Here is a 57,247-nt window from a genome sequence, read left to right as displayed (position 1 = left end):
GCGGCTGCCATGATGCAGATCGATCCGGCGCCTGTCCCTTCACCGTCCAAGCTTTTCGCAGGCACATTTGCCCTGCGCCGGCAAGCCGGACATATGCGCCATGACGCATAAGAACCACGGCGACGCCTCTTCGCAGCAAGGGAAAAAATTCCGAGCACGATCTAAGGCTTGCCTGATTGGTGGCATTAAGTGCCATACATATAGTTCAGCTGTCCCCGGGGCAACCGGCAACTGCAGCGCAAATCTGGCGGTTCAATGGCGGCACGGGGCAGGGCGGGATCCGTTGGATCCGAAAGCCATCTACCTATCAACATATTTGAATCACCCCATCATGACCCATACCAAGCTCCTCGCTGCTCTGATCATCGCCGGTACCGCCATGGGCGCGCAGTTTGCACACGCTGCCGACGGCCAGATCACCTTCAACGGCCAGATCACCGCACAGACCTGCACGATCAACGGCAACGGCACGGGCAGCAAGAACTTTACCGTGACACTGCCGACCGTTTCGGCCTCCACCCTGGCCCAGGCTGGTGACACCGCTGGCCAGACGCCGTTCTATATCGCCCTGACCAACTGCACGCCAGACACAGGCAATGTGCATACCTTCTTCGAGGCAGGCCCGACCACCGACACCACCACCGGCAACCTGATCGTGGCCGCCGGCGGCGCCACCAACGTGCAGATCCGCCTGCTGAACGGCGGCACCAATAACAGCCCGATCAAGGCCGGCTTTACCGATGCGTCGCAGAATTCCGGCGTCGTCGCCATCAACAGCGGCTCGGCCACGCTGCCGTACTACGCACAGTACTACGCAACTGGCGCAGCAACGGCCGGTGCCGCCAACTCGACCGTGATGTACTCGATCGCTTACCAGTAAGCCCTGGCACCACGGGGCGCGGAGCGTGTTACCGGCGCGCTCCGCGCCTTCGGAACATGGAAGTGTGTGCCGCTTCACCCGGTCAAGTCCGCCGCAACCATCATGAAAACGTCCATCAAGTCCCTGATTTCCGCCGGCGTGATCGCGCTGGGGCTCATGAGCGCGCTGCACGCGCAAGCTTCCGTGGTCATAGCGGGGACGCGGGTCATCTACAACGCAAAAGACACCGAGACCACGATCAAGCTGACCAATGAAGGCCAGTCGCCGGCGTTGACGCAGGCGTGGATCGACAAGGGCGACCCGAGGGCTGCCCCATCATCCATCGAAGTACCGTTCACCGTGACGCCGCCGGTTTCGCGCATCGACCCGAAGAAGGGCCAGACGCTGCGCATACTCTACACCGGCGAGCCACTGCCGCAGGACCGCGAATCCGTGTTCTGGCTCAATGTGCTGGAGATCCCGCCAAAGCCCACCGCCGAAGAAGCTGATGTCAACAAGCTGCAGCTGGCTTTCCGCTCGCGCATCAAGCTGTTCTTCCGCCCCGCGGGCCTGAAGGGCAACGCCGACGACGCCCCTGGCAGCATCCGCTGGCGCGTTACCCAGGCAGGCGGCAAGCCGGCGCTTGAAGCGAGCAACCCCAGCAAGTATCACGTTTCTTTCGCCAAGCTCGAATTGGCTGGCGGCGGCAAGACCGCGAAGTTTGAAGAAGGCGGCATGATCGGCCCGGGCGAAACCAGGACGTTCCCGCTGACCGGCGATGTTGCGCAAGGCACCGAGGCCAAGGTTCGCTACAACGCCATCAATGACTACGGCGGCGCCGTAAGCGGCGAAGCCGCACTGGGCAGCAGCGCCGCCCAGGCCGCTTCGCGCTGACCACACGCCGGGCCGCGCCCGGCGTATTTCCAAGCTGATTTCTCCGATTGACGATGCCGCAACAAGCGGCAGGGGCAAGTCTTGCCCGCGCATGGCCAGAACTCCGGCATAAACCCATGAAAACCCAGAAGACCTCTTCCTTCCCGTCCCGGCTGCGTCCGGCCAGTGCGGTGGTGTTGTCCTTGTTCGCTGGCGTAGGCGCGTGGGCCGCGCCCACCGGCGCGCCGACGCTGGTGGCGGAAGTGGAATTCAACGACACCTTTCTGCAGCAGCCCGGCGGTGCCCGCATCGACGTGAGCCGCTTCAACAAGGGCAACGTGGCCTTGCCGGGCAACTATCGCGCAGAGCTGTACGTCAACGAAGTCTGGCTGGGCCGTGCCGAAGTGACGATGCGCCAGGTGGGCGAAGACAGCCGCAATGTGCAGCCGTGCTTTGACCGTGCCGCGATCCAGCGCGTGGGTGTGGACCTGACCAGGTTGGCACCGGAGACGTCGGCGCGGCTGGACACGGGCTGCGTATCGCTGCCCGACCTGATCCCCGATGCCACGGCCAGCTTCGACAACGGCGAGCAGCGCCTGGACGTCTCGGTGCCGCAGATTGCCATGTCGCGCTCGGCGCGCGGCTATGTCGATCCCAAGTACTGGGACGAAGGCGTGACCGCGGCGCGCCTGCAGTACAACGCCAACGTCTACCACTCCGATTCGAGCGGGATATCGACCACGCAGGGCTATGTCGGGGTGAACGCCGGACTCAACTTTGGTGGCTGGCGCTTCCGCCATCTGGGCAACCTGACGCACGGCGACGTCGAGGGCACGCGCTACCAGAGCGTGCAGACCAGCCTGCAGCGCTCGATTGCGCCGATCAGGAGCCAGCTGATCATCGGTGATGCCTTCACCGATGGCACCATGTTCGACAGTTTCGGCTTCCGTGGCGTGCAGATTGCCAGCGACGACCGGATGTACCCGGAATCTCAGCGCGGCTATGCGCCGGTGGTCCATGGCATTGCCAACAGCAACGCCCGCGTGCAGATCCGCCAGGGCGGCAACATCATCTACGAAACCACGGTGGCCCCCGGCGCATTCGAGATCAATGACCTGTATCCGACCGGCTACGGCGGCGATCTCGAGGTGGTGGTCACCGAGGCCGATGGCAGCGTGCATACCTCGCGCGTGCCCTACGCCGCAGCCGTCAATGCGCTGCGCCCGGGCGTCACGCGCTACAGCGTGACCGTCGGCCAGTACCGCAATACGTCGATCCAGAGCAAGCCGATGCTGATGCAGGCAACCGTGCAGCACGGCATCAGCAATATGGTGACCGGCTACGGCGGCGTCATCGCGGCGCAGGACTACACCGCGGTGATGGGCGGCGGGGCGCTGAACACGGACTTCGGTGCCTTCGGCGCCGACGTGACCCAGGCCTGGACCAACCTGCAGAATGCACCCAACCGGAGCGGCCAGAGCATGCGGCTGTCGTACAGCAAGCTGGTGGCACCGACCAATACCAACCTGACGGTGGCCGCCTACCGCTATTCCAGCAGCGGCTACCTGAGCATGACCGATGCCATGGCGCTGCGCGACCTGGACCAGCGCGGCCTGAGCCCTGGCATGTTCCTGGGCGGCATCCAGCGCGGACGCCTGCAGATGACCATCAACCAGATGCTGCCGCAAGGCTATGGTTCGTTCTACCTGTCCGGTTCCACCCAGAACTACTGGAACCGCGGCGGTTCCGATACCCAGTTCCAGGCGGGCTATAACAACAGCTACAAGCGCATCAACTATGGCGTCTCGGCGTCGCGCCAGTTCAACGTCGGCTCAGGCAAGTGGGACACCCGGGTGATGCTCAACGTGGGTATCCCGCTGGGCAAGGGCCAGCACGCGCCGTACTCGATGACCAGCCTGAGCCACGATTCCACCGGCGGCACGTCGCTGCAGGAAACAGTGACGGGCACCCTGGGCCAGGACAACGCCTTCACCTATGGCGTGAACGCCGGCTACACCGGTGGCCGCAACACCAGGGATGCTGCTTCTGTCGGCGCCAACGTCGGCTATGTGTCGCCGATGGCTACCATGACGGCCAGCGCCAGCACGGGCCGCAACTTCTCGCAGGCAGGCCTGGGCATCAGCGGCGGCATCGTGGCCTATGCGGGCGGCGTGGCGTTCACCCCGACGATGGGCGACACCATGGCTATCATCGAGGCCAAGGATGCCGCGGGCGCGCGCCTGGCCAACGGCAGCGGCCTGCGCGTGGACCCCTGGGGCCACGCCTTGGTGCCGACCCTGACGCCGTTCGCCACCAACCAGATCGAGATCGACCCGAAAGGGCTGCCGATGAGCGTGGAGCTGAAGACCACGCAGCAGAACGTGGCGCCGACCGCGGGTGCGATCGTGAAGATGAAGTTCGAGACGGACAACCCAGGGCGGGCGGCGATTCTGCGTGCCAATGGGCCGGATGGGAAGCCGCTGCCGTTTGGCGCGGAGGTGACGGGCGCGCAAGGGCAGAGCATTGGTACCGTCGCTCAGGGTGGTCGTGTCATTGCGCGCGGTCTCAAGGCAGATTCCGGCCAGTTGATGGTGAGCTGGGGCAAGGGCGCTGCACAGCGCTGCACTTTGGACTATGTCTTGCCGAAGGCTGGCAGCGAAGCGGGCACGACTTACCAGATCGTGGACGCGGGGTGCCGTTGATCGAGCCTGAAACAATCTTGTCCGACAGCCGGCTGCGTACCGACATTGCTCCCAATGACGTATTGACTCCCGGGCATGACAGCTTCGCATCAAATGGCGGGGACAGCGGCGATGACGTCCACCATGACCGGTCTGTGAAGCGGGGCGCCCGGAAAGACTCCGTCCGATCTTTTGCCGTGCGCAAGCACGCGCGGCAAGAAGCCTGGTGCTGCCGCCAGGCAGCACCAGCGTCACTCGCCATGTCCTGATTTGACATGCCCCGCTTATGCCAGGGCATATGCCCCCTGGCCAGCTTCGGCTCTGCCTCCCCGGCGCACGCCGGCCACCTGCATCCTGGGCATGGCGGCCCCGACGATCCGCAATGTTGATGCATAATCTTGAGGCATTGCCATATCCATCGTGGGCACTTGCTGATGCCCGGTGCCCGGACCGGCCTCAGGCAGGTTGCCGAGAAGGAGGGTCGCCAATGGTCAACTGGCTGTCTCGCGCGAACACGCAGGTGCACGGACGCCTGCTCACCGTTGTCGTTGCCCTGCTGATCGTCGTGATCAGCAGCTTCCTTGCCCTGTTCCTCCATAGCCTGTTTGAGCGCATCCTCTGGGAACAGGCGTCGGCCAACCGCCTGCATTTCGGCGCGGTTCTGGAGGTAAAGTCTACGCACGAGTATTTCATCCGGCGCATGGCAGAAATCTCCGGGCCGGAGTATCGGCTGGCGCGCAGCGACCGCCTGGCTGGCCAGCTCGAAGCCATGCTGACGGGCGTGCCTCCAGGCAGTGCCCGTACCGTCGAAGTGCCTGGCCTGACCAATCAGGCCACCATGCTGACGGGCGCGCCCGCGCCAGCGGCGGGGCGTCCCGACACGATTTCGCACATCGTTCGATTCGCCATCTTCGAGCGCGCATACTGGGGTAAGGCGCCGCAGGGGATGCGCTCAGTTTTCCTGTCTGCTGACGGGAGCCAGGCATTCGTGACACCGGCGCTTCCGGGTGCGCTGGCGTTGAGCGGGCCGCTGGTCGCTGATGTTGTCAGCAACTGGGCCAAAGCGCTGGCGAACCGGTCGCGCGAAGCGCAACCTGAGACGCCGGTCGCCTCACCGCTGTGGACCGGGCCATACCAGGGCACCATCGAGCGGGGCCCGATCCTGAGCTGCTTCCTGCCAGTCCGCGACGCCAGCGGAAATCTCGTGGCGTATGGCGCGACGGCCATTCCTGCACGCGCGCTGATGGACGACGTCAGCATCCCGGATGCCACGCACCCCGCGTCAGGCAGGCGGGCAATGTTCTTCGATGAGCAAGGGCGACTGCTGTACCAGGGCAGCGACGCCGGCTGGCTGCGCCCGCAAGCTCTGGATGAGCGGGTGGCGCGTGAGTTGGGCAGCAGCCGGCAAAACGTCGCCTACTGGTTCGAGCAGGGCAGCCTGATGATTGGCCTCATGGCACGCGACCGTGGCTGGCGCGCGGCCTACGCTTATCCGCTGTCTCAGGCGCTGGCGGATCATGGCCCGGCGCTGGCGGCTGCGCTTCTGCTCTACGGCTTTGGTGTGCTCGCGGTGCTGACCGGTGCCGGCACGCTGCGGCGCCGGGTGTTGGTGCCGATGCAGCAAAACGCTGAACGGATCGAGGATAGCGAACGCTTCAACCGTACCGTGATGCAGGCCGCGCCGGTCGGCCTGCGGGTGGTGCGCACAGCCGATGCGCATGTACGGGTCGAGAACGCGCTGGCCGCGCAATGGCTGCCGCTCGACACGCGCACGGCGGGCCGGCCATGGCTGGACGAGATGCTGGCGCGGCGGGGTGACCAGCCCGCGCGGCTGGAGCTGCAGGTGCCATCCGACCACGGGGGGGCACGCGACTTGCTGGTTGTCGGCCGCCACACCCGCTTCGAGGGTGAAGACGTACTGCTGTGTGCGATCCATGATGTCACCGACGAACGCGAAGCGCACCGCGCGCTCTCGCGCGCACGCCAGCTGGCGGATGAGGCAAGCGCCGCCAAATCGCAGTTCCTGGCCGCCATGAGTCACGAAATCCGGACGCCGCTGTACGGGATGCTGGGCACGCTGGAGCTGCTGTCCCTGACAAAGCTGGCGCACAGCCAGCGCGAGATGCTGTCGACCATCCAGTCCTCGTCGCAAGTCTTGCTGCAGATACTGGATGACCTGCTTGACTACTCCCGCGCGGAAGCCGGCCAGATCGAACTGGACGCCGTGCCGTTCGATCCGGTCGACCTGCTGGAATCGACGGTTCGCGCGCAGGCGCCGATCGCGCTGCAAAAAGGCATTGCGCTGCCGTTCTATCCACAGCCCGGCTTGCCTTGCCTGATCGGGGATCCGGTGCGGGTGCGCCAGATTATCGGCAACCTGCTCGCCAACGCGCTGAAATTCACGGCAGAGGGCCATGTCATCGTGCGCCTGCAGCGCGCGCCCCAGAGCGAAGCGCCCGATGCGGACGGCAGGATCGGCATCCGGCTTGAGGTGGCGGATACCGGGCCAGGCATTGCGCCAGAGGTCCAGGCGCGGCTGTTTGAGCCTTTCGTGCAGGCAGATGCTTCGACCGCAAGGCGCTTTGGCGGGACGGGCCTGGGCTTGTCGATCTGCAGACGCCTGGCCGCCCTGATGGGCGGCAGTATTTCCGTGCAGAGCGAACCGGGCAAGGGCAGCGTCTTCCGAGTATTGCTGAGGTTGCCGGAAGCCGGGCCGCGCGAACAGGTGGAGCCGGTGTTGCCGCCGGTGGCCGTACTGTCGGAAAATGACGAGATTCGCAACCATGCCATCGACAATCTGCGCGCCATGGGCTGCAGGGCGGTCGCTTGCCGTGGGCCGGCGCCGGAACCGGGGATGGTGTTGCTTGTTGCCACCCGCCACATCGAGGCCATTCCCGAAGGCTATGCCGGCTTGGTCTTTTTGCGCGCCGATGGCCCGGCGGAACCACAGCTGATCGCCGGCAGCTGGCTGGTCAATGCCTATCATCAGGCGGGCATCCTGCGGGCGTTTTGCAAGGCGGCCGGCATGACGCCGGTCAGTGCACCGCCGCTGGCTGCGCCTGTCGACCCCACGCCGCAGCTTGGGCTGGAGATACTGGTGGTCGACGACCATCCCTACAACCGGCTGCTGATGCAGCAGCAGCTTGAGCGCCTTGGCTGCCGGCCGACGCTTGCGGCCAGTGGCGAAGAAGGGCTTGCCGTGTTGCGCCAGCACAAGTTTGACCTGATGCTGACGGATGTCCACATGCCCGGCATGGACGGCCACGAACTGAGCCGCAGGCTGCGCGCGCAGGGGGCAACGCTGCCCATCGTCGGGCTTACCGCGAGCATCGCGCAGGGTGAGGCCGAGCGCTGCCTGGAGGCCGGCATGAATCGCTACCTGTCCAAGCCGATCCTGCTGGGCGACCTGGCCGAGTGTCTGCGCGACGTGCTGCCGGCGCATGTGCCTGGCCTGGCACAAGGGGCCGCGGGCACGGCTGGCTCCGCCCGCGTGGAGGATAACGTTGCCAGCATGGCGTTGCTGGAGCGCACCATGCGCGAGGATTTCAAGCAACTATCCGCCGCGGCAGCCAGCGGGGAACTGAAGGCAATCCGCCATCATGCCCATCGTATGAGGGGGGCCATGGCGCATGCCGAAGATGGCGAGGAGATCGTCGAACTGTGCCGGGAACTGGAGCTGGATGCCGCCCAGGCGCTGGCAGCCGTACAAGCCCATGTCGACAACCTGGCGTTGTATCTTGCCGCATACTTCGACGATCCTGAAAACCATGAGGGCAGCCAGCATGCGGCCCGACGCGATTGGCCGGATACTATTTAAGGAATGCCTTAATTTGGGTTTTTCGGAAGACTCCTAATATTCAGATCAGCGAAAATGACCGGCATTGAATGCCGGCACGGTTCGGCGGCGCACCGGTAGGCGGCCGCAGAGCCGATTAAAACAAGGGGGATCGTAAATGATCAAGGTAATCATCGCAGACGACCACCCCGTCGTGCTTGACGGGATGAGCCGGGTGCTGGCGAACGAAGTGGGCACGCAAATCGTCGGAAGTGCCGCAAATTCCACCCAATTGGTGGAGTTGCTTGAAAGCACGGATTGCGACGTTATCGTGACCGATTACTCCATGCCGGGCGGCCAGTTTGGCGACGGCCTGCCGATGCTGCAGATGCTGCGCCGCCGTTATCCCACCACCCGGATCGTGGTGATGACCATGCTGGATAATCCGGCGCTGATTCGCAATATCCAGAAGGTCGGCATTTCCGTGATCCTGAACAAGACCGATCCGGTCCAGGAGCTGGTGCCGGCGGTACGTGCCGCGTTCAGCGGGCTGAGCTACCAGCCGGCATCGGTGCGTGCGATCCTGGCCTCGGGTGGCCTGGATGAGCCGTCGCAGCGGCCGGTCCTGACGCGCCGCGAACTGGAAGTGATACGGCAGTGTGCAGCTGGTGTCCCGGTCATCGAGATTGCGCGCCAGGCCAACCGCAGCAGCAAGACCATCAGCGCGCAGAAGAGCATCGCCATGAAGAAGCTGGGCCTGACCAACGACTACGAACTCTACGAGTACGCCAGGACAAACGGCCTGCTGGGCGGCCCCTGATCCTGGCATCGTCCCCTCCCTTGCGGGCCGGTCCCCGGGCCGCGTCGCATTTCCCCTCCCTCCGCTGAACAGCACTCCTGACTGCGCCGATGCCGGCCGGCTCCTGCCGTGCGACGGCGAGTGCGCTATTCCTCCCCTCGGAAATATCCCCGCTTTTTTCAGGCTTGGCTGATTTCGAAAGCCAGGCGCATGGTTCATCCTGAACGCAGGAATGACAACGCTGGAGCCTAAGGCGCCATGGAAAAAATCCGGGTGATCATCGCGGACTCGCAACCTGTCATGCGTCGCTTGCTGGGCCGGCGGCTCGCGGCCAGCGCCTGCATCGAACTGGCCGGCGTGGTGGGCGACGAACCGAGCCTGGTGCAAGCGCTGCGGCAAGGCTCGTGTGATGTCGTGACACTGCGTTACCCGCTGTGGGACACCGAAGACCGCGAGCCTTCCGGCTATGCGCGAATTGGCACGCGGCTCGCCGAACTGGGCGGGCAGCGCGTGGTCGCGATCGCCAACGTCGCCGACCGCGCCACCGTACTGCAGTTGCTCAAGGACGGCTGCCGCAATGTCGTGACCGCCAGGGACGGCGTCGACGAGATCATGAAGGCGGTCTGGATGGCATACCTGGGGCTGGCTTCCGTATCGGAAATCGCTTGCACGCTGATCTGGGGCAGGTCCTGCAGCGGTCCGCCGGACGGCGATTGGGCGGAGTTGCTGACCAGGCGTGAAAGCGAAGTGCTGCGCCTCTACCTGTCGGGCATGTCCGTTACCGGGATCGCCTTGCGCACCGGCCGGACCGTCAAGACGATCAGTACGCAAAAGCAGAGCGTCATGCGCAAGATCGGCGCCGAGAACGACGTGGAGCTTGCCGCCTTTGCCATCCGGCGCGGCATGTTGTGAGGCCCGGCACGCCGCTTGCCGCAGCGTGCACTACGACCCATGCACTGGCCGGACGCTGCGGACAGTCTCGATGTTAAGACGAGGTATTCAATGAAGCGGCTGATGTCGATCGACAGCAGCTCCGCGTTGCCGTTGAGCATTCGCCAGATCCGTTATCTGGTCTACCTGTTCTCGGCCTGCGTGCTGGGACTGACCGTACTGTCCTGGGGGGTGCTGCTGCGCTATCGCCTGCACGAGGCGGTCGAGCGTCAGGAGATGGTGCTGCAGTCGCAGTCCGAGCAATTGCAGGCAAAGCTGCATTGGGCCGAGGCGCTGACGGTGCGCGCGCAGGGATCGCTGACGCGGCTTTCCGATATCGGCCTGGCCGATGAACTGGCTGCCGTCAGCGATGAGCAATGGACCGACCGCCTGCGGCGCCGGGGCGACCGCCAGTACAGCCCGCTGCTGGTCCCGCCTGCCCCCGCCAGGGCGCCGGCCGCCAGGCTGAAAAGCCTGGCCGACATGATGACGTTCACTTTTCGCGTCAACAACCAGCAATACCGCGAGGTGCAGAACGCCTACCTGGTAGACCTGCAGGCCGACCAGCTCTATGTCATCCCGCGCCGGCTGGACCCGGCACGCGCGCTCATGCAGCGCGATGGCGTGCCCCGGACCTTCCTGCGCGAGACGCTCGCGCGCCTGCGCAATGACGCGCTGGTCGCACGCCTGCGCGCCCACCCGGGCCAGGCGGTGGTGCTGCCGCCGGCGCAGGACTGGGTCAGCGGCATGCGCACCGTGACCTTCGCCACCCTGGTGCAAGCCGGCGGCGAGCCGGCCGCGATCCTGGCCATGGAGTTCCCGCTGTCGCCGATGCTGCCGGACGGGCAGACCATCGATGGCGATTTCATGCTGGTGACCGATGGCGGCATGGTGCTGAGCGCGGACGGCATGCCGGCCGGCGCCCTCGGCCAGCCGGTCGCGGCATCGCTGGCAGCGCAGGGTGCGCACCCGGGCAGGGTGCGATCGGCGCTGGTATGGCAAGGGCTGCTGGATCATGTCGTCGTGCTGGAATACCAGCTTGACGCGTGGGGCTGGCGCACGGTCGGCGTGGTCGAACTGGGCCATGTATGGCACCAGTTCCGGAGGAACGCCTTGTGGATGCTGGGCCTGAGCGGCTCGCTGTCGATGCTGATCCTGGCGTGGATCTGGCTGATCGACCGCCGCATCATGCGCCCGGCGCAGCGCCAGTCCTTGCGCCTGCAGGAAAGCGATGCGCTCGGGCGCTTCGTGATTGAAGTGGCCGGGGTGGGCCTGATGATCGTCGAGCGCAGCACGCGGCAAGTGCTGCTGGCCAATACCGCCGCCAAGGCCATCATCGAGCAGGCCACTGCCGCCGGGCTGACGCAGCTGCAAGATGCCTGCGACGCGCGCCTGAGCGGCGGCCATGCCAATGCTGAAGGCCCGCCGCAGGTACTGCCCCGTTTCGAGGTGGACATGGCCGGACGCAACGGCGAGATGCGGTCCCTGGAGGTGCGGCTGGTAGAAATTACCTACGAAGGTCGTGCCGCCGTGCTGTACGCACTCAACGACGTCACCGAGGCGCGGCGCAGCGAAGCGCGCTTGCGCGAGGCGATCCGTGCGGCGGATACCGCCAACCATGCCAAATCGTCGTTCCTGGCCACCATGAGCCACGAAATCCGCACGCCGCTCAATGGCATGCTGGGCAGCATCGAGCTGCTTGGCATGACCCGGCTCGATTTGCGCCAGCGTGATCAGCTGGCGGTGATGCAGCACGCGTCGCAGTCGCTGATCTACATCATCAATGACGTGCTGGACTTCAGCAAGATCGAGGCCGGGCAGATGTCATTGCAGCTGCGACCGTGCCGCGTCGAGGAAGTCGTCGAGGAGGTGACCCGGCGCTTTGCCGCGGAAGCGGCGCGCAAGCAGCTGCGCCTGCTCTGCATCAATGATCCTTCGCTGGTAGAGCCGGTGATGGCTGACGTGGTCAAGCTCGAACAGATCCTGACCAACCTGGTCAGCAATGCGGTGAAATTCACCGAGCAAGGCAAGGTGATCGTCACGGCCATGCGCAAGGCGGGCGGCAGCGTGGAAATCCGCGTCATCGACACAGGCATCGGCATCGCCGGGCGAGACCAGATCCGGCTGTTCGAGCCTTTCGTCCAGGCCGAGCAGCCGGACACGCGCCACTACGGCGGCACTGGCCTTGGTTTGTCGATCTGCCGCCGGCTGGTCGAACTGATGTCTGGCGAGATACGGGTGGTCAGCGAGCCCGGCCTGGGCAGCTGCTTTACCGTCAGCCTGCCGCTGGCCAGCGCCGGTGCCGCGGCGTCGGCCGACGCCTGGCCGCGGACCGCGCTGCGTGGACTGACGGTCGGCCTCAATGTCACCTTGCGCGAGCTCTACCAGGGCGTGGAGCAGTTGCTGCAGTTCTATGGCGCACGGGCGGTCAAGTATGACCCCGCCGCGCCGCCGGCCACGCCGGTCGATGTCCTGGTGTGCGACGAGCAGGCCATGCCGCGCTGCAATGACGCCGATGTGGTGGTGTCGGCCATGGCGCCGGCAGTGCCGGACCTGACGCAGACGCCGGTGGTGGCATCGCCCTATGCATGGCGCGGCTTGCTCGCGGCGATCGCGGCAGCGGCAGGCGTGGAGGTGACGGAAACGCAGGCGCCGCTGTCGGCGCGCGAGCATGCGCCTGCCGCGCAGCTGGCGCTGCTGCTGGTGGAAGACCATCCGATCAACCAGGTGGTGATGCGGGAGCAGCTTGAAAATCTGGGGCATAAGGTCGATCTGGCCAGTGACGGGCCCGAGGCCCTGTTGATGGCATCGGGCCGGCACTACGACCTGGTCCTGACCGATCTGCAGATGCCTGGCATGGACGGCTTCACGCTGGCGCGGCGCCTGCGCGATGCCGGCCTGGCCACGCCGATCGTTGCCGTCACCGCCAGCGTGGGGCCCGATGTGGCCGAGCGATGCCAGCAGGCCGGCATCGACCGATGCCTGACCAAGCCAGTGGGGCTGGGCACGCTGCGCTTACTGCTGGAAGACCTGTCCGGCGCCCATATGGCCGCGCGGGCAACGCCGGGCCAGCATGCAGGCGGCGACACACTGCTGCATGCCGACGCGCTGCGGCGCGACCAGCGCGCACTGGCCGAGGCGCTGCTGGCGGGCGACGCCGAAGCGTTTGCCCAACGGTTGCACGGCTTGGCCGGGGCGCTGTCGGTAATGGGCCATGCGCTGCAGAGCCAGGCGTGCCGCTGGCTGGAGCAGGCGGTCCGGCGCTCGGGGCTGGTTGCCATTGGTCCGGACTGGCAGGTTTTCCATGCTGAACTGGAACAGCTGGCAGACGGGCTGGAGTCGCAAGGCGGCACGCAGGGTGCCAACTACACGGCCGATTTAAGGCATGCCTGATGGAGCGGTCACGCGCCGGGCGCGATACTGCATCCGTGGAGCGTCTTCCCGATCGCTCCGCATTCTCCCGGGTGCGTCCCGTCGCGAGAAACTTCCCTGCCGCCTGCTTGCCCAGCAGGCGTTTTTTTGCGCAGGGCAAACTGATCGAGGTGGCGAACCATGGCTAGCAAACTGCTGAAGACACTTCACGAGACGGCTCAGGATTTCGCGGAAGGCGGCCTCATCGATGCACATCACGCGCAGCGCATCATCGCCCATGCCTTCAGGGGCATGGGCGGAGACTCTGAATCTCCGCCCATTTGCTTTCTCAGGCCGTCACGGGCCGGGTCCCGGCGGATGCGCGCCCTGGGGTATGATCGGAGGTCAAGATCACACCCACATCCGATCCGTTGCCATCGCCGGCAATGATTCGCGTTCCCATGCATCGGCGTTGCGGCACTGCCCGGATACGTCTGCCAGGCTATGACGAAGTCACCGGCTCAGGACCCATCCAACGCAGCGCCGCTGCATGAGCAGATCTACGCTCGGATTCGTGCCTCGATCCAGCAAGGGCAACTGAAACCCGGGCAGCGGGTGCCATCCTTGCGTGCGTTTGCGGGCGAGCTCGGCGTGGCGCGCGGGACCGTTCAGGTCGCCTATGAGCGGCTCCTGGGTGAAGGTTACCTCATCGCCAGAGGCCCTGCGGGAACGTTCGTTTCCGAGCAAATTGCGCCATCGCTCCCCCACCGCGTGGCCGCCGCGGCTGGATCCAGCCCCACGCCACCGGACCAGGAACTTGCCGAGGTTTCACTCGAAACGGATGGTGGAATCCCCGCGCCGTTGCAACTGGGGCTTCCCGCGCTGGATGAGTTCCCGCGAAAACTATGGACGAGGTTGATGGCGCGGCAAATACGCAGCGCCGGCTCGCTGACCAGGCCGGCGTCAGCCGGATTTGGCCCGCTGCGAGAAGCGCTGGCCGCTTACCTGCAGCGCTCACGGGGCATCGACGCCCAGCCGCACCAGGTGTTCGTCGTGCCGGCTTATACGGCCAGCCTTGCGCTGATTGCGGATGCGCTCAGGCTGGCGGGCGAAAGCGCCTGGGTTGAGGATCCCAGCTACCCTCCGACTGCCCAGTCACTCAGGCGCCTGAACCTGCAGGTCCGGAATGTGCCAGTGGATGATCATGGCCTCGACGTCGAATTTGGGCGTCAGCATTTTCCAGAGGCGCGCCTGGCCGTAGTGACGCCATCGCACCAGAGCCCGACTGGCGTGGCACTGACACTGCAACGTCGCGTCGAACTGCTCGACTGGGCCGGTGAGCGCGGCGCATGGATCATCGAGGACGACTACGACGGCGAGTTTCGTTACCGCGGCCACCCGTTGCCGGCCTTGAAGAGCCTGGACACATGCGACCGGGTGATCTATTGCGGCACGCTTAGCAAGGTGCTGTACCCGGGGCTACGGCTCGCTTACGTGGTCGTGCCACAAAGTCTGGTGCCGACCATGGATCTGGCCTGCAGGCGCACGGTGCATGGCGGCTGCCCCGAACTCTTGCAAGCCGTGGTGGCGGAGTTTATTGCGCAGGGGCACTTCGCCCGGCATATCAAACGCATGCGCACGCTTTACGCGCGACGACGCGCAATGCTGGCCGAGGCGCTGGCGCCATACAAGACGGACGGCTTCACTGTTTGCCTGCAGGATGGCGGCATGCACCTTCTGATCGACGTCAGGGACGATCTTGACGATCTGGCGATGGCCCGTCGTGCGCGCAAGGCAGGATTCGCCGTCCATTCGCTGACCGCCTGGCGGTACGGTGCGCCAGGGCGGCGTGGCTTGATGATGGGGTTTACCAATCTGCGCACTCAGACTGAAGCCGATCGCCTGGTTGCCGAGCTGATGCGCGCGCTGAAAGCATAGACGATCGCCATCGGGCGCTTGACAAATAGTCAACCAGTCGTCTATTGTCCTTCCCATCTGCTCACTAACTATTGCGACGTGCCAAGACCCCCCAACCCCGAAATCCGTAGCCGGCTGCTTATCGACGGTGGTCGTGTGATTCACAGCGCCGGTTTCAACGGGTCCGGCGTGCAGGACATCGTCGCTGCCGCCGATGTTCCCAAGGGTTCCTTTTACAGCTATTTCGACAGCAAGGAAGCCTTTGCCGCCGAAGTGCTCGAAGCCTATTGGGATGCCATTGAGCAACGCCATGGCAAAGTGATGTATGACGCGCGCATCACGCCGTTGGCCAGGATCGAAAAGTTGTTCGAGTTGCTGGTGGCGGACCACGCGGCACAAGATTTCAGGCTCGGGTGCCTGGTGGGCAACCTTTCTCTCGAATTGTCCAATACCAGCGGTGAAGTCCGAACGGCTCTGGAGCGCATTCTGGCGCGCTGGGAAGGTATCATCACAGCCTGCCTTGATGAGGCCAAGCTGCGCCAGGAACTGCCAGCGGACGTTGATTCCGCGCAGCTCGCGTCCATCATTATCGAAGCCTGGGAAGGGGCGGTCCTGCGCAGCAAGGTCGAGCGCAATGGCGACGCCTGCCGACGATTTCTGCAAGTCACCCTCAAGCGCTTGTTGTACTGAGATTTTTTTGCGATTTTAAATAGACGACTGGTCATATATATTCAGGGCATGGCCTAGTTGAAAACGATAAACATGTGTCTATTGACTGTGTCATCGCCCAACTACATTGAAGCCTGCTCAAACCAGCACGCATCGGCACCATGACCAGGCACCTGACGCTCAGACCTATTCAAGGCAACGCGCGCACGCGCCAATAAAGGAGTCTCACCATGTCTTCAGATCGCAGCCTCGACCAAGGCCTATCGCGACGTAACCTGCTGTTGGGCAGCGCGGCCGCAGCCGGCGCGCTGGTGGCTTCCGGCTTGCCCGGACCTGCGGCGGCAGCACCGTCGGCAGAAAAGGCGAACACCGCAAAGGCAAGCGGCAAGGCTTCAGGCAGCTACATCACGGCAAAGGACGGCACCCAGCTCTATTTCAAGGACTGGGGCGCCGGTCGCCCCGTTGTATTCAGTCATGGCTGGCCACTGAGCTCGGACAGTTGGGAATCCCAGATGATCCTTGTTGCTTCGGAAGGGCACCGTGCCGTTGCACATGACCGTCGTGGCCACGGCCGTTCAAGTCAGCCATGGAATGGCAATGAGATGAACACCTATGCCGACGATCTGGCCACGGTGTTCGAGACGCTCGACCTGCGGGACGCTATCCTGGTGGGCTTCTCCACGGGTGGTGGCGAGGTGGCCCGATACATCGGCCGGCACGGTACGCGACGCGTTTCAAAGGTGGTGCTGGTTTCAGCCGTGCCGCCTTTGATGGTGAAGACCGCCGCCAATCCGCGCGGACTGCCAATCGAAGTATTCGACGGCCTGCGTGCCGCACAACTTGCCAATCGGTCCCAGTTCTACAAGGACGTGCCGGCGGGGCCGTTCTATGGCTTCAACCGACCCGGTGCAAAGCCGTCGCAGGGGTTGATCGACGCATGGTGGGCGCAGGGCATGCAGGGTGGACACAAGAGTACGTACGACTCGATCAAGGCATTCTCCGAGACCGATTTCACCGAGGATCTCAGGAAGATCGATGTGCCGACCCTGATCATCCACGGCGACGACGATCAGATCGTGCCGATCGACGCCGCTGGACGCGCATCGGCAAAGCTCGTCAGGAACGCGAAGCTGATCGTCTACCCCGGTGCGCCGCATGGGCTCACCGACACCCACAAAGATAGATTCAACGCCGACCTGTTGGCATTCATCCGTAGTTGAAACGACGCCGCATCTGCCGGACCCCACGAAGGCGCCGGCAGACCGGCTCACCATAAGAGGTACTTCCCATGTGCAACCACCACACCCTCTATGCAGATCCCGTTGATCCGGCTCTGCCGAAGTCCGGCATTACGCTGGACCTGCCACGCACCGCGCTCGTCGTGATTGACCCGCAGATCGACTTCATGAGCCCCGAAGGCCGCAGCTGGGGCGTGGTCGGAGAAAGCGTGACGGAGCAGAACCTCGTGGCCAACCTAGTCCGTCTGTTCGAGGCCGCAAAACAGGCGGGCATCACGGTCGCCATCTCTCCCCACTATTACTTTCCCCATGACCACACATGGAAAGTGCAGGGCCCCGCCGAAATGTTCCAGCATGCCATCGGCATGTTCGACCGTCCGGGCGCGCTGAACCTGGACGGATTCCGTGACTCGGGCGCGGACTTCATGCCGGAACTCAAGCCGTATATCGAGGATGGCAAGACCATCATCTGCTCCACGCACAAGCTGTACGGCCCGCAGGCCAACGACCTTGTCCTGCAATTGCGCAAGCAGCGCGTCGACCAGGTGATCCTTGCTGGCATGGCCGCCAATCTGTGCGTCGAATCCCATCTGCGGGATCTGCTGGAGCAAGGTTTCGAAGTTGCTGTCGTGCGCGACGCCGTTGCAGGGCCGAAGCTACCCGAAGGGGACGGATATCACGCGGCACTGGTCAACTTCCGCTTCATCGCAAACGCGCTGTGGGATACCAACGAAACCGTGCAGCGGTTGGCAGGAAAGGTTGGAGCAGCCGCGTAGCGCCTGTCGTGCGCCAGGGCGCCAGCCCCTGGCGCGGCAATGGCAGGGTGCATGACTGTCTAGTTCAAAGAATGCATAGAGGCGACTCACATGCCTAAGATTCCTTCGCGCTACAGCTATTTCGCCTATGGTGTTATCCAGGCCGGATTGACCTGCTCCATCGCTGCTGCCATCGCAAGCCTTCCATTTGCAGAAGAAGGCCTGTTCTTTCAGCACTGGCTAAGGTCCTGGAGCGTTTCCTGGCTGACCATGCTGCCGGTTGTCGTGTCGGCCACGCCCATCATTCGCTGCCTGGTCGATCGCATGACAAACCACTCTTAGGTCATACCGTCATATGTCGATGGTCGATGGCCTAGTTGAAATCGATAAACATGTGCCTGTTGACTGTGTCATCGCTCAACTACATTGAAGGCTGCACAAACCAGCACGCATCGGCACCATGACCAAGAACCTGACGCTCGGACATGCGGAAACGGAGGCCGAGATCCGCGCCTGCTTCCCTGTCATGCGGCAACTGCGCCCCAAGCTGCAAATGCCGGAAGACTTTCTCGACACCGTCATGGTGCAAAGTGGACAAGGGTACCGGCTGCTCGCGCTCTGGGACGACGGCAAACCTGTTGCGCTGGCCGGATATCGGCGTCTTGAAAACCTGATCCACGGGCGCTTTCTGTACGTCGACGACCTGATTACCGATGCCGAGGGCCGGGGGCAGGGTCACGGCGAGCGTCTGCTGCAAGCGCTTTGCGAGCTTGGACGCACAGAAGGCTGCCAGCGACTTGTCCTGGATACCGCACTCGCGAACGCGCTGGCCCAGCGCTTCTATTTCCGTTCCGGCCTGCTCGCCAAGGGCCTCCACTTCTGCATGGAGCTGCAATGAAGCTCCTCAACCTGCTGCTGCTCGATTGCTGCCCGCGCCGTGACTATTCCACGAGCCGGCGCTCCGAGTCGATCTGGCGCGGGGATGCCGCGCTCCCTAACATGGAATCGTTCCACCTTCCTCAGCACGGAGAAGCATCATGAAGATTGTCATCATTGGCGGGACTGGCCTGATCGGCTCGAAGACCGTCGCCATTCTGCGCCAGGGCGGCCACGAGGTCATGGCCGCCTCGCCCAGGAGCGGTGTCAACAGCATCACTGGCGAGGGGCTCCAGGAGGCCCTGACCGGCGCCCAGGTGGTGATCGACCTTGCCAATTCCCCATCGTTTGAAGACAAGGCGGTACTGGCATTCTTCGAGACTTCCGGGCGCAACCTTCACGCGGCGGAGACCGCAGCGGGCGTTCAGCACCATGTCGCGCTGTCCATCGTCGGCACCGACCGGACGCCCGAAAACGGCTATTTCCGCGCCAAGGTCGCGCAAGAAAAACTGATAGAGGCCTCGGGCATCCCCTACACCATCATCCGCTCGACCCAGTTCATGGAATTCATCGGCGGCATCGCCGATTCCAGTGCGCAAGGAAATGTCGTCCGCCTTTCGCCTGGGCTGTTCCAGCCGATTGCTGCGGACGACGTCGCCGGACTCGCTGCCGATGTAGCGCTCGCACCACCGCGAAACGGCATCGTCGAGATCGCCGGCCCGGAACGAGCCCCGTTCAACGAGATCGTCGCCCGCTATCTCAAGGCGGTGGGCGACCCGCGTGAAGTCGTGCGCGACCCCGAGGCCCGCTACTTCGGCGGCCGGGTCGAGGAACATTCGCTGGTGCCGTTGGGCGAGGCGCGCCTCGGGCGCATCGGCTTAGAGGAATGGCTGCGTCAATCGCAGCAACGATAGTCCGCAGGGCGCATGCCCACGTAAGCAGCACCGGTTCGTCAGTCCCACATTGAGCAGATCACCAGGAGCAAACATGACCCAACGTACGAATTACTTCCAGCAATCCCCGGAACTTTCCAAGAAGCTCATGGAGTTCGGCGCGCTGTTCCAGAAGACCACGATCGAACAGCCCATTCGCGAGCTTGTCGAGATTCGCGCATCGCAGCTCAATGGCTGCGCGTTCTGCGTCGACATGCATATCAAGATGGCGAAGATCCACGGCGAGCGCGAATTGCGCCTGCATCATGTGGCGATCTGGCGCGAGTCGACGCTGTTCTCGCCGCGCGAACGCGCCGCGCTGGCCTGGACCGAGGTGCTGACCAGGCTTCCCGCCGAAGGCGTGCCCGACGATATCTATGAGCGCGTGCGCACCCAGTACAGCGAGAAGGAACTGTCTGACCTCACCTTCCTCGTGGGGGCGATCAATACCTGGAACCGCCTGAACGTGGCATTCCGCATGGTGCCTGGGTCGTCGGACAAGGCGTTCGGGCTCGACAAGGCCAACCTGGAGTGATGCCATGAAGACGGTCACTTCCGTTGCGGCAGCACTTGTGTTGTCGTGCCTGACGGTTGCAAAGCCGGCCGCCGCCGCGCCGGAGGCGAGTGTCACGCCCCTGGTCAAGGAAGCGTTGCCCGAATATCCGGGGAAGGAAGCCGAGATGATCATCGTGGAGTATCCGCCGGGCAGTGCCGATCCCGTGCATCGCCATGACGCCCACGCCTTCGTCTACGTGCTCGAGGGCAGCATCGTCATGGGCCTCAAGGGCGGAAAAGAGGTAACGCTCAAAGCGGGGGATACCTTCCACGAAGGTCCCAACGATATCCACACCGTCGGACGCAATGCCAGCAAGACGCAGCCAGCAAAGTTTGTCGTGTTCCTGATCAAGAACAAGGGCGCGCCGATCCTGACGCCGGTGAAGTAGTCGTCGTCCAATTTGGCACCGGCAATGCCGGTGCGCACTGTCCGGCCGGCAAGAGCGGCGCTACCGCATGCTCTTGCCGTGCCGCTGTTTTCCAGGGTGGCGTGAAGGGTTGTGGGACGGAAATTGATACTACGTCGGTTTCTTGGCAATATCACCATCACAAAATCAGGTCCCGGGCAGCGATCTGGTCGGTGGTGAGGGCGGTTGGCCGTGCTGCCTGCCGGCAGTTCGGACCTCGGACCCGCGACCTGCCGCCCCGCCGCGAGATGCGCACCATGCACCTGGGAAAATCGTACACAATATCCGAGTTCACGTTCTGGTCGAGACGGCAACTTTATGCCTCGCTAGCATGCGGTTCGCTGCCCGTAGTCCTTTATCAGTTCTTCGGGCTGAAATGGCTGTCAATCCCGGTCTCGGTTGTGGTGCTGCTGGGCACCGCCACGTCATTCATCGTGGGCTTCCGGAACGTGCAGACCTACAGCAGGGCCCTGGAGGCACAGCAGATCTGGACTGAGATCTTGAACGGCAGCCGGTGTCTGGGTGTGATGAGCCGGGACTTTCTGGCAGGGCAGGCGGCCGGGCGGGATCTGGTTCTCCGGCATTGCGCATGGCTGACGGCGCTCCGCTATCAACTGAGAACCCCAAGGATCTGGGAAAGCGCGGGCAAGGCATCCAACGTGGAGTACCGGAAGTACTACCGGGTTCCAGAGTGGGAGACTCCATTGGACGAGGCGCTTGCGCGTTATCTGCCACAGGCCGAACTCGACTCGCTTGCGCACGTCGAGAGCAAGACAAGCCGGTTGCTGGGAACGCAGTCAGCGACGATCAGGCGGTTCCTTGACGCTGGCGAGATCGGCAATACCTTCTATCTGGAGTTGGTAGGATCGATCAGAGGCTTCTTCGCGCAGCAAGGACGGGCGGAGCGTATCAAGGACTATCCGTATCCCAGGCAATATGCGGTCGTCAACAAGCTCTTTGTCCGTACGTTTTGTCTGCTACTGCCTTTGGGCATTCTTACAGAGTTCGAAAAGCTCAATGCCAGCGTTTCAGGCGTCATGCATGGCAACATGATCTGGCTGGTCATTCCATTTAGCACGATGATCTCCTGGATGTACCTCGCGCTGGAGCAAGTGGGCGAAAGCACGGAGAACCCGTTCGAAGGAAACGCCAATGATGTGCCCATGGCACAGATCTGCCGGAAGATCGAACACGAACTCATGGACATGCTTGGCGAGAAGTGCGATATCCCCGCGCCAACGGCCGGGCACGGTATTGTCCTCTGACCACTCAAGGTTATCGCTTTCCCACCTCCGACCACTTAGTCAGGCATTCTGTCATGTCTGCGGGCCGTGCGTCGTCTTATCGCTCAGTGCGCAGCCGCGATCGACAGCTTGCGAGTCGGCGTTTCGCGGTCGCGGTAGATCGCCCAGGTAACGGCGGCGGCGACCGGGCCGACCGGCACGTTGATGTAGAAGATCCACGACCACGCGTAGCCGTCGGTTAGCCAGCCGCCCAGCGCCGGGTTGGCGATGGGGCCGAAATTTCCATACGACCGACTTTATTTCTCGCGATCACAAGGCCATGACGCGGCTGACCGATCTGCCCCTATAATGCTTGATAATGCAACGATTGATCGAGCAATAAAATGACCCCACAGCCAGATAAGTCTGAGGCCAACGGCCAGGTGCTGCCGTTTCGCGAGTCCCTGCTGGCCATGCTGGGCGTGGCCTTTGTGGTGATGCTGGTGGCGCTGGACCAGACCGTGGTCGGCACGGCGCTGCCGACCGTGGTGGCCGAGCTGCAAGGCTTCGAGTACTACGCCTGGGTAGCCACGGCCTACCTGCTGACATCGGTGATTACCGTGCCGGTGTTCGGGCGGCTGGGGGACTATTACGGGCGCAAGCCGTTCGTGCTGGCATCGATCGTGGTCTTCTCGGTGGCCTCGGCGCTGTGCGGCATGGCGCCGAGCATGCCGTTCCTGGTGCTGGCGCGCGCGCTGCAGGGGATTGGCGGCGGCATGCTGGTCGGCACCGCCTTTGCCTGCATTGCCGACCTGTTTCCGGATACGCATGTGCGGCTGCGCTGGCAGGTGATGATGAGCGCGGCATTTGGCATTGCCAATGCGGTGGGGCCGTCGCTGGGCGGGCTGCTGACGGAGTGGTACGGCTGGCGCGCGGTGTTCTATGTCAACCTGCCGATTGGCGTGCTGGGGCTGTGGTTTGCGTGGCGCTACCTGCCGCACCTGCGCCAGCAGGCGCACAGCGGGCCGATCCGCGTGGACTGGCTCGGTGCCTTGCTGATCGCAGCCGGGCTGGGGTGCGTGCAGCTGAGCGTTGAACTGCTGCCGGCGCGCGGCTTCGATGCCAATACGGGGGGCTTGCTGGTGCTGGCGGCGATGGCACTGGTGGCGCTGTGGCAGTGGGAGCAACGCTGTGCCAACCCGATCCTGCCGGTGGAGATGTTCCGCAACCCGGGGCTGGCGCCGTTGTTCCGGCTGGCGGTGTTCACGGGCTTCACCATGTTCGCGCTGCTGCTCTATGCGCCGCTGCTGTTCCAGGGCGGCTTTGGCTATTCGCCGAAGGAGGCGGGCATCCTGATCACGCCGCTGGTGGTCTGCATCACCGCTGGCAGCATTCTCAACGGGCGCATCGTTACGCGCATCCGTCGCCCGAATACCATGCTCTATGCCGGCTTTGGCATGCTGGCGGTGTCCTGCCTGGGCCTGTCGCAGGCGACGCGCAGCATGCCGCACGGCGTCTTGCTGACGATCATGCTGATCGGCGGGTTCGGGCTCGGCTTTATCATGCCGAACCTGACGGTGTTTGCGCAGCAGACGGCAGGGCGCGAACACCTTGGCATTGCCACGGCCATGCTGCAATCGCTGCGCATGGTAGGCGGCATGGTGGGCACCGCGATCGTGGGCACGCTGGTCACGCGCAGCTATACCGGCGGTGTGGAACATGCGCTGTCCGCCGCCAATGCCGGACAATGGACGGCGCGCATGGCGGATCCGCAGATGCTGATCGACAAGGCGTCGCAAGTCGCGTTGCTCGGCCAGCTGGAGCAAGCCGGGCACAATGGCGCACTGTTGCTGGAACAGGCGCGCGTGTCGCTGGTCACTGCCATCCACCTTGGCCTGGTGGTGGCTGCGGTGGCCGCCGCGCTGGGCGTGTGGTGCGCCCGCCGGGTGCCGTCGATCAAGCTGACCCGGGCGCCGGCGCCCGCCATGGCCGCCGACTGAAGCGCCGGCCAGCAACGTAACCTGAGGAAAATGGATGGAACTGGAGCGACAAAGCGTGGCCGTACTGCAGCAGTTCGGCCGCACCTACCGCGCCTACGCGGCTGCGTTCGAACAGCGCCTGGGGCTGCCGCTGCCCCGCTGGCGCATCCTGCATGCGCTGCATCACCAGGAGGGCGCGATCGGCCAGAAGGCGCTGGCTGACCTGGTCGGCATGGACCCCGGCGCGCTGACGCGCCAGCTCAAGGCCATGCAGGAACTTGGCTGGGTGGAGCGCAGCACCTCGGAACGCGACAACCGCGTGACCCATGTCACGCTGTCACGGACCGGCCAGCAGGTGGTGGCGCACGCCATGCCGCTGCGCTCAGCCTTTCTGGAGGATGTGCTTGCCGAGGTGTCGCCGTCGACCATGCGCGAGCTGTCGCGCGGCCTGGCGCGGCTGGAGGCCGGCATCGCATACGCGCAGGCCCACGCGGCACAGGCAGCCGACGCCGCCTGATACGGCCGCGGCCGTGCCGCCGGCGCTCAGGCAGTCAGCAGCATGCCGTTAAGCGCCGCAAATTCAAACAGTTCCCGGTCGTTGGTGACGCCGAGCTTCTGCATGGCGCAGTTCTTCTGCCGGCTGATGGTCTTGACGCTGCGGCAGAGCAGGACGGCGATCTCGCTCACGGACCGTCCGGTCAGGTACAGCCGCAATACTTCCATTTCACGCCGGGACAGGCGCTCCGCGCCGGCCTGGCCGGGTGCGGCCGGATTGCCGGGATCGGCCTGCGACAGCACTTCAAGCGCGGATTTGCCGATGTAGTGGAAGCCCCGCTGGATACGGCAAACCACGGTCACCAGTTCTGACAGCGGCGAGTCCTTGAGCAGCAGGCCGTGCACCTGGGTGTCGAGGATGGAGCGCAGCACCAGCGGATTGGTGATCATGGTCAGCACGATCACGGCCAGTGACGGATGCCGCCGCCGCAGGCTGGCAAGCAGGCGCAGGCCGTCGCTGTTGCCCTCGCCGTGCGCGGGCATGTGGTAGTCGGTGATCACGACATCGGGACGCAGGCTTTCCACGCTGTTCAGCAAGGCCGTCGCGCTGGTCACGCAGCCGCACACCTCCCACCCGGTCTGGGTATGCAGGCGGTCCGCGACGGCCGCGCTGACCAGGGGGTGGTCGTCGGCAAGCAGGATCCTCAATGTCATCTGGTTGCTCCTCGATTCTTGTTCGTGGCAGCGCCGGCATCAAGAAAACGCCGCACGTCAGCGAGACGTGCGGCGCAAAAACGACGCCAAACAATACGACGCCAGACAACTGCGTGCATTGCCCCGGGACCGGGCCAAACGGGAGACGGCCGGACCGCAGCAATGCCATTGCAGGATATCGGCCGCGCGGTCTGGCGAAACTAGGAGGATTCGCAAAGCGCCGCCGTGGCGCAGCGGCCTGCACCGGGCAAAGTGGCGCGAGTGTAGCGCAGGGTCAGCGCTCGAAAAAATGTCTCAAGACTGTAATAAGAACGCCGCCGCCGCCGCCGCTGCGCAGCCAAAGCAAAAGGCGCTGGCGCCATCGGGCTGCCAGCGCCTTGCGGGCGCCGCTGCTGCGGGCGTTGCGTCAGGCCAGCGCGGATTGCGCGTGGGCTGCGGCGCGCCCGTTGCGGCGGCTGTCGATGGCCTTGAGCGGGTCGCGCAGCACGGCGCTGCCGACATCCATGATGTCGCGCAGCACGCCCTTGTCGCCGCTGCGCTCCGGTGCCCAGAAATGCAGTGCCGCCCATTCCGGGAAGCTGCTCGGCGGTGCCAGCAGGCGCGTCTTGCGCTCGCGCGTGACCAGCGGCACGTTGAAGTCCAGCACCGGGCAGATGCCCCCGGCCGAATGCAGCAGCGTGATCTGGGTATGCCATGACGGGACCACGGTCTCGCGATGCCCCGGAGTGCTGGCCTGGCGGCTCAGGAAGGCTCGCAGCGGGCTGCCGGCCTCGCAGTCTTCCTGCAGCAGGATCCAGTCGCTTTCGCCTTCGTCATGGCTGCCGCCGCGCGTGGCGCTGACCAGCCGGCGCGGCGTGGCCATGATGTTGTGCTGGCGCACGCGTTCGGGGTCGTGGCCGCTGTCGACGATGAAGGCGCAGTCCAGTTCGCCGCTGCCGAGATGGCCGGCAAGGGTGGCGTCGGCGATCACCGGGCGCGTGATAAAGCTGTCTCGCGGAAACTGCTCGCACAGTGCGGTCAGGATCTCGGTGATGACCGGGTCGCCGATCGACGATGAAAAGCCGATCGAAACGCGCCTGCCGTCGGCACGGCGCTTGCTCAGGCCAGGCTCGCCGGGGCGCACCAGCTGGTTCCATTTGGCCAGGATCTGCCGCGCCGTCTGCTCCAGGCGCAGCGCATGCGGTGTGGGTTCGAGCATCCCGTTGCGCTTGACGAACAGCGGATCGCCGGTGATTTCGCGCAAGCGCGCGAGGCTATAGGCCACCGTCGGCACGCGTCCCTGCGTGCAGGCCGCAACGGCGCTGAGGTCCCGGTATTCCATGACCAGGACAAAGACATGCAACAACTTCGTGCTGACGTGACGCATTCCGACTTCTCCCGATCCATGACTTTGTTTTCTTTATTTTCTTGTTGGTCCGACACCTACAGCGCTGGGTCGGACAAAGGGCGCAAGCGCGGCCTGGTGTCAGGGCAATGATCCGGTCCCTGACAGTGACAGGCGCAAGCGACATGCACGGCGCGCGCTGCGGGCATGTCCGGATGAAAAAAAGGTGGGCAAAAGCCCGGGCAGGATGCTGCGAAAACGCATGGCACGACTCCTAAATGTCCGACTTGCGTCGACAAATGGCGCAGTGACGATTCGATCCTTCAGGCCCGGTACTGTTGGCAGCGTGAACGCGCACCAGTCTGGGTGGTGCGGGCTGCCTGGCCGCTCTTCTGCCGGCGCCGCCAGGGCGCCGCGCGAAGGCGTGCGAAATTTAGTTGTGCCGAGGAATCTTAATACATGCTCAGCAAAAGTCATAGAAACTTGAATTGATGACAGTCTTCTAATTTTGTTTAGTACCTCTTTGTCTGTACATCAATACATGGCTTGAAATCGGGGCCACCGGGCGATTCATGCACGATTACAGCCGTGCAGAAGGTCGTCATGCCCATGTGTTATGGCGGCCGGCATCTTCGTTTCCGCGATGCGCAGTGAGAATGATCTAACTGGATTCCAAATTGGCTTAACGAAATTTGGCAATGCGCGCCAGCGCCGGCGGCAGCTTGCGCAGAGATAATTTTCTTAACTCGCGCAGCGAAGACACTGAATTGCTTTTTGGCGCGGCCGTGGGCTAACGTAGGGCTAGAGTCGGCACAGTTGGCGGCGCGGCTGGCGCCGCTTGTCGCCCGCCGTTGTGATGCGGAGAGATTCGTGAACAGACGGTATTCGGAAGAGCAGATCCGCAGCTACCTGGCCGAGGCGGCCAGCGGCGTGCCAGTGCGTGAGCTGTGCGCGCGCTATGGTTTCAGCGATGCTTCGTTCTACGGATGGCGTGCCCGTTACGGCCAGCCCAGCCAGGGTGATGTACGTGACGGCCGCAAGCTGCGCGAGCTGCAGGAAGAGAATGCCCGGCTCAAGAGTATGCTTGCGGATGCGCTGCTCAAGCTTGAGCTGATGCGCAACCGTACCGGCCGCCGCAATGGCACTGGCAAGGATCGCTAGCGGCGGACGGTTCTTGCAATGCGCCGCGGTGTCGCTTCCACGTGCCGCGGAGGGTTCTGGAGTATTGGTTTGACGAAGTTTCTGATCAAGGCGGGCGTGCTGGCATGCGCCGCCATGGTGGTCGTCCCCGCGTGGGCGGCCAGTGCTGCATCGGCGGCCGCGGCCGCCGGCACTCCGATGGTGGCCCCGCCGCCGCCACGGATGCTGGACGAAGCCACGGCCGTGGTGGAAGGACCTGATGGCAAGGTGTCTGCGTCGCAGCGGCAGCACTGCCAGTCATTGCTGGACCAGATCAACGCGCTGCCCGGCGGGCCGCAGTGGTCCACCGGCAAGTCGTCGGTAACCACTGCCGACGGGCGCACATATCCGACACTGGAACGCCAGGCAGACCGCAAGCGCCTGGAAGAGGCGTATCGCCAGGAATGCACGCAGCAGCGCCGCTGAGGCGCCCCCCGGCAGCAGGCCGTCACCTGCGTATTTGTGGAGAGCCGACATGCACCGTTTCAAACACCTCTTCGCATGGTGCCTGGCGCTGATGCTGATGGCGCCGCTCGGGCCAGCGATGGCGCAGTCCAAGCTGAGCAATGCCCAGCTTGACCAGCTGACCGCGCCGATTGCCCTGTATCCCGATGCGCTGCTGTCGCAGGTGTTGATGGCTGCCACCTATCCCGCCGACGTCGCAGCTGCGGCGCAATGGTCCAAGGCCAATCCCAGCCTGTCTGGCGATGCCGCGACCAAGGCGGTCGCCAGCCAGGCCTGGGACCCCAGCGTGCAGTCGCTGGCCGCGTTCCCCTCCGTGCTCGACATGATGGGCCGCCAGCCGCAGTGGGTGCAGTCGGTCGGCGACGCGTTCCTGGCCCAGCCCAACGACGTGATGGATTCCGTGCAGCGGCTGCGGGTGCAGGCGCAGAAAGCTGGCACGCTGAAGACGACCGAGCAGCAGAAGGTCGTGACGCAGACCACCGGCGGCACCACGATCGTGCAGATCGAGCCGGCCAATCCGCAGGTGGTCTACGTGCCGACCTACAACCCGACCACGGTCTACGGCACCTGGGCGTACCCCGCGTATCCGCCGGCCTATTACCCGCCGCCGCCCGGCTCCGTGTTTGCCACGGCACTGGTAACGGGCATCGGCTTCGGGCTTGGCGTGGCGGCGGTCGATGCGATGTGGGGCGGGTTCAACTGGAATAGCCACGACGTCAACATCAATGTGAACCGCTACAACAACATCAACGTCAACCAGCGCCTGGACGTCAACCGTGCCAACGTGAACTGGCAGCACAACCCCGCCAACCGCGGCAACGTTCCCTACAACAATGCGGCGGTGCGCGGTCGCTATGACCAGCAGCGCCAGTCTGGCCTCGCCAGCCGCCAGCAGGGTGTTCAACCCGGCCAGCGCGTAGGGGCCGCCGGCGGCGGGGTGCAACGCCAGCCTTCCCAGCGCGACCAGGCGCGAGAGCGCGCCGCGCAGTCGTTCGAGGGCCGTACCGGACAATCCATACCGGGCCATGCGGGCGGGGTGGCAGACCGCTCGCGCCCGGGTGCCGCCGGCGCTGGCGTGCAGAATCCGCGGCCGGCCGGTGCTGACCGCCAGCGCGCAGACCAGGCCCAGGCCCGCGACCGTGCCCGCAATGCCAACCGGGACAGCGCGCTGCGCGATGCCGGCAACGGCGACCGCATGCGCCAGCAGACCCAGCGCGCGGCGATGCCGCACCGGGAAGCGCCGCAAGCGCGCCCGGCCGGGCTCCACCAGGGCGGCGTGCACCAGGGCGGTGGACTGGGCGGCGGCGGTGGAGGCCGGCTCGGCGGCGGCGAACATTTCGGCCATGGTCGGAGGTAAATCATGATGCACATGACCGCTAATCCCTTCTCTGCCGCAGCCCGAGCGCTGCGCACGCTCGCGGCGGCCGCGGCCCTGTCCCTGTCCCTGCCGGCGATGGCCCAGCAGGTCTTCCCCAGCCCTGACGCTGCCGCCGAGGCGCTGGGTGATGCCATCGCGCGCAGCGACGGCGACGCATTGCAGCGCGTGCTGGGCAAGCAATACCAGTCGCTGGTGCCGGAGGGCTCCATCAACCGCGACGACGTCTACGAATTCCTTGGCGCCTGGGCGCGCCACCATGCCGTGCAGCCCGATGGCGAGCGCCGCGCGCTGATCGCGGTCGGGCAGAGCGGATGGACCTTCCCCGTGCCGCTGGCGAAGCAGAAGGGCGGCTGGCAGTTCGACTTGCGTGCCGGCCAGCAGGAAGTGCGCCGCCGCCGGCTCGGGCGCAATGAACTGGTGACGATGGAAACGCTGCTGCAGCTGGCCGATGCCCAGCAGCGCTACGCGGAGCAGGTGGGGCAGGGGCGCTACGCGACCCAGTTGATCAGCGCGCCGGGCAAGACCAACGGCCTGTACTGGCCCGCGGCCAGCGAGCAGGACGCGAGCCCGATCGGCCCCGATGCGCTTGCCATGGGCCCGGATACGCCCGCCGCGGATGCTTTCTACGGCTACCATTACCGGATCCTGCCGCCGGCCAAGGGCAGCGACGCCAAGTACGGCCTGATTGCCTGGCCGGCCCGCTATGGCGATACCGGCGTGCATACCTTCATGCTCGGCAGCGACCGCGTCTTCTATGAGCGCGACCTCGGGCCCGGCACGGCATCGCGCGCCAAGACCATCCGCAGTTTTTCGCCTGCCGGCTGGCAGCGCGTGGCGGACCGCTGAGCCCTTGGCCCCAGAGCCCCGGCCAGCCGCCTAGGCCAGCCGGGGTTCGCCGAACTCCCCGCCGTAGGCTTCTGATCTGGCCGCCGCCGGCCGCGGGACCGGATCCAGGTCGGCATAGACCGCGGCCAGCCCGTCGCGGTCGATGATGCGCAGGTGCCGCTGGCGCACCGAGATCAGCCCGACCGAGGCAAAGCGCGACAGCAGCCGCGACACCGTTTCCAGGGTCAGCCCAAGCAGGCTGGCGATGTCCGTGCGCGACATGGCCAGCGTCAGCGCGCCGTCGCGGTTGCCGTCGCGGCGCGCCTGCTCGCCGGCGAGGTCGAGCAGCAGCATGGCCAGGCGCTGTGGCGCCCTCATCGACCCCACCGCCACCAGCAGCACGCGTTCGCGCTCGGCGTTGCGGCGCATCGCTTCCAGCACCGTTTCACGGAATGGGGCGGACTGCATGAGGGTGCGCAGGGATTCGACCGAGACCGCACAAACCACTGCATCCTGCAGCGCGATTACACCAGTCCCATAGACCGGACCTTCGTGCGGCTCAAGCCCCAGCACATCGCCGGGCAGCGAAAAACCCGTTACCTGCCGCCAGCCCAGCGGCGATTCATAGACCTGCTTGGCGCTGCCATGGCGCAGCGGGTAGACCGTCAGCGCAGGGCGGCCCTGGCGGAACACATGCTCGCCGGTGCGCACTTCTACCCGCTCCGGCTGCAGCGCCATCGGCACGTGCGGCAGGGGAGCTTGCGCCCCGGCATTGTGGCAAACGTGGCGAAAGAGGCAGAGCAGGCAGGCTGGGGCGCCGTTGTCCGGCATGGTGTCATTGTCCTCCGGTGACGATGGCCAAGTATAAAACGTCGGCAACGCAAGCCATCTCGCTGCGATCTGCATTCTTTCGTGTGGCTAGTTTAAAAATTTCGCATTGCGGGCGCGAGGCTCGTTGCGTTTGTGCCATAAGCGCGGGAGTACGCCGGCGGGCGTAATGCTGATTGTGATATGCTGCATTGCAACAATAAAGGCACAGGAGGAGATCGCGTCACACGATCAGGAGTCCTCATGACCAAAAGCTTTGCCGCTGACTGGCACGCGCAGATCCGGCGACTGAGCCGTGCGCAAGCCCGCACGGAAGCCCAGGTGAAGTCCTGGCTGGACCGCGTGGATTCGCTTAATCCGCTCACGCCGGCTCGGCCTGACCGCCCGCCGGGCAAGCTCCGGCCCGCCCGGCCAGCACCCGCGCCGGGTTCCCTGCCCGGTACCTGGCAGGCGCACAGGCTGCGCCTGGCGCCGCTGCCGGGCGAACTGGTGCCGCAACTCTCGTATCACCTCTACATACCGTCCAAGGCCCATCGCGGCCCGTTGCCGGTGGTGGTGGTGCTGCATGGCTGCCGCCAGACGCCGGATGACCTGTCGGCCGGCACCCGCATGAATGCGCTGGCCGAGCGCGAGGGATTTATCGTGGCCTACCCGCAACAGCCCTTGCGGCGCCAGGTACAGCGCTGCTGGCAGTGGTTCGACCTGGGCGCCGCCGAGGGCGGACGCGAGGCGCAGGCGGTAGCCGCGCTGATCGATGCGCTGGCTGCGCGCCACGACGTGCGCGAGCGCGAGATCTACCTGGCCGGCATGTCCGCCGGCGCGGCCATGGCCGCGGTGGTGGCGTTGCGCTACCCGGGCAAGGTGGCGGCCGCGGCGCTGCATTCCGGCGTGGTCATCGGCGCGGCCGACAACCCGCGCGCCGGCCTGCGGGCCATGCAGCAAGGCTCGGCGGCCGATCCGTCATGGCTGCTGGATGCCGCCGGCGTGACACCGGGCGGTCCCGAGATGCCCGCGCTGGTGATCCACGGCCTGGCCGACGACGCGGTCCATCCGGTCAATGGCCGTCTGCTGGCCCGGCAGTTCCTGGCTTACAACGGCCTGGAAGACCGGCTCGCCGGTACGCCCGCGCAGTCCGACCCGGAAGACGAAGCGCCGGGCCGGTCCCATGAATACCGCTTCGGGCGCTGGCGCCGCGACCTGGTCACGCTGGTGGAAGTGGAGGGCCTGGGCCACGCCTGGAGCGGCGGCGATGCCAGCTATGGCTACCACAGCGATATCGGCCCGGATGCCAGCACGCTGATGTGGCAGTTTTTCAGCCAGCACCGGCGTTGAAGTCGGGCAGCACCAATGCGCATCAAGCGCGCACAAAAAAGGGAGGGCGCCTGCCCTCCCTTTTTCGTTGCCGCAGCCGCGTCAGCCGCGCGAGCGGTCCTTGACGAACAGCGCAGTCACCATGCCCAGCACGCACAGCGCGACCACATAGTGGGCCGGCGCCAGCGAATCCTGCTTCAGCATCAGCGTGACGACCATCGGCGTCAGCCCGCCGAAGATCGCATACGACACGTTGTACGAGAATGACAGGCCCGAGAAGCGCACCTGCGCCGGGAACGCATTGACCAGCACGAACGGCACCGCGCCGATGGTGCCGACCAGGAAGCCGGTCAGCGCATAGAGCGGCAGCAGCAGGTCGGGGCGGGTGAAGAGCGTGGTGTAGAACATGTAGGCGCAGATGGCCAGCAGCAGGCCGCCGACGAACAGCGTGCGGCGCGCGCCGATGCGGTCGGCCAGTGCGCCGGAGACGACACAGCCGACCGTCAGGCACAGCGTGGCGACGCTGTTGGCGACCAGCGCCGTGCGCGCGTCAAAGCCGTACAGCTTCTGCAGGAAGGTGGGCGTCATCAGGATCACCACCACGATGCCGGCCGACAGCATCCAGGTCAGCAGCATCGACACCGCGACGCTGCCGCGGTGGTTGCGCACCACCGACTTCAGCGGCATTTCCGCGGCCAGCGCCTTGCGCTTCTGCAGTTCGGCGAAGACCGGTGTCTCATGCAGCCAGCGCCGCAGGTACATCGAGGCGATGCCGAACGCGCCGCCGATCAGGAACGGCACGCGCCAGCCGTGGTCGGCCAGCTCGGCCGGGGTGAAGACGCTGTTGATGCCGGTGGCGACCAGCGAACCCAGCAGGATGCCGGCAGTCAGCCCCGCGGTCAGTGTGCCGCAGGCATAGCCGACATGGCGCGCCGGCACGTGCTCCGATACGAACACCCAGGCGCCGGGCACTTCGCCGCCGACGGCCGCGCCTTGCAGGATGCGCAGCACCAGCAGCAGCACCGGCGCGGCCAGGCCGATCGACTGGTAGGTGGGCATCAGGCCCATCAGCAGCGTGGGCACCGACATCAGCAGGATCGACAGCGTGAACATCTTCTTGCGGCCGAGCAGGTCGCCGAAGTGAGCCATGATGATGCCGCCCAGCGGCCGGGCCAGGTAGCCGGCCGCGAAAATGCCGAAGGTTTGCAACTGGCGCAGCCAGTCCGGCACCGACGGCGGGAAGAACAGCTGCCCGATGACCGTCGCGAAAAAAACGAAGATGATGAAGTCGTAGAACTCAAGGGCGCCGCCGAGCGCGGCAAGGGCAAGGGTCTTGTAATCCTGGCCGGTCAGCGGGCGCGCGCTGGCTCGCGGCGCGCCGACACCTGCGGCGGTACTGCTGGTGGTAGACATGAATGGACTCGCATGGAAGAGATCGCATGCGAAGCGTGCAGCACGGAATACGTGATGGGTGTGGCCGGAGGGTACAGCGCAGGGGAGGCAGGCATAATGTGGCGGGTAAGCCGCAGGCTTGCGACGAAACGCTTCGCAAAGGACGTAAAGATTACCAGATCGGCCCATGCGGCGTTGAGAGGTCAATTCTGATTTCTTTGCTTTGTCCGAAACCGTTGCCATAATGTCGAAAAATGTGAAATCCGGGGCACAAACCATTGTGCAGCGCCGGAATGCGGGGTCAGATCTTCTGGAACGACATGGCTTTCAAGCAATCCATCCAGGCAGTGGCTGCCACGCCACGCGGGCGGCTGGCGACGCGCGTCGCCGGCGGCGTGGTCGCGGCGCTCGCGGTGTTTGGGCTGGCCGGGTATTTTGGCGGCCCGCCGCTGCTCAAATACCTGGTTGAAAAGAACGCGACCGAGGCGCTGGGGCGCAAGGTCACGCTGGGCAAGGCCCACGTGCGCCCGTTCGAGCTGGCGGCCACGCTGACCGATCTCACTATCTATGAGCGCGATGGCAAGACCCCCGCGCTGACGCTGGGCGAGGCCGAGGCCAATACCTCGCTGGCCTCGGTCTGGCACCTGGCGCCGGTGGTGGACAACCTCCACGTCGACCGGCTGGCCGTGCACGTGGTGCGCGGCGCCGACGGCCGCATCAGCTTTGCCGATGTCCAGGAGAAGCTTGCGGCCCTGCCGCCCAAGCCGCCCGATGCCAAGCCGGCGCGCTTTTCGGTCAACAACATCGCGGTTACCGGCAGCAGCTTCGGCTATGACGACAAGCAGCTCGGTTCCAGCCTGCGCGTCGACAACCTGACGCTGACCCTGCCGTTCCTGTCGAACCTGCCGCATGACGTCGAGATCGTGACGCGGCCCACGCTGAGCGCACGGGTCAACGGCACGCCGCTGGCGCTGGACGGCGAAGTGCTGCCGTTTGCCGATTCGCGCCAGACCCGGCTCAAGGTCAACCTTGACGGCCTGGAGGTCGCGCGGCTGATGGCGTTCGCGCCGCCGCTGCGCGATGCCGAGGTCAGGTCCGGCAAGCTCGATACGCGCCTGACCGTGGCCTTCCGCCAGCAGAAGGACACGCAGGAGATGCTGGTGATGGGCACGGCCGCGTTGCGCGATGCCGAGGTCGTCACGCGCGCCGGCCAGCCGCTGGTCAAGAGCGGCCGCCTGGCGGTGGATATCGGCAAGCTCGAGCCGCTGGCCCACCGCGCGCAGCTGCGCAGCGTGGAGATCGAGGGGCTGGGCGTGGAAGCCGCGCGGCGCGCGGATGGCTCGCTGAACCTGGCCACGGCGTTCCTGCCGCAGGCGGTCAGCAAATCCACGGATGGCGTGGCGCCCGCGCCGGCGGCTGCCCCTGCCGCCGCACCGGCGCCTGCTTCGGCGCCCGCAGCGGCCGCCGCCTCGGGGGTGCAGGCGGCGCCGGCCAAGGCGGCGCCAAAAGACGTGCCGTGGCGCTATGCGGTCGACCGCATCGTCGTCAGGCAGGCCCGGCTGGGCTTTGAAGATGCACTGGCACCGTCGGGCCCGGGCAAGCTTGCACTCGGCCCGCTCGATGCCGAGGTCAAGGGCTTTGCCGGCACCGACGGCGACAAGCCGGCCAGGATCGAGGCCACGCTGACCGTGGCCGATGGCCAGACCCTGCACCATGCCGGCGACCTGCTGCTGCGCGACGGCTCGATGGCCGGCACGCTGGAAACCACCGGCCTGCGGCCGCAGGGGTTTGCCGCATGGTGGCCGCGCGAGCTGCGCAGCCAGTTCGGCACTACCGCGGTCAATGCCGAACTGAACTACCGCATGTCGTGGGGCACGCCGCAGTTCCAGTTCGTGCTGGAAAAATCGCGGCTGGAACTGGCGCCGCTCTACGTGGCCACGCGCGATCCGGTGACGATGCCGGCGGCCGCCGCACGCGATGCCGATGCCAGTGCAAGACCCGCCGGCAACGACAATGCCGCCCCGCGCGGCGCACGCCGCGCGCGTGAGCGCGCCGCCGACCGCGAGGGCGCCAACCTGCCGCTGCTGCAGGCTGAAAAACTGGTGCTGGACGATATCCAGTTCGACCTGGCCAAGCAGACCTTCGCCACCAGCCAGGTCACCCTGGCCAAGCCGCAGCTCGCTGCCACGCGCGACCACAGCGGCGAGCTGATCGAGATGGCGCGCCTGTGGGCTACCGAATCGGCGCAGCAGGTGCGCGCCACGCCGCGCCGGAATGGAGCGGCGGCCGCACCCGCCACCAACGGCAAGCCAGCGGGTGGCGGCTGGAAGGCAGACATCGGCAAGGTCACGGTGGAAGGCGGCAGCGCCCGCCTGGCCGACTACCAGCCGGCCGGGGCCAACCGCGGCCGCCCGGTGATCCACCAGTTCCGCAATATCGCGCTGAGCACCGGCGCGGTCGCCTGGCCGCTGACGCCGGCGGCGGTGCCGCTCAAGCTGCATGCCGAATCCGGTCGCCGCGGCGTGATCGGCGTCGATGGCACGGTGTTGCCGACCGTCCCCGCCAGCCGGCTGCAGCTGGACCTGCGCGAGGTCGAGGTGAGCCCGCTCCAGCCCTACATGGCTGACCGCTTCAACGCCGCCCTGCGCACCGGCACGCTGACGGCAAAGGGCAAGCTCAATGTCGATGCGCCAACCGGCAAGCCCATCGCCGCGCAGTTCAGCGGCAACGTGCAAACCGGCAACGTGCGCACGGTGGACCGCGTCAGCGGCGAAGACTTCCTGCGCTGGCGTTCACTGGCGGTGTCGGGCATCGACTTCGCCATGGACGAGAGCAAGGGCCCGATGCGCGTGAGCCTGGGCAATGTCGCGCTGTCTGACTTCTATGCCCGCGTGATCCTGAATGCCAACGGCCGCCTGAACCTGCAGGACGTGATGGCCGGCGGCGCCGAGAAGGGCGAGGCGGCGCCATCCACCAGCCTGACGCAGGCCAACCCGGCCTCGGCGCCGGCAACGCCGCCGGTGCAGACCGGTGATACGCGCACGGCCCAGGTCGAGCAGAAGCCGGGCGGGCCCAAGCCGCAGGTGCGCATCGGCGGGGTCTCGGTCGAGAAGGGCAATATCAATTTCTCGGACTTCTTCGTCAAGCCCAACTACACGGCCAACCTGACCGGCATGAAGGGCAAGGTGTCCAAGGTGTCGTCGGGCGACCCCACGCCGGCCGACCTGGTGCTGGATGGCCGCATCGACGACGATGCGCCGGTCAATATCAGCGGCAAGCTCAATCCGCTGGGTGAGCAGCTGTTCCTGGACATTGCCGCCAAGGCCTCGGGCGTGGAACTGACGCGGCTCACGCCGTATGCGGCCAAGTACGCCGGCTACCCGATCACCAAGGGCAAGCTGACGGTGGACGTGGCCTACAAGATCGAGAACGGCAAGCTCGATGCGAGCAACCACCTGTTCCTGGACCAGCTCACCTTCGGCGAGCGCGTCGACAGCCCGGATGCGACCAAGCTGCCGGTGCTGCTGGCGGTGTCGCTGCTGAAGGACCGCAACGGCGTGATCGACGTGAACCTGCCGGTGTCGGGCTCGTTGTCGGATCCGGAGTTCAGCATCGGCGGCGTGATCGTGCGCGTGATCGTCAACCTGCTGACCAAGGCGATCACGTCGCCGTTCTCGCTGATCGCCTCGGCCTTTGGCGGCGGCGGGGGCGAGGAGCTGGGCTATGTCGAGTTCGCGCCCGGCACCGCGGCGCTGACGCCGGCGGCCAGGGACAAGATCACCAAGCTGGGCCAGGCGCTCAACGACAGGCCCGCGCTGCGGCTGGAAATCAGCGGCCGCATCGACCCGGCCACCGACGAGGCCGGCGCGCGCCGCGCGTGGCTGGATGCGCGCGTGGCCGAGCAGAAGCGGCGCGACCAGCGCGACAGCGCCCAGGCGGGCGGCGAGGCCGGCAACGACGAAGCCGGCGAGCAGGGCGCCGAGATCAAGGTCTCGAAACAGGAGTACCCGAAGTACCTGGAGCAGGTCTACAAGCGCACGTCCATGAAGAAGCCGCGCAACTTCGTCGGCTTCACCAAATCCCTGCCGCCCGAGGAAATGGAAAAGCTGCTGATGGCCAACGCCACGGTCACCGAGGCCGACCTGAAGCGCCTGGCCGAGCAACGCGCACTGGTGGTCAAGCAGTCGCTCGAACGCGAGGGCAAGGTGCCGGAGAGCCGGCTGTTCCTGACCGCGCCCAAGCTCAGCGCCGAGGGCATCAAGGACAAGGGCGCGCCCAGCCGCGTGGACTTCTCCATTCGCGGCTAGCCCGGGTGGCGGCGCCGCACGGCGCGGTGCCGCCACGGGCCCGGCCCGGAAAACCGGTATGATTCGGCCCGGACAATCCGTTCCATAGCCGATTCAGGAGTGTGTTTTGCAGCAGGATCAATTGGAAGCCGCCGTCGCCTACAAGACCTGGGTGTGCGTGATCTGCGGCTGGGTCTACGACGAAGAACACGGCTGGCCGGAAGACGGCATCGCCCCCGGCACGCGCTGGGAAGACATCCCCGAGGACTGGCGCTGCCCGGAATGCGATGTCGGCAAGGCCGAATTCGCCATGATCGAGCTGTAACGCCGCACGCACTTTCTTGTCCGGCCGACCCATGCGGGCTCAGCCCCGGGCTTGCGCCAGCATGGCGGCAAGCAGCACATTGGCGCCCGCCTCGAGATGCTCGGGCCTGGCGTCCTCGATCTCGTTATGGCTGATGCCGTCCTTGCACGGCACGAAGATCATCGCCGTCGGCGCCACCCTGGCCAGGTAGACCGCGTCGTGGCCAGCGCCGGTGACGATGTCGCAATGCGCGTAGCCACGCGCCGCGGCCGCGTGCCGGACATGCGCCACAAGCTCGGGCGCGAAGGGCGTCGGCTCGAAGCGCTGGATCGCTTCGACTTCCACCGCCAGCGCGGCACCTGTGGTGCTGCCGCTGGCCAGCGCCGCGCACGCTGCGCGCAGCCTTGCTTCCATCCGGTCGAGCTGGCCGCCATCGAGATGGCGAAGGTCGACGCTGAACTGCACCCGCCCCGGGATGACGTTGCGTGAAGACGGGTGGACATTGACCACCCCGACCGTCCCCCGGCCATGGGGCGCAAAGTCGTTCGCGATCTTCGCCACTTCCTGGAACAGCAACGACGCGCCATGCAGGGCGTCCCGGCGCAGCGGCATGGGGGTGGGGCCGGCATGCGCCTCCATGCCCGTCACCGTGACGTCATACCAGCGCAGGCCAAGCGACCCCGTCACCACGCCGATGACCTTGTCCTCGGCCTCGAGGATCGGGCCTTGCTCGATATGCGCCTCGAAGTACGCGCCAACCTTGTTGCCGACCGGCGCGGTGCCCGCATAGCCGATCGCCGCGAGTTCGCCGGCAACGGACTTGCCGGCGTTGTCGGTTGCCGTCAAAGCGGTGGCTTCGGGGAAAACGCCGGCGAACACGCCCGATCCCATCATCACCGGCACGAAGCGCGCGCCTTCCTCATTGGTCCAGATCGCCAGCTCCAGCGGCGCCTCGGTGGTCACGCCGTGCTGGTTGAGCGTGCGCATGACTTCCAGCCCGGCCATCACGCCATAGCATCCGTCGAACTTGCCGCCGGTGGGCTGGGGGTGTCGATATGGCTGCCGGTCATGACCGGGGCAAGCGCGTCGTTGCGGCCCGCCCGGCGCCCGAAGATATTGCCCACGCGGTCGATGCGCACTGTCAGTCCGGCATCTCGCATCCAGCCGGTGACGAGGTCGCGCGCCTGCCCGTCCAGCGCGGTCAGGGCCAGGCGCGCATTGCCGCCCCTGGGCGTGGCGCCGATCCGCGCCAGGTCCATCAGCGCTTGCCACAGGCGTTCGCCATTGATCGTGATTGCGTTCATACGCCCGTCCCTGGCTGTTGGATGCCGCCGAAGAAGGCCGTTGCATTGGCGGCGAGCGAATCGAGGTGGTAGCCGCCTTCCTGCACGATCAGCGTGGGCAGGCCCAGTGCCGCAACGGCGCGGCCGAGGCGGCCGAAGCCGGCGGTGGACACGTCCACCAGCGACTGCGGATCCTCGCGGTAGATGTCGAAGCCGAGCGACAGCACCAGCGCGTCCGCCTGGAAGCGTTCGATGGCGCCGCGCGCCGTGTCCAGCTTGTCGAAGAAGACGGACTCGGGCGAACGGTGCGGCATCGGCAGGTTGAGGTTGTGGCCGGTGCCAGCGCCGCGGCCGTGCTCATCGTCGAAGCCCGCGACCACCGGATAGAAATTGGTCGGGTCGCCGTGGATCGACACGTAGAGCACATCGGCCCGGTCGTAGAAGATCTCCTGGATGCCCTGGCCGTGGTGCATGTCGGTATCGAGGATGGCCACGCGGCCAAAGCGCGCGCGCAGGGCCTGGGCGGCGATCGCGGCATTGTTCAGGTAGCAGAAGCCGCCCGCCGCGTCGCGCCGGGCATGATGGCCTGGCGGCCGGCACAAGGCGTAGGCGCGGCGTGCGCCGTCCAGCAGCGCGCGGGCGCCGGCCAGCGCGCTCTGCGCCGACCAGTAGGCCGAGCGCCAGGTGTTCAGGCCCACCGGGCAGCTGCCGTCGGCGAGATAGCGCGCGGCCTGCGCCAGCACGCCGCGCAGGGCGTTGGGCTCGCGCACGAAGATATTGGACATGACCTCGTCGCCCCAGTCCTCCGGCAGCTCGCGCCAGCTGGCATGGGCGTCCTGCAGGAACTGCAGGTAAGGCTGGTCGTGCACCGCGGCGAGCGGCGCGAGGCCGTGGTCGGCGGGGGCGTGGAGCGCGAAGCCAAGCGCCTCTGCCGCCTGCACCAGCCGCTGCGCCCGCGCGGGCAGCTCCTGCGGCGAGCGCATCCTGCCGCGCGAGTAGTAGCTCTGCGGATGGTGCAGCAATTGCTCGGGATGGAAAAACGTCAGCATGGGGTTTGCAATGTCCGTGGAAAGGCGTCAGGCCTGCGCGGCTTGCGCGGCCGGTTGTGGTTGCTGGCGCTGGCGTGCATCGATGCCGGCGATGCACAGCAGCGACACGCCGGCCAGCAAGGTGTAGAACACCGCCAGCGGCCACCATTGGCCCTGGAAGCGCTGCGCGAGGATGGTCCCCACCAGCGGTGTCAGCCCGCCCGCCACCGCGCCGCAGACCTGGTAGGACAACGAGATCGCCGAGTAGCGCACGCGCGTTTCGAAGACACCGCTGACAAAGCCCGCGATCACCGAATAGAAGCTCGCCATGCATACCACCGCCAGCGCGATGCCGAGCACGATGGCCGGCGCCTGGCGCGTCTGCACCAGCAGGAACATCGGATAGGGTGAAGCCATCGCCAGCAGCGCGGCCAGCTTGAGGAAGCGCGCGCCGCCAAGCTTCTCTGCCAGCCAGGCGGCCAGCGGCTGCGCCAGGAACTGGATGATGGCGACGGCGAACAGGCAGTCGAGGATCAGCGTCCTGGGCAGCGACAGGTATTGCGTGGTGTAGGCGATCATGAAGGTGTTGGTGAAGTACACCCCCGCAATGCCGATGGTATTGGCGCCGATGCACAGCAGCACCGGCACGCGGGCCGTGCGCCAGACCTCGGCAAGCGGCAGCCTGGCGGTCTTGCGCTGCGCCTGCACCTGCGCGAACTCGGGCGATTCATTCACGCCCAGCCGGATCACCACGCCCACCAGCAGCAGCGCCGCGCTGGTCAGGAATGGCAGGCGCCAGCCCCAGTCCATGAACACGTCGTGCTCCATCGACGTGACCGCGCGGAAAGCCAGCAGCGACAGGATCAGGCCGGCCGGGCTGCCGAGCTGCGCGAACGAGGCGAAAAAGGTGTGGCGGCCCTTGGGGGCATGCTCGCCCGCCATCAGCACCGCGCCGCCCCATTCGCCGCCCACGGCGATGCCCTGCACCACGCGCAGCAGCACCAGCAACACCGGCGCGACCGCGCCCGCGGTGGCGTAGGTCGGCAGCAGGCCGATGCCGATGGTGGCCACGCCCATCATCATGAGCGTGATCATCAGCGCCTGCTTGCGGCCGATGCGGTCGCCCCAGTGGCCGAACACGATGCCGCCGAGCGGACGGGCAAAGAACCCGACCGCGAAGGTGCCGAATGACGCCAGCGTGCTCAGGAAGGGATCGCCGCCGGGAAAGAACAACGGGCCGAACACCAGCGCGGCCGCGGTGGCGTAGATGTAGAAGTCGTACCACTCGATCATGGTGCCGACAAAGGCGGCGGTGGCGGCGCGCACGGGCTGGCGCGTGCCGGAAGGGGACACTTGCATGGACTGGCTCCTCACTATGTTTGTGCCGCTGCATCAGGGGCAGCTGTGGGAGGAGTTATCGCGCGTTGACAAATATCAGTCAAATTTCTATTATTTATTTTTCATATAATTTTAATTTATACGGTGGCGTGATGGAGCGTTCTGCCCTGGACCGGGCCCTGCTGACCGACCGGCTCGACTGGAACCTGCTGCGCACCTTCCTGACCATCGTCCACGAGCGCAGCCTGAGCCGCGCCGCAGTGCGGCTGCATATCACCCAGCCGGCGGTGAGCCTGGCCTTGCGCCGGCTCGAAGAGCACCTGGGACACACGCTGATCGAGCGGCGCGGCAGCAATTTCCGCCTGACCCGGGCCGGCGAAGAAGTGCTGCGCATCGCCACCGACGTCTATGGCAGCGTGGCGCGGCTGGGGGCTGAACTGGCGGAGCAGCAGGACGAAGTCAGCGGCCTGCTGCGGCTGCTGACCGTGAGCCGGATCCATTCCGGCGTCTATGACGAATGCCTGGCCGCGTTCCATCGGCAGCATCCGCGCGTCACGCTGCAGGTGGACGTGATGCGCAGCACCGAGATTGCGGACGCGCTCGCGCAGAAGGCTGGCGGCGTGGGCCTGAGCCTGTACCGGCAGCCGGGCCGGCAGTCGGGCGACGGGTTTGAGCACATGCTGTTCCTGCGCCAGCGCTATGCCATCTTCTGCGGGCGCCATCACCGGCTGTTCGGGCGCACCGGGCTGGCCATTGCCGACCTGCTGGCCGAGACCTTCGTCTCGTTCAGCAGCGACCAGCTTGGCGACGTGCTGGCGCCATTGGCCGTATTCCGCGACCAGCACGGCTTTTCCGGCCAGATCGTCGCGACCTCGCCCAGCCTCGATGAAATCCGGCGGCTGGTGTTCGCGGGCTATGGCATTGGCTGCCTGCCCGAACATATCGTTGCCGACGATGTCGCCCAGCAACGGCTGTGGCGCCTGCCGCCCGAAGAGGGCGTGGCCGATATCGACATGTACCTGCTGTGGAATCCGGAGCGGCGCCAGACGCCGGCCGAGGCCGCGTTCATCGAGCACTTCCGCCACTACGTGGCGCGCTATTCGCTGATGGAGCGGCTGGGAGAGTCAGTGAACGCGCCGCTGGCGGCGTTGCGCGCGCCGACGGCGTGACGGACTACTGCCCGGTTCGCGTACCGGGCAATGTGCAAGAGAAGGCTTGTTGGGGCTAGCCGTGCCGTCGCAGCGTATGCCGGCACAGCCCGGCGCGTTGCCGTTGTGCAGCGCAACGCCGGTAGCGCATCCGGTACGGATGGCTGCAGCGCCAGATGGCCCGCAAGACGGTAATGAACAGCAGCGCCGCCATGACGGCAGCAAGCAGGCCGATCGACATAACGGCCCTCCTCCCCAAAAACCGTCTGTCCGACCTCTGGGGGTCAGATCAGCAGCGGCAATGCCTCTAGCACCAACACCGCAACCAGTGCGCCGATCAGGGCGCCCATGGTCCGGCAACTGATGCGCAGGTATTTGGCGGTCACCGGGATCGAACCCATGGCGATCACGCCTACCAGCGCCATCGGAATCAGGAATACAAGATCATGCGCGGTGAAGTGCATGGCGGTCTCCTGTCTCTCTTTTGTGATTCCAGTATAGGCAGTGTGTGCCCGATGCATGGCTGCGCGCATCGGGATTGTCCCGAACCCGCGAGATGCGGATGCCACCCAGGTACCGATGCGCGCACTTATGACGGTTCAGGCGTTGCGCTGCGTACGCATGCCCCACGTTTTTCGCCATGCGAACCCCGAAGCGGGAAACACGTGTCCTATGCTGATCAGAGACGCGGGGCCCCGTTCCCATTCAAGTCCAATGCCCCGCGGACCGAGAGAGACGGAGGTGGCTATGGAACTTCACATGCAATCGCACCACTACGTGCGGCGGCAGCCGGACTGGACCGCGGCAGCGGTCTCGGGGCTGGCGGCCGGGGCGTTGCTGCTGGTGCTGGAGCTGTTCTGGTCGTCGATGGTGTCGGGCGTGAACCCGTGGATCGCCACGCGCATGATCGCCGGGATCCTGATGGGCCAGGACGTGCTGCAGAGCGCAACGTTTACCGTCGGCACGGTGGCCGCGGCGCTGGTGATCCATTTCGTGCTGGGCGCCGTGCTGGGCATGATCCTGGCGGCCATCATCGCGCCATTCACGCTGGATTCGAGCCTGGGCATGGCAATGCTGGCGGGTGCCGTGTTTGGCATGGTGGTGTACTTCTTCAATTTCTATGTGATGACGCTGGCCTTCCACTGGTTTGTCGAGGTGCGCGGGTGGCATACCTTCATCGGGCATCTGATCTTCGGGATGGCCGCGGCGGCATGCTACTGGAAGCTGGAGAGCAAGGACGTATCGCACTGACAGCGCTTCGGGGCAGGGCGCGGCGAGCGCCGGCTCATGACGGTTGCGTTGCGCGCGCCAGCCCTTGGGCGGGTACGCGCGCAAGGCCTGCGGCGGCCGGAACCAGGGGTTCCCGCCGCCGCTTTTTCTCGCACTGCGCGCTTGTGCAGTGCGACACCAATGCATTGGCATGTCGCCTTGCAGTGACCTGACGGCATGCACTAGTCTTATGTCTACCTGCGTGACTTGCGCATCCCTCGCCGCGCGCGAGGAGGAGGGTGGATATGGCGTTGGCCATCGCACTCGTAGTCATGGTCGTCGCTTCGGTGCTCTTCCATTTCATGAGCCCGTGGTGGGCGACCCCGCTGGCGTCCAACTGGCAGCAGATGGACGACACGCTGACCATTACCCTGGTCATCACCGGCATTTTCTTCATCGGCATCAACCTGTTTGTCGGCTACATCGTCTGGCGCTTCCGGCATGAGGCGCCGCATCCCAATGGCGGCACCGGCCACCGCGCGTCCTACCACCCGGAGAACAGCAAGCTCGAACTGTGGCTGATCGGCGGCACCACGCTGGGCGTGGTGCTGCTGCTGGCGCCGGGCCTGTTCGTCTATGCCGACTACGTGCGCCCGCCGCGCGAAGCGATGGTAATGGAAGTGGTGGGGCAGCAGTGGTCCTGGGCCTTCCGCTTTCCCGGCAAGAGCGGCCAGCTGGGTGCTTCCGATGCGCGCTTTGTCACCGGTGCGAATCCGCTCGGGCTGGACCCCGACGATCCGCGCGGCCTGGACAATATCGTGATCGTCGGACCGGAGGTGCACCTGCCGCTGAACAAGCCGGTCAAGGTGCTGTTGCGCTCCAAGGACGTGCTGCATGACTTCTACGTGCCGCCGTTCCGCGCGCGCATGAACATGGTGCCGGGCATGGTGACGTCGTTCTGGTTCACGCCGACGCAGGCGGGGCGCTTCGATATCCTGTGCGCGCAGCTGTGCGGCGTGGGGCACTACAACATGCGCGGCACGGTGGTGGTGGAAGAACCGGCTGCGTACGAGGCATGGCTGGCCAGGCAGCAGACCTTTGCCATGACGCTGGCGAAGGCCGCGGCACCGCCGGCGGCAATGGCCGCTGCCGCACCCGGCGCCGCGGGCGACGCCGGCACCGTCGAGAAGGGACGCGCGCTGGCGCAGAGCAAGGGCTGCGTCGGCTGCCACAGCATCGACGGCAATCCGGGCGTGGGGCCGACCTGGAAGGGCCTGTACGGCAAGACCGAGACCTTTGCCGACGGCAGCAGCGCCAAGGTGGACGATGCGTTCCTGCACAAGGAGATCACCGACCCCAATGCGCGCCTGATCAAAGGCTTCGGGCCGGTGATGCCGAAGCTACCGATGAGCGAGGATGAGGTCGCGGCGCTGACCGCCTATATCAAGTCGGCCGCCAGCGGCGCGGCGGAAGCCGGCACGGTGGCGCCGGTGGCGCCCGCGGACGTGCCCGCCGGCCCGGCTGCCGCGACCAGCGCCGCCACCACGGCAACCGCTGGCTCTGGGGCGCCCGCTGCCACGCCCGGGGCCGCGTCCGGCACCTATACGACTTCGACGGCCGTGGCCGTGCCGCCCTCGGCGGCACCCGCGCCCGCCAGGAAGTGAGGAGACCCGCATGGCTTATGCCGACGATGCCGCCCATCACGCGCCGCAGAGCTTCTGGACCCGCTATGTCTGGAGCCAGGACCACAAGGTGATCGCCGTGCAGTACACCCTCGTGGCGATCGTGGTGGGCCTGGTGGGCGTGGCGCTGTCCAACCTGATGCGCATGCAGCTTGGCTTCCCGGGGCGCTTCGAGTTCATCGACGCCAACCGCTACTACCAGTTCGTCACCATGCACGGCATGATCATGGTGATCTACCTGCTGACCGCGCTGTTCCTGGGCGGCTTCGGCAACTACCTGATCCCGCTGATGGTGGGGGCGCGCGACATGGTGTTCCCCTTCCTCAACATGCTCAGCTTCTGGGTCTACCTGCTGTCGGTGATCGTGCTGCTGGCCAGCTTCTTCGTGCCCGGCGGGCCCACCGGCGCGGGCTGGACGCTATACCCGCCGCAGGCCATCCTGCCCGGCACCCCGGGCCATGACTGGGGCATCATCCTGATGCTGGTGTCGCTGGCGATCTTTATCGTCGCGGCCACCATGGGCGGCCTCAACTACGTCACCACCGTGCTGCAGGCGCGCACGGAAGGGATGACGCTGCTGCGCATGCCGCTGTCGGTATGGGGCATCTTCATGGCCACCATCCTGGCGCTGCTGGCGTTCCCGGCGCTGTTCGTGTCGGCGGTGATGATGCTGCTGGACAAGACCCTCGGCACCAGCTTCTTCATGCCGGCGATGGTGTCGATGGGGCAGCAGCTGCAGTACAAGGGCGGCAGCCCGCTGCTGTTCCAGCACCTGTTCTGGTTCTTCGGCCACCCCGAGGTGTATATCGTCGCGCTGCCGGCCTTCGGCATCGTCTCGGACCTGGTCAGCGTGCATTCGCGCAAGAGCATCTTCGGCTACCGCACCATGGTGTGGGCAATCCTGGCGATCGGGGTGCTGTCGGTGGTGGTGTGGGCCCACCACATGTTCGTCAGCGGCATGAACCCATACTTCGGCTTCTTCTTTGCCACCACCACGCTGATCATCGCCATCCCCACCGCGATCAAGGTCTACAACTGGGTCATCACGCTATGGCGCGGCGATATTCATTTCACCGTGCCGATGCTGTTCGCGATTGCTTTCATCAGCACCTTCGTCATCGGTGGCCTGACCGGGCTGTTCCTGGGCAATGTCAGCGTGGATATCCCGCTGTCCAACACCTACTTCGTGGTGGCGCACTTCCATATGGTGATGGGCGTGTCGCCGATCCTGGTGGTGTTCGGCGGCCTCTACCACTGGTACCCGAAGGTCACTGGCCGGATGCTGGACGACAGCATGGGCCGGATCCATTTCTGGGTCACCTTCGTCGGCACCTACGCCATCTTCTTCCCGATGCACTACCTGGGCGTGCTGGGCATGCCGCGCCGCTACTACGCCTACGAGAACTACGCCTTTATCCCGGAGTCGGCGCATGTGATGAACATGTACATCTCGGTGGCCGCCTTCATCGTCGCCACGGCGCAGCTGCTCTTTGTCTTCAACCTGGTGTGGAGCCTGTGGCATGGCCGCAAGGCCGACGCCAACCCGTGGCGCGCGGCCTCGCTGGAATGGCAGACGCCGCAGACGCCGCCCGCGCACGGCAACTGGGGGCCGCACCTGCCGGTGGTGTACCGCTGGGCCTATGCCTACAGCGTGCCGGGCGCGCGCGAGGACTTTATCGCGCAGAACGCGCCGCCGGAAGAGGGCGGCGCCGAGCCTGAACCGCATGCCAGCCGCGGAGCCGTCGCATGAACGCCGAAGCCCTGTACAAGGTCAGCCGCGACGATTTCGGCGGCAACCCGTCCGACGAGAATGCCGCCAACCACCGGCCGCAAGGGCGCGCTCCCGCAAGCATCGGCCTGTGGGTGTTCATGGGCGTGGTGACCTCGCTGTTTGCGCTGTTCCTGACCGCCTATGCGCTGCGCATGGACAGCCCGGACTGGCACCGCATCGGGCTGCCCTGGCAGGTGTGGCTGTCCACCGCGCTGCTGGCCGCGGGCAGCGTGGCGATGGCGGTGTCGTCGCGCGCCGCGGGCCGGGGCGAGATGGCCGTGGCCAGGCAGGCGCTGCGCCTGGGCGGTCTGGGCGCGGCCGGCTTCGTCGCCTCGCAGCTGTGGGCCTGGCAGGCACTGGGCGCGATGCAGGTGATGCCTGCCGGCAACCCGGCCGGCAGCTTCTTCTACCTGCTGACCGCGATGCACGGCCTGCACGTGCTGGGCGGCCTGGCCGGCTGGGGCTTTGCCATGTCGTCACGCGGCAGCGGCGAGGCCGCGGTGCTGCGCATGCGGCTGTGCGCGCGCTACTGGCATTTCCTGCTGGCGGTATGGGTGGTGCTGCTGGCGGCGCTGGGGTGGCTCACGCCCGAACTGGTGCGCTATATCTGCGGCACGGCCTAGCGGCGGCGGCAGCAAGGAGGACCGGCATGTCAACGCAACTGTCTTCGCCATCGGGCCCACCCGGCGTGGCGTCCGCGCCCCCGGTGGGCGGCGTGCGCGGCCTGCTGGCCGACTGGTCGTCGGACCAGCAGGCCTTCAAGGTGTCGTGGGGCAAGGCCATGATGTGGATCTTCCTGCTGTCCGACACCTTCGTCTTCAGCTGCTTCCTGACCGGCTACATGACCGTGCGCATGTCGACCACGGTGCCGTGGCCCAATCCCAGCGAGGTGTTCGCGCTGCACGTGGGTGGCGCCGACATCCCGTTGCTGCTGATCGCCATCATGACCTTCGTGCTGATCACCAGCAGCGGCACCATGGCGATGGCGGTCAACTTTGCCTACCGGCGCGCGCGCCGCGAGTGCGCCATCCTGATGTTCGTCACCGCGCTGTTCGGCGTCATGTTCGTCGGCATGCAGGCCTTCGAATGGACCAAGCTGATCGTGGACGAGGGCGTGCGTCCGTGGACCAACCCGATGGGGGCGGCGCAGTTCGGCTCGACCTTCTTCATGATCACGGGCTTCCACGGGCTGCATGTGTCGTGCGGCGTGGTGTACCTGCTGATCGTGGCCACGCGCGTGCTGCGCGGGCGCTACGAGGCCACCGGCAACTACCAGATCGTGGAGATCGCGGGCCTGTACTGGCACTTCGTTGACCTGGTCTGGGTCTTTATCTTTGCGTTGTTCTATCTCTGGTGACGGCCATGGCATCGAATCCGGCAACTCCCGCAACCCCGGTGACGCCAGCGCATGGCTCCGGCAACGATGCCGGGCATGCCGCGCACTCCGGCCAGCAGCATCCCATCGGGCTGTACCTGAAGATCTGGCTGCTGCTGTTCGTGCTGTCGACGCTGTCGTACCTGGTCGACTATTTCCATGTCACCGGCTACCTGCGCTGGACGCTGATCCTGGTGTTCATGGGGCTGAAGGCGGGGCTGATCGTGGCAGTGTTCATGCACATGGCATGGGAGCGCATGGCGCTGATCTGCGCCATCCTGGTACCGCCGCTGTGCTTGCTGGTGCTGGTCTGGCTGATGGCGGAAGAAGCGAATCATACGTTCCTGACGCGCGGCATCTTCTTCCGCTGACGGGGAGGCGCCGCCGGCCCCGGGGAGGGAGCCGGCGGCAAGCCGCCTTGCACCGCGCCCGGGCGCTCAGGCCTGGGTGATGAACTTGGTCACCAGGTAGCCATCGAAGGTCTCCTGGCCGCCTTCGCTGCCGATGCCCGAATCCTTGATGCCCCCGAACGGGGTCTCGGCCAGCGCCATGCCGAAGTGGTTGATGTTGACCATGCCGGCTTCCAGGCCGTTGGACACTTCGGTCGCCGTCTTCAGCGAGTTGGTGAACACATACGAGGCCAGGCCAAAAGGCAGGCTGTTGGCGCGGCGCAGCACCTCGGCCGTGTCCTTGAAGCGCGTCACCGGCGCCACCGGGCCGAACGGCTCGTCGGTCATCAGGCGCGAGTCGTCGGGCAGGTCGGTGACCACGGTGGGCGCGAAGAAATAGCCCTTGTCCCCCAGGCGCGAGCCACCGGCCACCACCTTGCCGCCACGCTGGCTGGCATCGTCCAGGAACTGCTCCATCGACAGCACGCGGCGCTCATGCGCCAGCGGCCCCATCTGGGTGCCGTCTTCCAGGCCGTTGCCGACCTTGATCGAGCCGATCACCTCGGTAAAGCGCGCCAGGAAGCGGTCATAGGCCTTCTCCTGGACGTAGAAGCGCGTCGGCGATACGCATACCTGGCCGGCATTGCGCAGCTTGAAGCGCGCCAGCATCTCGGCGGCGGGGTCGATGTCGGCGTCGTCGAACACCAGCACCGGCGAATGGCCGCCCAGCTCCATGGTCACGCGCTTCATATGCGCGCCGGCCAGCGCCGCCAGCTGCTTGCCCACCGGCACCGAGCCGGTGAACGAAATCTTGCGCACGATCGGCGATTCGATCAGGTAGGTCGAGATCTCGCCGGGCACGCCCCAGACAATGTTGAGCACGCCCGGGGGCAGGCCCGCATCATGGAACAGCTGCGCCAGCGCCACCACCGCGCTGGGCGAGTCTTCCGGCCCCTTCAGGATCAGCGTGCAGCCCGCGCCCAGCGCCGACACGATCTTGCGGATGGCCTGGTTGAACGGGAAGTTCCACGGCGTGAAGGCGGCGCACACGCCGATCGGCTCGCGCACCACGATCTGGCGCACATTGGGCTGGCGCGGGGGGATCACGCGGCCATAGATGCGGCGGCATTCCTCGGCGTGCCAGTCGGCGTGCTCGGCGCAGACCATCACTTCGCCGACGGCTTCGGCCAGCGGCTTGCCCTGGTCCAGCGTGATATTGCGGCCGATCTCCCTGGCGCGCTCGCGGGTGAGCTCGCCCACGCGGCGCAGGATCTTGGCGCGCTCCAGCGGCGAGGTCTTCTTCCAGGTTTCAAAGGCGCGCTGCGCAGCGGCCAGCGCGCGGTCCAGGTCGGCGCGGCTGGCGTGCGGCAGCTTGCCCAGCACTTCCTGCGTGGCCGGGTTGATGACATCCTGCTCGCGCCGGTCGCCTCCCTTGATGAATTCTCCGTCGATATAGAGGGCGAGATCCTGGTACATGCGTGTTCTCCTGGTGGGCGGTGAAACCGCAAGCTTAACCCGGCGGCCGCGTTCATGCAGCGCGCCGGGTGTGTTTCCAGGAGGAAAGTGCGGGAATGTCCCCGCGGCCGGTTCAGCCGATATCAGCCGATATCAGGCGGTGTCGCGCGTGCGCGCCACCGGCACGACTTCAGCCCCGGTGCGGGTGGCTTCCACCACCAGGATCACGAGCAGCGTGATCAGCGTCAGGCCGAACACCGCATAGCCGATGCTGTCGCCCTCGATGGCGAACAGGCTGGGCGCGTAGGTCGGGCTGGTGCAGATCATGGTGCCCGCCGACATGCCGGTGTAGTGCATGCCGCAGACGGCAACGCCCATGACCACTGCAGCTGCCAGCTGCTTGCCGCGGGTCTTCACCGTGGTGGCCAGCCACAGCGCCACCACCGACACCACCACCGCGATCACCACCGACAGCCCGATGATGGCCAGGTCCCAGTCGAAGCGGGTGTTGGAGCGGATCGCGGCCATGCCGGTGTAGTGCATCGCCACCACGCCCAGCCCGGTCAGCACGCCGCCCTTGACCACGTTGTCGGTACGGCTGCCGCGCGGGCGCGAGGCGATCGCCAGCCCGGCGCCGGCCAGCACCATCACGACCACCAGCGAAGCCAGCGTCATGAACAGCCCGAACTCGCGGTGCGTCGGCGTCTGGTAGGCCACCATGCCGATGAAATGCATCGACCAGACCGCGCCGCCGCCCAGCGCCACGCTGGCGCACAACAGCCGGTCCACGTCCAGGCGGCCGTCGGGCATGCGCACGCGCCGCGACCAGCGCAGGCCCACGTAGGCGCCGCAGACAGAGATCAGGAACGACAGGCCCACCATCGGCCAGTCATAGGCAAACGGCACCAGGGCGCCGGAAACAGGCTGGAAACCGACAAACATGACCCCACCTCCTCGTTTTGACTGCGACTGAAGGGCGCACGCGCATGCCGGGCATTGCTTCCGGCAGCCGGCCTGGGACGCGGTGGTCCCGTGCCGAGTATGCAGGGGGCCGCAACCGGAGGGGAATAACTCATACAGGTAAAAAGCATGGCGCCGTGCCGGCCGTGTGTCCTTGTAGCCGCCTCCGGGCAGGAATAGACTGGGCGGATTTCCCCATGCGCGACGCCTCATGAAGCCTGACGCCAGACTGACCACCGGCCCGATCGGCCGCACCCTGCTGCTGTTCTCGCTGCCGGTGCTCGGCAGCAACATCCTGCAGTCGCTGAACGCCTCGATCAATTCGGTCTGGGTCGGCCGCTTCCTGGGCGAGGCCGCGCTGACGGCAACCTCCAACGCCAACATCATCCTGTTCTTCCTGCTGGGCGTGGTGTTCGGCATCAGCATGGCCAACACCATCATGATCGGACAGGCCGTGGGCGCGCGCGACCTGGACGAGGCGCGCCGCGTGGTCGGCACCAGTACCACCTTCTTTGTCGCGCTGTCGGTGCTGGCCTCGGCGCTGGGCTATTTCTATACGCCGGCCATCCTGGCGGCGATGCACACGCCGGAAGACGCCGCGCCGCTGGCGGTGAGCTACCTGCGCATCATCTTCCTGGCGCTGCCGTTCATGTACTTCTACAACTTCGTGATGATGACGCTGCGCGGCGCGGGTGATTCGCGCACGCCGTTCTGGTTCATGCTGTTGTCGGTGGTGCTGGACGTGGCGCTCAACCCGGTGCTGATCTTCGGTATGGGCCCGGTCCCGCCGCTGGGCATCGCGGGCTCGGCGCTGGCCACGCTGATCGCGCAGCTGGCGAGCCTGGCGGCGATGATGGTGCTGCTGTACCGGCGCCGCCATTTCCTGCTGCTGCACCGTGGCCAGCTTGCGCTGCTGCGGCCCGATCCGGCAATCCTGCGGGCGCTGGTGGTCAAGGGCTTGCCGATGGGCCTGCAGATGGTGGTGATCTCGTCGTCGGCGATCGTGATGATGGCGCTGGTCAATGCCTATGGCTCGCAGACCACCGCCGCCTACGGCGTGGCCTCGCAGCTGTGGACCTATGTGCAGATGCCCGCGCTGGCGGTAGGCGCGAGCGTGTCGTCGATGGTGGCGCAGAACGTCGGCGCCGGACTGTGGCAGCGGGTGTCGCGCATCACGCGCGTGGGGCTGCTGATCAATGTGGTGATGACCGGTGCGCTGGTCGCGCTGATCTATCTGTTCAACCGGCATTCGCTGGGGCTGTTCCTGGGCACTGACGGCGTGGCCATCGGTATCGCGCAGCATATCAACGTGGTGGTGCTGTGGTCGTTCATCCTGTTTGGCTTCACCATCGTCATCTTCGGCACGGTGCGCGCCACCGGCGCGGTGATGGCGCCGCTGGTGATCCTGTTCCTGTCGATGTGGGTGATCCGGCTGCCGTTCGCGTGGTTGCTGGGGCCGCGCATCGGCGCCGAAGCGATCTGGTGGAGCTTTCCGCTGGGCTCGGTGGTGTCGCTGGTGCTGGCGGCCGGCTACTACCGCTTCGGCAACTGGCGCCGCAGCCATATCCTGCCCACCATGCCGCACCCGGCGCAAGCCGTGGGGCAGGCGCCCGATACCAGCATGGGAACGCCCTGCGAAGACGCGGGCGAGGTCGTCGAGGAGGCCGCCTCGGCAACGCCCGAGCCCGCAGGCGTGCGCTGAGCTGCAGCGGCCCGTGATCGTGCCGCCGGCTTTGAAAGCCATTCGAAAGATCGGTGTGTCATCGTGTCATCGCTGGCACTCCCTCCCAGCGCACGCGTCGCCTGCCTGGCCAGAGCAGGCGCACGTCCTTCCGGCCGCGCCTTGCCTTGACGCAAGCGCGCGTGCCGTCTTGTTCGCCTGACATTCCCGTCGACTTTTCTTCCGGATCATTCACCAGAAAATACATCACGTTGTGATGTATTTTTTTGCACGCTTCGGCTGGATTTGCCTTGTTTTCAAGGGGTATCGGTGAATACCCCTAAACCAAGACAAATGAAAGGCACCTGAAAGATCACGTCTCTAAGGTTCGGGTCACCGTCGGGGAGCATGCGCGCCGCATGCCTTGCCGCCCGAGCCAGTGCGTCCCCGGCATGGCATTTCGTGAACTTTGAGGAGAATCGTTTTGCGCATACGCAGCCAAAAGGACTTTGCCTCCGGCCTGATGTTCGTTCTGGTCGGTCTGGGCTTTTCCTGGGTCGCCCGCGGCTATTCCATGGGAACGGCCGCGAAGATGGGACCCGGATATTTTCCATTCCTGCTGGGACTGGTGCTGGCAGTGCTGGGGGCGGTGGTGCTGCTGTCCTCGCTGTCGCCCAGGGGCGAGGAAGACCATCTGGCGCGCTGGGACCTGAAGACGCTGCTGTGGATCCTCGGTTCGGTGGTGCTGTTCGGCCTGCTGCTCAAGCCGCTGGGCATGGTGCTGTCGGTGTTCGTGCTGGTGATGGTGTCGTCGATGGCCAGCCATGAATTCAGCTGGAAGGGCGCGCTGCTCAACGCGGTGGTGCTGGTGCTGATCAGCCTTGGCGCATTCGTCTACGGCATCAACCTGCAGATGCCGGTGTGGCCGGCCTTCATCACCGGTTAAGGAGCGCCGACCATGGAATTGTTTGATCACCTTGCGCTGGGCTTTTCCACGGCCCTGTCGCTGCAGAACCTGGCCTACGCCTTCCTGGGCTGCGTGCTGGGTACCCTGATCGGCGTGCTGCCGGGCCTGGGGCCGCTGGCCACCATCGCCATGCTGCTGCCGATCACCTACACGCTGCCGCCGGTGGCCGCGCTGATCATGCTGGCCGGCATCTACTACGGCGCCCAGTACGGCGGTTCGACCACCGCCATCCTGGTCAACCTGCCTGGCGAATCGTCATCGGTGGTGACCACCATCGACGGCTACCAGATGGCAAGGCGCGGACGGGCAGGGGTGGCGCTGGCCACCGCCGGCCTGGGCTCGTTCTTCGCCGGCTGCGTGGCCACCCTGATCCTGGCAGCCTTTGCCACGCCGCTGTCCGAGCTGGCGTTCAAGTTCGGCCCCGCCGAATACTTCTCGCTGATGGTGCTGGGCCTGATCGGCGCCGTGGTGCTGGCCTCGGGGTCGCTGCCCAAGGCGATCTCGATGATCGTGCTGGGCCTGTTGCTGGGCCTGATCGGCACCGACGTGAACTCGGGCGCGGCGCGCTTCTCGTTCGACGTGCCGGAACTGACCGACGGCATCGACTTCGTGGCGCTGGCCATGGGCATGTTCGGCTTTGCCGAGATCATCGCCAACCTGGAGCAGAAGGAAGCGCGCGAGACCTTCACCAACCGCGTGACCAACCTGTTCCCGACCAGGGAAGACTTCAGGCGCATGATCCCGGCCGTGCTGCGCGGCACCGCACTGGGCTCGGCGCTTGGCATCCTGCCCGGTGGCGGCGCGGCGCTGGCCTCGTTCGCGGCGTACTCGCTGGAGAAGAAGACCTCCAAGTATGCACATGAGTTCGGCAAGGGCGCGATCGAAGGCGTGGCCGGTCCGGAGTCGGCCAACAACGCCGCGGCGCAGACCTCGTTCATCCCGCTGCTGACGCTGGGCATTCCGCCCAACGCGGTGATGGCGCTGATGGTGGGGGCGATGACCATCCACAACATCCAGCCCGGCCCGCAGGTGATGACCAGCAACCCGGCGCTGTTCTGGGGCCTGATCGCCTCGATGTGGATCGGCAACCTGATGCTGATCATCCTGAACCTGCCGATGATCGGCATCTGGGTGAAGCTGCTGACCGTGCCGTACCGCTTCCTGTACCCGGCGATCCTGGTGTTCTGCGGCATTGGCGTGTACTCGGTCAACAACCAGACCTTCGACGTGTTCATGGCCGCCGGCTTCGGCATCATCGGCTACCTGTTCCTGAAGCTGCGCTGCGAACCCGCTCCGCTGCTGCTGGGCTTCGTGCTGGGACCGATGATGGAAGAAAACTTCCGCCGCACGCTGCTGCTCTCGCGCGGTGACTTCACCGTGTTCGTGACCCGGCCGCTGTCGGTCGGACTGCTGATCGCAGCCGCTGCCCTGGTTGCAGTGGTGGCGCTGCCGTCGATCAAGGCCAAGCGCGAAGAAGCGTTCCAGGAAGAATAGCGCCACGCGCGCTCCCCGGAATGGCGCCGGCCGGGCTCATGCCGGACGGCGCCCGCTACGCAAGCAAACGGGGTGCCTTAGCGCACCCCGTTTGCTTTCGCGGGCCGATCGCGCGTTCGCGTCCGCCCGCATCAAGAACCCAGAGAGTGCCCGACTGCGGCAGCAGTCATGGGCTGCGCATGATGATCAGGATTGCCGCACCATCGGGTGCGCCGACAGCGCCCATGAAACCGCCTATTTTTGACCGGTTTTTCTCACGCATCTATGTGCTCAAGCTCGTCCAGTCGAGCCCGTCCACGGTCCTGAGCCTGGTCGACCGGCTGCGCGAGCGCGGCATCGACAAGAATATCCGCTCGTTGCGGCCGATCCTGCGCAGCCTGATGATGGCGCGGGCCATTACTGCCGAACTGGTTGAAGGCAGTGGCCGCGTCTATTGCATCACCGAACAGGGGCGGGCGGAACTGGAGGCTTATATGTCGCACCTGGCGGTGCTGAAGGCGGAGCTGGAGCCGGGGGCAGAACAGTAAGGGCGGTCAGCCGCCACCCGGCAGACAAAAAAGGCCGGTCCTGCGGACCGGCCTCCTGCATGCTGCCCGCCTGCCGCAGGCAGCTGCAAGCACGCTGTTACTGCGTTACGAGTTCAAGACCAGCTTGCGACTCATCATCGCCGCGTGCGACCAGCACCTTGATCTTGTTCGGCACGGTCGCGCCGATGCCGTCGACCGGGATCGTGGTGATCAGCCAGTCGGCGTTGTTGGCCAGCGTCAGCGCGCCGGAATCGAAGATCACGGTCTTGGTCCCCGCGGTGGTGATGCGCAGGCGGTAGGTGGTGTTGCCATCCACGTCGATCGAGTCGGCGCCCGAGGCTGGCACAGCCTGCTTGTAGCCCACGTTGGCGAAGGTCGGGCCCACCGAATTCAGGTCGATGGCCGGCAAGGTCAGGTAGATGTCAACGTTCTGCGCATTGAACGAGGCGTTCAGGCTGCGCACGCGCGCCTTGTGCGACAGCAGGCCCTTTTCGAACGGGTCGTCGATGGTCAGCGTTTCCGCGGCGGTCGCGCCGGGCAGTGCCACTACCGTGTACTTGTGGCCAGTGGCGGCGACGATGGTGGCGCGGCCGATTTCCGTCTGCGTGCCGGTGCGGTTGAACGAGATCAGCTGGTTGCCG

Annotated in this window: 49 protein-coding genes and 2 pseudogenes (1 of these 51 running past the window's edge); 38 read left to right on the top strand and 13 right to left on the bottom strand. The window is 65.8% G+C overall.

The genetic code is table 11. The annotated features are described in order from the left end of the window. Positions 1–331 precede the first annotated feature (331 nt). From AC3WON_RS08510 to AC3WON_RS08425, 18 genes are all read left to right on the top strand, one after another. Positions 332–880: a fimbrial protein gene (locus AC3WON_RS08510; RefSeq protein WP_492317272.1), complete on the top strand. Its 549-nt coding sequence runs from the start codon at positions 332–334 to the stop codon at positions 878–880. Positions 881–982: 102 nt separating this feature from the next. After that, the gene (locus tag AC3WON_RS08505; protein WP_492317273.1) at positions 983–1,753 is read left to right on the top strand and encodes a fimbrial chaperone; all 771 of its coding nucleotides are present in this window, start codon (positions 983–985) and stop codon (positions 1,751–1,753) included. Positions 1,754–1,869: 116 nt separating this feature from the next. Beyond that, positions 1,870–4,434 (top strand): fimbria/pilus outer membrane usher protein, encoded by a 2,565-nt coding sequence (locus AC3WON_RS08500; RefSeq protein WP_492351605.1) that lies wholly within the window; start codon positions 1,870–1,872, stop codon positions 4,432–4,434. 466 nt (positions 4,435–4,900) lie between these two features. Continuing rightward, on the top strand, positions 4,901–8,230 hold the full coding sequence (locus AC3WON_RS08495) for a hybrid sensor histidine kinase/response regulator (protein WP_492351604.1): 3,330 nt from the start codon (positions 4,901–4,903) through the stop codon (positions 8,228–8,230). Between the two features lie 136 nt (positions 8,231–8,366). After that, positions 8,367–9,008 carry a response regulator gene (locus AC3WON_RS08490; RefSeq protein ID WP_492317276.1) on the top strand — a complete coding sequence of 214 codons (642 nt, stop codon included), beginning with the start codon at positions 8,367–8,369 and terminating at the stop codon, positions 9,006–9,008. A 237-nt stretch (positions 9,009–9,245) separates the two neighbouring features. After that, positions 9,246–9,899 (top strand): helix-turn-helix transcriptional regulator, encoded by a 654-nt coding sequence (locus tag AC3WON_RS08485; protein ID WP_492340407.1) that lies wholly within the window; start codon positions 9,246–9,248, stop codon positions 9,897–9,899. 90 nt (positions 9,900–9,989) lie between these two features. Further along, positions 9,990–13,310, top strand: coding sequence for a hybrid sensor histidine kinase/response regulator (locus AC3WON_RS08480; RefSeq protein WP_492351603.1), 3,321 nt, complete (start codon positions 9,990–9,992; stop codon positions 13,308–13,310). Positions 13,311–13,772: 462 nt separating this feature from the next. Continuing rightward, positions 13,773–15,206 carry a MocR-like pyridoxine biosynthesis transcription factor PdxR gene (gene pdxR, locus AC3WON_RS08475; RefSeq protein ID WP_492351602.1) on the top strand — a complete coding sequence of 478 codons (1,434 nt, stop codon included), beginning with the start codon at positions 13,773–13,775 and terminating at the stop codon, positions 15,204–15,206. A gap of 78 nt (positions 15,207–15,284) precedes the next feature. After that, positions 15,285–15,875 carry a TetR/AcrR family transcriptional regulator gene (locus AC3WON_RS08470; protein ID WP_492351601.1) on the top strand — a complete coding sequence of 197 codons (591 nt, stop codon included), beginning with the start codon at positions 15,285–15,287 and terminating at the stop codon, positions 15,873–15,875. Positions 15,876–16,084: 209 nt separating this feature from the next. Continuing rightward, positions 16,085–17,074, top strand: a complete 990-nt coding sequence (locus tag AC3WON_RS08465) for an alpha/beta fold hydrolase (protein ID WP_035824135.1) — start codon at positions 16,085–16,087, stop codon at positions 17,072–17,074. A gap of 68 nt (positions 17,075–17,142) precedes the next feature. Then, complete coding sequence (locus tag AC3WON_RS08460; protein WP_492317281.1) at positions 17,143–17,868, top strand: cysteine hydrolase family protein; 726 nt, start codon at positions 17,143–17,145, stop codon at positions 17,866–17,868. Between the two features lie 90 nt (positions 17,869–17,958). Continuing rightward, positions 17,959–18,189: a DUF2798 domain-containing protein gene (locus tag AC3WON_RS08455; RefSeq protein ID WP_035824137.1), complete on the top strand. Its 231-nt coding sequence runs from the start codon at positions 17,959–17,961 to the stop codon at positions 18,187–18,189. Positions 18,190–18,307: 118 nt separating this feature from the next. Beyond that, positions 18,308–18,745, top strand: a complete 438-nt coding sequence (locus AC3WON_RS08450; RefSeq protein WP_492351600.1) for a GNAT family N-acetyltransferase — start codon at positions 18,308–18,310, stop codon at positions 18,743–18,745. Then, positions 18,742–18,888, top strand: coding sequence for a hypothetical protein (locus AC3WON_RS08445; RefSeq protein ID WP_161786873.1), 147 nt, complete (start codon positions 18,742–18,744; stop codon positions 18,886–18,888). The genes AC3WON_RS08450 and AC3WON_RS08445 overlap by 4 nt, the downstream gene beginning before the upstream one ends. After that, positions 18,885–19,637 (top strand): SDR family oxidoreductase, encoded by a 753-nt coding sequence (locus AC3WON_RS08440; RefSeq protein WP_492317283.1) that lies wholly within the window; start codon positions 18,885–18,887, stop codon positions 19,635–19,637. Before AC3WON_RS08445 ends, AC3WON_RS08440 begins: the two co-directional genes overlap by 4 nt. A gap of 73 nt (positions 19,638–19,710) precedes the next feature. Beyond that, positions 19,711–20,190 (top strand): carboxymuconolactone decarboxylase family protein, encoded by a 480-nt coding sequence (locus AC3WON_RS08435; RefSeq protein WP_035824143.1) that lies wholly within the window; start codon positions 19,711–19,713, stop codon positions 20,188–20,190. A gap of 4 nt (positions 20,191–20,194) precedes the next feature. Continuing rightward, on the top strand, positions 20,195–20,599 hold the full coding sequence (locus tag AC3WON_RS08430; RefSeq protein ID WP_035824145.1) for a cupin domain-containing protein: 405 nt from the start codon (positions 20,195–20,197) through the stop codon (positions 20,597–20,599). Positions 20,600–20,874: 275 nt separating this feature from the next. Then, entirely contained in the window at positions 20,875–21,882 is a 1,008-nt protein-coding gene (locus AC3WON_RS08425) for a bestrophin family protein (protein WP_492351599.1), read from the top strand. A 98-nt stretch (positions 21,883–21,980) separates the two neighbouring features. Here AC3WON_RS08425 and AC3WON_RS08420 read toward each other — a convergent pair. Continuing rightward, positions 21,981–22,136, bottom strand: a pseudogene (locus AC3WON_RS08420) (DHA2 family efflux MFS transporter permease subunit); the annotation flags it as partial. Between the two features lie 108 nt (positions 22,137–22,244). Between AC3WON_RS08420 and AC3WON_RS08415 the strand changes: the two are divergent. Together AC3WON_RS08415 and AC3WON_RS08410 are read left to right on the top strand one after the other, a co-directional pair. Next, positions 22,245–23,840, top strand: coding sequence for an MFS transporter (locus AC3WON_RS08415; RefSeq protein WP_492351598.1), 1,596 nt, complete (start codon positions 22,245–22,247; stop codon positions 23,838–23,840). A 34-nt stretch (positions 23,841–23,874) separates the two neighbouring features. After that, the gene (locus AC3WON_RS08410) at positions 23,875–24,336 is read left to right on the top strand and encodes a MarR family winged helix-turn-helix transcriptional regulator (RefSeq protein WP_010811054.1); all 462 of its coding nucleotides are present in this window, start codon (positions 23,875–23,877) and stop codon (positions 24,334–24,336) included. A 26-nt stretch (positions 24,337–24,362) separates the two neighbouring features. On the opposite strand, the gene AC3WON_RS08405 is transcribed toward AC3WON_RS08410, so the two are convergent. Together AC3WON_RS08405 and AC3WON_RS08400 are read right to left on the bottom strand one after the other, a co-directional pair. Next, on the bottom strand, positions 24,363–25,028 hold the full coding sequence (locus tag AC3WON_RS08405; RefSeq protein WP_492351597.1) for a response regulator: 666 nt from the start codon (positions 25,026–25,028) through the stop codon (positions 24,363–24,365). Between the two features lie 406 nt (positions 25,029–25,434). Continuing rightward, entirely contained in the window at positions 25,435–26,394 is a 960-nt protein-coding gene (locus AC3WON_RS08400; protein WP_492317286.1) for a LysR substrate-binding domain-containing protein, read from the bottom strand. An 828-nt stretch (positions 26,395–27,222) separates the two neighbouring features. Here AC3WON_RS08400 and AC3WON_RS08395 point away from each other — a divergent pair. The 4 genes from AC3WON_RS08395 (at position 27,223) to AC3WON_RS08380 (ending at position 30,220) form a co-directional block, all read left to right on the top strand. Further along, a complete protein-coding gene (locus AC3WON_RS08395; protein ID WP_492317287.1) occupies positions 27,223–27,513 on the top strand; it encodes a transposase in 291 nt (96 codons plus the stop codon). A 69-nt stretch (positions 27,514–27,582) separates the two neighbouring features. After that, entirely contained in the window at positions 27,583–27,957 is a 375-nt protein-coding gene (locus AC3WON_RS08390; RefSeq protein WP_492317288.1) for a hypothetical protein, read from the top strand. Between the two features lie 49 nt (positions 27,958–28,006). Continuing rightward, positions 28,007–29,353 (top strand): DUF3300 domain-containing protein, encoded by a 1,347-nt coding sequence (locus tag AC3WON_RS08385; protein WP_492317289.1) that lies wholly within the window; start codon positions 28,007–28,009, stop codon positions 29,351–29,353. A 3-nt stretch (positions 29,354–29,356) separates the two neighbouring features. Further along, positions 29,357–30,220: a DUF2950 domain-containing protein gene (locus AC3WON_RS08380; RefSeq protein ID WP_492351596.1), complete on the top strand. Its 864-nt coding sequence runs from the start codon at positions 29,357–29,359 to the stop codon at positions 30,218–30,220. Between the two features lie 30 nt (positions 30,221–30,250). On the opposite strand, the gene AC3WON_RS08375 is transcribed toward AC3WON_RS08380, so the two are convergent. After that, positions 30,251–31,030, bottom strand: coding sequence for a Crp/Fnr family transcriptional regulator (locus AC3WON_RS08375; RefSeq protein WP_492351595.1), 780 nt, complete (start codon positions 31,028–31,030; stop codon positions 30,251–30,253). Between the two features lie 240 nt (positions 31,031–31,270). Here AC3WON_RS08375 and AC3WON_RS08370 point away from each other — a divergent pair, with 240 nt between their 5' ends. Next, a complete protein-coding gene (locus tag AC3WON_RS08370) occupies positions 31,271–32,359 on the top strand; it encodes an extracellular catalytic domain type 1 short-chain-length polyhydroxyalkanoate depolymerase (protein WP_492351594.1) in 1,089 nt (362 codons plus the stop codon). Between the two features lie 81 nt (positions 32,360–32,440). Here the strand turns inward: AC3WON_RS08370 and AC3WON_RS08365 are convergent, their stop codons facing one another. Continuing rightward, entirely contained in the window at positions 32,441–33,751 is a 1,311-nt protein-coding gene (locus AC3WON_RS08365; RefSeq protein WP_492351593.1) for an MFS transporter, read from the bottom strand. A gap of 272 nt (positions 33,752–34,023) precedes the next feature. Here AC3WON_RS08365 and AC3WON_RS08360 point away from each other — a divergent pair, with 272 nt between their 5' ends. Beyond that, the gene (locus AC3WON_RS08360) at positions 34,024–38,037 is read left to right on the top strand and encodes a DUF748 domain-containing protein (protein WP_492351592.1); all 4,014 of its coding nucleotides are present in this window, start codon (positions 34,024–34,026) and stop codon (positions 38,035–38,037) included. Between the two features lie 106 nt (positions 38,038–38,143). Beyond that, positions 38,144–38,341, top strand: coding sequence for a rubredoxin (locus AC3WON_RS08355; RefSeq protein WP_492351591.1), 198 nt, complete (start codon positions 38,144–38,146; stop codon positions 38,339–38,341). A gap of 39 nt (positions 38,342–38,380) precedes the next feature. Here AC3WON_RS08355 and AC3WON_RS08350 read toward each other — a convergent pair. From AC3WON_RS08350 to AC3WON_RS08340, 3 genes and pseudogenes are all read right to left on the bottom strand, one after another. Then, positions 38,381–39,624 (bottom strand): annotated as a pseudogene (locus tag AC3WON_RS08350) (Zn-dependent hydrolase). Next, entirely contained in the window at positions 39,621–40,652 is a 1,032-nt protein-coding gene (locus tag AC3WON_RS08345) for a histone deacetylase family protein (protein ID WP_492351590.1), read from the bottom strand. Before AC3WON_RS08345 ends, AC3WON_RS08350 begins: the two are co-directional and overlap by 4 nt. Before the next feature lie 27 nt (positions 40,653–40,679). Beyond that, positions 40,680–41,990 (bottom strand): MFS transporter, encoded by a 1,311-nt coding sequence (locus tag AC3WON_RS08340; protein WP_492351589.1) that lies wholly within the window; start codon positions 41,988–41,990, stop codon positions 40,680–40,682. A 131-nt stretch (positions 41,991–42,121) separates the two neighbouring features. Between AC3WON_RS08340 and AC3WON_RS08335 the strand changes: the two genes are divergently transcribed. Then, on the top strand, positions 42,122–43,138 hold the full coding sequence (locus AC3WON_RS08335; RefSeq protein WP_492351588.1) for a LysR family transcriptional regulator: 1,017 nt from the start codon (positions 42,122–42,124) through the stop codon (positions 43,136–43,138). Between the two features lie 55 nt (positions 43,139–43,193). Here AC3WON_RS08335 and AC3WON_RS08330 read toward each other — a convergent pair whose 3' ends face one another. Both AC3WON_RS08330 and AC3WON_RS08325 read right to left on the bottom strand, forming a co-directional pair. Continuing rightward, positions 43,194–43,358: a hypothetical protein gene (locus tag AC3WON_RS08330; protein WP_010811070.1), complete on the bottom strand. Its 165-nt coding sequence runs from the start codon at positions 43,356–43,358 to the stop codon at positions 43,194–43,196. 43 nt (positions 43,359–43,401) lie between these two features. Further along, the gene (locus tag AC3WON_RS08325; protein ID WP_010811071.1) at positions 43,402–43,581 is read right to left on the bottom strand and encodes a hypothetical protein; all 180 of its coding nucleotides are present in this window, start codon (positions 43,579–43,581) and stop codon (positions 43,402–43,404) included. 283 nt (positions 43,582–43,864) lie between these two features. On the opposite strand from AC3WON_RS08325, the gene AC3WON_RS08320 reads away from it, so the two are divergent. The 6 genes from AC3WON_RS08320 to AC3WON_RS08295 all read left to right on the top strand — a co-directional run bounded on the left by AC3WON_RS08320 (position 43,865) and on the right by AC3WON_RS08295 (position 49,525). Then, positions 43,865–44,368, top strand: coding sequence for a membrane protein (locus AC3WON_RS08320; RefSeq protein ID WP_011617622.1), 504 nt, complete (start codon positions 43,865–43,867; stop codon positions 44,366–44,368). Between the two features lie 263 nt (positions 44,369–44,631). Then, positions 44,632–45,990 carry a c-type cytochrome gene (locus AC3WON_RS08315; RefSeq protein WP_492351587.1) on the top strand — a complete coding sequence of 453 codons (1,359 nt, stop codon included), beginning with the start codon at positions 44,632–44,634 and terminating at the stop codon, positions 45,988–45,990. A 10-nt stretch (positions 45,991–46,000) separates the two neighbouring features. Then, the gene (gene ctaD, locus AC3WON_RS08310) at positions 46,001–47,758 is read left to right on the top strand and encodes a cytochrome c oxidase subunit I (protein ID WP_492351586.1); all 1,758 of its coding nucleotides are present in this window, start codon (positions 46,001–46,003) and stop codon (positions 47,756–47,758) included. After that, the gene (locus AC3WON_RS08305) at positions 47,755–48,402 is read left to right on the top strand and encodes a bb3-type cytochrome oxidase subunit III (RefSeq protein ID WP_492317300.1); all 648 of its coding nucleotides are present in this window, start codon (positions 47,755–47,757) and stop codon (positions 48,400–48,402) included. The genes ctaD and AC3WON_RS08305 overlap by 4 nt, the downstream gene beginning before the upstream one ends. 26 nt (positions 48,403–48,428) lie before the next feature. Continuing rightward, positions 48,429–49,136, top strand: coding sequence for a heme-copper oxidase subunit III family protein (locus AC3WON_RS08300; protein WP_492351585.1), 708 nt, complete (start codon positions 48,429–48,431; stop codon positions 49,134–49,136). 5 nt (positions 49,137–49,141) lie between these two features. Further along, positions 49,142–49,525, top strand: a complete 384-nt coding sequence (locus AC3WON_RS08295; protein WP_010811077.1) for a cytochrome C oxidase subunit IV family protein — start codon at positions 49,142–49,144, stop codon at positions 49,523–49,525. Positions 49,526–49,591: 66 nt separating this feature from the next. Here AC3WON_RS08295 and AC3WON_RS08290 read toward each other — a convergent pair whose 3' ends face one another. Together AC3WON_RS08290 and AC3WON_RS08285 are read right to left on the bottom strand one after the other, a co-directional pair. Beyond that, positions 49,592–51,019, bottom strand: coding sequence for an NAD-dependent succinate-semialdehyde dehydrogenase (locus AC3WON_RS08290; RefSeq protein WP_492317302.1), 1,428 nt, complete (start codon positions 51,017–51,019; stop codon positions 49,592–49,594). A gap of 132 nt (positions 51,020–51,151) precedes the next feature. Continuing rightward, positions 51,152–51,940 (bottom strand): MHYT domain-containing protein, encoded by a 789-nt coding sequence (locus tag AC3WON_RS08285; protein ID WP_492317303.1) that lies wholly within the window; start codon positions 51,938–51,940, stop codon positions 51,152–51,154. Between the two features lie 229 nt (positions 51,941–52,169). Here AC3WON_RS08285 and AC3WON_RS08280 point away from each other — a divergent pair, with 229 nt between their 5' ends. From AC3WON_RS08280 to AC3WON_RS08265, 4 genes are all read left to right on the top strand, one after another. Continuing rightward, the gene (locus tag AC3WON_RS08280) at positions 52,170–53,660 is read left to right on the top strand and encodes an MATE family efflux transporter (protein WP_492317304.1); all 1,491 of its coding nucleotides are present in this window, start codon (positions 52,170–52,172) and stop codon (positions 53,658–53,660) included. Positions 53,661–54,102: 442 nt separating this feature from the next. Then, positions 54,103–54,564, top strand: a complete 462-nt coding sequence (locus AC3WON_RS08275; RefSeq protein ID WP_492351584.1) for a tripartite tricarboxylate transporter TctB family protein — start codon at positions 54,103–54,105, stop codon at positions 54,562–54,564. 12 nt (positions 54,565–54,576) lie between these two features. Further along, positions 54,577–56,079, top strand: a complete 1,503-nt coding sequence (locus AC3WON_RS08270; RefSeq protein WP_010811082.1) for a tripartite tricarboxylate transporter permease — start codon at positions 54,577–54,579, stop codon at positions 56,077–56,079. A 224-nt stretch (positions 56,080–56,303) separates the two neighbouring features. Next, complete coding sequence (locus AC3WON_RS08265) at positions 56,304–56,606, top strand: helix-turn-helix transcriptional regulator (protein WP_035824204.1); 303 nt, start codon at positions 56,304–56,306, stop codon at positions 56,604–56,606. A 97-nt stretch (positions 56,607–56,703) separates the two neighbouring features. Here AC3WON_RS08265 and AC3WON_RS08260 read toward each other — a convergent pair whose 3' ends face one another. Continuing rightward, positions 56,704–57,247 carry the 3' portion of a DUF4397 domain-containing protein gene (locus AC3WON_RS08260; protein WP_492317305.1) on the bottom strand. It continues 236 nt past the right edge of the window, so only the last 544 of its 780 coding nucleotides appear in the window; its start codon lies off the right edge, out of view; its stop codon occupies positions 56,704–56,706.

It is taken from the genome of Cupriavidus sp. FW305-46, assembly GCF_058787075.1.
Note: the sequence above shows the minus strand (reverse complement) of the source record. Positions and strands in the feature narration are given on the sequence as shown.

Bases quoted from the DNA above. Each gene is read 5' to 3' on its own strand.
- AC3WON_RS08305 (WP_492317300.1), top strand. From the start codon at position 47,755: ATGAACGCCGAAGCCCTGTACAAGGTCAGCCGCGACGATTTCGGCGGC.
- AC3WON_RS08380 (WP_492351596.1), top strand. From the start codon at position 29,357: ATGATGCACATGACCGCTAATCCCTTCTCTGCCGCAGCCCGAGCGCTG.
- AC3WON_RS08435 (WP_035824143.1), top strand. From the start codon at position 19,711: ATGACCCAACGTACGAATTACTTCCAGCAATCCCCGGAACTTTCCAAG.
- AC3WON_RS08295 (WP_010811077.1), top strand. From the start codon at position 49,142: ATGGCATCGAATCCGGCAACTCCCGCAACCCCGGTGACGCCAGCGCAT.
- AC3WON_RS08480 (WP_492351603.1), top strand. From the start codon at position 9,990: ATGAAGCGGCTGATGTCGATCGACAGCAGCTCCGCGTTGCCGTTGAGC.
- AC3WON_RS08315 (WP_492351587.1), top strand. From the start codon at position 44,632: ATGGCGTTGGCCATCGCACTCGTAGTCATGGTCGTCGCTTCGGTGCTC.
- AC3WON_RS08300 (WP_492351585.1), top strand. From the start codon at position 48,429: ATGTCAACGCAACTGTCTTCGCCATCGGGCCCACCCGGCGTGGCGTCC.
- AC3WON_RS08500 (WP_492351605.1), top strand. From the start codon at position 1,870: ATGAAAACCCAGAAGACCTCTTCCTTCCCGTCCCGGCTGCGTCCGGCC.
- AC3WON_RS08265 (WP_035824204.1), top strand. From the start codon at position 56,304: ATGAAACCGCCTATTTTTGACCGGTTTTTCTCACGCATCTATGTGCTC.
- AC3WON_RS08410 (WP_010811054.1), top strand. From the start codon at position 23,875: ATGGAACTGGAGCGACAAAGCGTGGCCGTACTGCAGCAGTTCGGCCGC.
- AC3WON_RS08340 (WP_492351589.1), bottom strand. From the start codon at position 41,990: ATGCAAGTGTCCCCTTCCGGCACGCGCCAGCCCGTGCGCGCCGCCACC.
- AC3WON_RS08360 (WP_492351592.1), top strand. From the start codon at position 34,024: ATGCGGGGTCAGATCTTCTGGAACGACATGGCTTTCAAGCAATCCATC.
- AC3WON_RS08430 (WP_035824145.1), top strand. From the start codon at position 20,195: ATGAAGACGGTCACTTCCGTTGCGGCAGCACTTGTGTTGTCGTGCCTG.
- AC3WON_RS08405 (WP_492351597.1), bottom strand. From the start codon at position 25,028: ATGACATTGAGGATCCTGCTTGCCGACGACCACCCCCTGGTCAGCGCG.
- AC3WON_RS08415 (WP_492351598.1), top strand. From the start codon at position 22,245: ATGACCCCACAGCCAGATAAGTCTGAGGCCAACGGCCAGGTGCTGCCG.
- AC3WON_RS08320 (WP_011617622.1), top strand. From the start codon at position 43,865: ATGGAACTTCACATGCAATCGCACCACTACGTGCGGCGGCAGCCGGAC.
- AC3WON_RS08375 (WP_492351595.1), bottom strand. From the start codon at position 31,030: ATGCCGGACAACGGCGCCCCAGCCTGCCTGCTCTGCCTCTTTCGCCAC.
- AC3WON_RS08285 (WP_492317303.1), bottom strand. From the start codon at position 51,940: ATGTTTGTCGGTTTCCAGCCTGTTTCCGGCGCCCTGGTGCCGTTTGCC.
- AC3WON_RS08370 (WP_492351594.1), top strand. From the start codon at position 31,271: ATGACCAAAAGCTTTGCCGCTGACTGGCACGCGCAGATCCGGCGACTG.
- AC3WON_RS08400 (WP_492317286.1), bottom strand. From the start codon at position 26,394: ATGCGTCACGTCAGCACGAAGTTGTTGCATGTCTTTGTCCTGGTCATG.
- AC3WON_RS08270 (WP_010811082.1), top strand. From the start codon at position 54,577: ATGGAATTGTTTGATCACCTTGCGCTGGGCTTTTCCACGGCCCTGTCG.
- AC3WON_RS08465 (WP_035824135.1), top strand. From the start codon at position 16,085: ATGTCTTCAGATCGCAGCCTCGACCAAGGCCTATCGCGACGTAACCTG.
- AC3WON_RS08505 (WP_492317273.1), top strand. From the start codon at position 983: ATGAAAACGTCCATCAAGTCCCTGATTTCCGCCGGCGTGATCGCGCTG.
- AC3WON_RS08445 (WP_161786873.1), top strand. From the start codon at position 18,742: ATGAAGCTCCTCAACCTGCTGCTGCTCGATTGCTGCCCGCGCCGTGAC.
- AC3WON_RS08510 (WP_492317272.1), top strand. From the start codon at position 332: ATGACCCATACCAAGCTCCTCGCTGCTCTGATCATCGCCGGTACCGCC.
- AC3WON_RS08325 (WP_010811071.1), bottom strand. From the start codon at position 43,581: ATGCACTTCACCGCGCATGATCTTGTATTCCTGATTCCGATGGCGCTG.
- AC3WON_RS08450 (WP_492351600.1), top strand. From the start codon at position 18,308: ATGACCAAGAACCTGACGCTCGGACATGCGGAAACGGAGGCCGAGATC.
- AC3WON_RS08280 (WP_492317304.1), top strand. From the start codon at position 52,170: ATGAAGCCTGACGCCAGACTGACCACCGGCCCGATCGGCCGCACCCTG.
- ctaD (WP_492351586.1), top strand. From the start codon at position 46,001: ATGGCTTATGCCGACGATGCCGCCCATCACGCGCCGCAGAGCTTCTGG.
- AC3WON_RS08365 (WP_492351593.1), bottom strand. From the start codon at position 33,751: ATGTCTACCACCAGCAGTACCGCCGCAGGTGTCGGCGCGCCGCGAGCC.
- AC3WON_RS08335 (WP_492351588.1), top strand. From the start codon at position 42,122: ATGGAGCGTTCTGCCCTGGACCGGGCCCTGCTGACCGACCGGCTCGAC.
- AC3WON_RS08425 (WP_492351599.1), top strand. From the start codon at position 20,875: ATGCACCTGGGAAAATCGTACACAATATCCGAGTTCACGTTCTGGTCG.
- AC3WON_RS08485 (WP_492340407.1), top strand. From the start codon at position 9,246: ATGGAAAAAATCCGGGTGATCATCGCGGACTCGCAACCTGTCATGCGT.
- AC3WON_RS08290 (WP_492317302.1), bottom strand. From the start codon at position 51,019: ATGTACCAGGATCTCGCCCTCTATATCGACGGAGAATTCATCAAGGGA.
- AC3WON_RS08460 (WP_492317281.1), top strand. From the start codon at position 17,143: ATGTGCAACCACCACACCCTCTATGCAGATCCCGTTGATCCGGCTCTG.
- AC3WON_RS08330 (WP_010811070.1), bottom strand. From the start codon at position 43,358: ATGTCGATCGGCCTGCTTGCTGCCGTCATGGCGGCGCTGCTGTTCATT.
- AC3WON_RS08455 (WP_035824137.1), top strand. From the start codon at position 17,959: ATGCCTAAGATTCCTTCGCGCTACAGCTATTTCGCCTATGGTGTTATC.
- AC3WON_RS08345 (WP_492351590.1), bottom strand. From the start codon at position 40,652: ATGCTGACGTTTTTCCATCCCGAGCAATTGCTGCACCATCCGCAGAGC.
- AC3WON_RS08385 (WP_492317289.1), top strand. From the start codon at position 28,007: ATGCACCGTTTCAAACACCTCTTCGCATGGTGCCTGGCGCTGATGCTG.
- AC3WON_RS08440 (WP_492317283.1), top strand. From the start codon at position 18,885: ATGAAGATTGTCATCATTGGCGGGACTGGCCTGATCGGCTCGAAGACC.
- AC3WON_RS08490 (WP_492317276.1), top strand. From the start codon at position 8,367: ATGATCAAGGTAATCATCGCAGACGACCACCCCGTCGTGCTTGACGGG.
- AC3WON_RS08495 (WP_492351604.1), top strand. From the start codon at position 4,901: ATGGTCAACTGGCTGTCTCGCGCGAACACGCAGGTGCACGGACGCCTG.
- pdxR (WP_492351602.1), top strand. From the start codon at position 13,773: ATGACGAAGTCACCGGCTCAGGACCCATCCAACGCAGCGCCGCTGCAT.